The sequence below is a fragment of the Devosia sp. Root105 genome (assembly GCF_001424865.1).
Classification (GTDB): Bacteria; Pseudomonadota; Alphaproteobacteria; order Rhizobiales; family Devosiaceae; genus Devosia_A.
Genome location: NZ_LMCR01000003.1, coordinates 1 through 57,671 on the forward strand (window position 1 = coordinate 1; position 57,671 = coordinate 57,671).

Consider the following 57,671-nt stretch of genomic DNA (forward strand, 5'->3'; position numbering starts at 1 on the left):
AAGCTCGTCGTGCTCGCAAACACCCTGCTCACGCAGAACCGCCTCTGGGCTCCAAACCAACCCTAAAACCGCTTGACCGCAAACACAGATGCTCTCCCGCTTGCGGGGGAGGGGGGACCGCGCGAAAGCGTGGTGGGAAGGGGGTGCCCCACGCACGAATGGTAGGCGGACTGGGCAGAGGCCAGTGTTTGCGGCACCCCCCTCCCACCAGCCTTTCGGCTGGTCCCCCCTCCCCCGTAAACGGGAGAGGGTGCGCCGACTGCAGGCCTCAGTGGCCCGAAATCTCCGCCAAGATCCCCTTGGTCAAACTCCCGGTCGCTGGGTACAGCGGGATCAGACACGCCTGCAGCGCGTGGTAGATGTCGCCCTTGCCGCCGAACAGCGTGTAGCTCGGCTGCAGGTCCTCGGTCAGCTGCTCGTGCCAGCCGCCGTTCTGCTCGTCGATGAACGAACTCGCGATCACGTCCCAGATGTGGCGGTACCACTCCTCGTGGAAGGCGCTCGGCCGGTGCTCGCAGAGGAACGCCGCGGCGCCGATGCCTTCGGAGGCCGGCCACCACAGCTTGTCGCGCATGTCCGGCTTGTCGTTCCAGTCGAGGTTGTAGAAGAACCCGCCTTTGTCCTTGTCCCAGCCGAGTGCGATCGACTGGGCAAACAGAGCTTCGGCCGCATCGGGCATCCAGGCGTGCTCTTTGCCGCCCAGCGCCCAGAGCTGCAGCACCAGGCGCGACCATTCCAGCCAGTGGCCGGGCGTGGTGCCAGGCGGCCGGAACATCTGGTCGCCGAGATAGCCCTTGTCGACCTGCCAGTTGCCATCGAAGTGCTCGGCCACGCGAAAACCGTTCTCGCCGGCCTTGCGCCGGATGATCAGGTCGGCGATGCGCTCGGCCTTGTCGAGATAGCGGCGCTCGCCGGTGGCCTCGAACGCTGCCATCAACGCCTCGGTCAGGTGCATGTTGGAGTTCTGCCCATGATAGGGCGCGATCACCGACCAGTCGGCGTTGAACTCTTCGGCAATGGCGCCGTGCTGCTCTTCCCAGAATTTGGTCTCGAGGATCTCGGTCACATCGGCCAGCATCTTGTCGGCCAAGGGGTGCCCGACCAGCTTGGCGCTCGACGAGGCCAGCAGCACGAAGGCATGGCCGTAGCCTTGCTTCCGCCCGTCGCGCGGCCCGTTATCGTCCACCGTCCAGAAATAGCCGCCGGCCTTGGTATCGCGATGCCGCTCCCACAGGAACTGCATGCCGTGGTCGACGATCAGGTCCGAGCCCGGCCGGCCGAGCAGGCTGCCGATGGCGAAGCAGTGCACCATGCGCGCCGTCGAGTGGATGCCGCGCACCGGATTGGCGGCGTTCAGCGGCTTGCCGGTCGGATCGAGGTCGAAGAACCCGCCCTTCGGGTTGAAGGCCCGATTCTGGAAGAACCCGAACAGCGCGTCGGCCTGCTCCAAGAGCCAGCGCCGATGATAGCTACGGTTGCGCCAGGGTTGGGTGGTCGTCGCCGGCATGTTCAGCTCCCTTTTTGCTGCGCCAGTTCTACCCAGCGGGCAGCGCAGCGTCGAGGGCTACCATACGAGTATCGGGCCTAGAGCCGCGCCCGGATCGCCGCCTTGGTCGCGTCGTCGGCGAAGGCTCGCCCGATCGCCGCGAGGTTGGCTGCCCGGAACCGTGCCGCGTCCCAGCCGAACACCTGCTGCAGCCGTCCATATTCCTCGGTCAGCGTCAGATCGGTCGGCCCGCGCGCGTCGGTATTGACCCCCACCGACACGCCGCGCCGCACCAGCTTGTCGACCGGGTGATCTTCATAGCGGTCGAACACATCGATCTGGATGTTGCACGACGGGCAGACCTCGAGATGCACGTCGCGCTCCAGCAGCAGCGCGATCACCGCGTCATCCTCGATCGAGCGCACCCCATGCCCGACACGCCGCACGCCCAGCTGCTCCACCACTTCGCGCACCTTCTCGGCGCCGCCCGCCTCGCCGGCATGCGCCGTGACGTTAAGCCCGCGCTCGGCGGCCTTGCGAAACACCGGGATGTGCTCGCCGAGCCCATAGCCGGTCTCGTCACCGGCGAGGTCGACACCGCCGACCCCCTGGTCCCGACAGGTCTCGGCGATGCGCACCAGGTCGAGGCCTTGCGCCGTATCGTCGGGCCTGAGGGTGCAGAGGATCAGTCGCGCTTCGACCGGATAGGTCTTTCGCCCCTCGACCAGCGCTGCCAGCACCGTCTCGACCACGTCGTCGGTGGTGAGCCCGGTCTGTCGGTGCAGCTGCGGCGCGAAGCGGATCTCGGCATAGACCACGCCGTCTTCGGCCAGCTGCCGAAGCAGATCGATGGTCGACACCGTCAGCGCCCGACGGCTTTGCAGCAGCGCCAGCGGCGGCGCCAGGTAGCGGAAATAGTCGACGAGGTTCACGCACTTCTGCGGCGCGAGGAACTCGGCACGATAGCGCTCCGGCGTCACGCTGGGGTCGAGTGCGTTCACCGAGTCAAAGCTCATCGAGCAATCGAGGTGGAGGTGCAGCTCGACCTTGGGAATCGCCCTGAGTTCGTCGCGAGTCATCATCAACCCTTGATACCAGCGCTCGCCAGGCCCTGCACGTAGTAGCGCTGTAGCGGCAACAACAGGGCGATCGGGATCAGCGCGGTGATCACCGATACTGCAAAAAGCTGGTTCCAGATCGTCTGGTACTGCTGCTGGAACGCCGCCATGCCGACCTGGATCACCTTGAACTGCTGGGAGGGCATGGCGAGCAGCGGCCACAGGAACGCCTCCCACTGGAACACGAAGAGGAGCAGCCCGGCGCTGATGCAGGTGGGGATCGAGAGTGGCACATAGATGCGAACGAGGACATCGAACCAGTTGGCGCCATCGAGCTTGGCCGCCTCGAGGTAGTCCTTCGGGACTTCCTTGAAGAACTGGTAGAACAGGAACACCGCCAGCCCGTTGGCAACACTGGGAACGATCAACGCTGCCACGTTGTCGAGCCAGCCCAACTGCAGCGTGACGGTGTAGAGCGGCAGCGCGATCGCTTCGAAGGGCAGCATGAAGCTGATGATGATCAGCGTCAGAATGGCGTTCTTGCCCTTGAAGTCGAACACCGCGAAAGCAAAGCCGGCCATGCCGTTGACGATCAGTCCGCCAATCATCGTGACGATCGCGACGAACATCGTGTTGGCGATGATGATGCCAAAGCCGCGGTCGAACACGCCCTGGTAGGCCTCGAGCGAGAATGGCGAGGGGATCAGCGCCTTGGCGGTGAACGGGAAGATATCGGCAAAGACTTCGGTGTTGGGGCGGAGCGACGAGACGATCGCCCACCACAGCGGCAAGACGAAGATGAACGCAATGGCGATGTAGGCGACGTGCTTCAAACCGAAGCCGATGCCCTTGCGGAGCGCGCGCGGGGTGCTTTGCATCACTTCTTCTCCGGCTTGCCGTTGAGCAGCCGGAACTGCAACCCGACGATGACGAGGAGGATCGCGACCACCACGACGATGATCGCCATCGCCCGGCCCATGTCGCCGAAGATGAAGCCCGACTTGAAGGCCTCGTACATCAGCACATTCGTGCTGTCGGCCGGCCCGCCCTGGGTGATCATGAAGATGGGCGCGAACAGCAGGAAATTGATTGAGACGTCGGCCACCAGCACGAAGAGCAGCGTCGGCCGCAGCAGCGGGATGGTAATGAAGACCAGGCGCTGCCAGGCTCGCGCGCCGTCGATCCTGGCCGCGTCATAGATCTCGGGCGAAATGTTCTGCAGCCCGCCGATGATGAAGATCATCCAGTACGAGATGCCCTTCCAGGTGGCGATGGCGATGATCGAATAGAGCGCCAGGCTCTCCGAGGTCAGCCATGGCTGGCCGGGAATGCCGGCAATGTTGAGCACGCCGTTGGCGAGCCCATCCGGGCTCAGCATGATGCGCCAGATGATCACCGCGGTGGGCAGCGACACCCCGATGGGGATGAGGAACAGCACCCGGTAGAACGCCACGCCCTTGAACTTCTGCACGTAGAGCAGGGCCAGGCCCAGCGCGAGCGCGATCTGGATCGGGTTGATCAACAGGTTAAACCACAGCGTCACCTGCAGCGATTTCCAGAAGGCGGAATCGGTGAACAGCGCGACGTAGTTGTCGAGCCCGACAAACACCTGGTTGCTGCGCAGCATGTTGAAGAAGCTGTCGCTGACCGCCAAGGCGATCGGATAGAGGCGGAACACCACGAGGCCGACCAGCGCCGGCGCCAGCAGCACCGCGAGCAGGAAGAGGGGAGTCTTGCTTCTGACCATCTAGAGCGGTTCACCTAGTGGAGAGTCACGGGCACGATTGCTTCGGTGATCGCCTTCTCCCCTTGTGGGAGAAGGTGGCCGAAGGCCGGATGAGGGGGCCGCGCAACGAAGTGTAGCGCGATCCGAGCGTAAGCGAGGAGCGACCGAGTACGCGGAGAGATACCCCTCATCCGCCCTTCGGGCACCTTCTCCCACAAGGGGAGAAGGCGCTCCGTCGATTGGCCGGCGACTGGGTCGCCGAAGACAGACTACTGCGCGACGCGCGCTGCCGCGGATTCGAACTTCTGCACGGCGCTCGCCAGTGCATCCTTCACCGCCACGCCATTCGCCATGTCGATGAAGGCAGTGCGGAACGCGTCCTGCAGCTGGCCATAGGCCGCGGTGACCGGACGGGCCTTGGCGGTGTTGAGCGAGTCGTAGACGCCCAGCCGGAACACGTTATTGGGGAAGGCATCGAAATCGGCTGCGGTGCTGATTTCGTCGAGCAAAGGCTTGCTCACCGGCAGCTGGTTCAGCGCCTTGAACCAGACGCGTGTGCCTTCGTCCGAGGTGGTCAGGAACTTGGCGAAATCGAACGCTTCGGCCTGGTTGGTCGAGGCGGCGCTGACGCCGACATACCAGCTCCCGGTCGGGGTCAGCACCTTGCCGCCCTCGAAATACGGGAACGGCGCCACGCCGAAATCGACGCCGGTCTGCGCGAGGATCGGCAGGTTCCAGGTGCCGCCAGCAAACATCGCCAGCTGGCCATTGCCGAACAGCGAGGCCGCTTCGCCATAGCCGAGGCTCTTCGGGCTCACTGCCCATTCATTGTAGAGGTTGGCCCAGTAGGTGCCGGCTTTGGTCCAGGCCTCGCTGTCGAGGTAGCCCTTGGCGGTCACCCCATCGGGCGCGATCACGTCGGTGCCCAGCGATTCCCCCAGCGGCTGCAACTGGTAGAGCTCGCCGAACTGCTCGACCGTAAAGCCGTACTGCGTGGTACGGCCGCCATCTTTGACCGTCAGCTTCTGCGCCGCGTCCGCCACCTGTTCCCAGGTCCAGCGCTTGGTCGAGCCGAGCGCATCGACTTCCGCCTGCGTGGCGTTCTGCCCGGCGGTCAGCCCTTCCGGCGCGGTGATGCCGGCATCGGCGAACAGCTTCTTGTTGTAGAACAGCACCTGCGCCGAATTGTTGATCGGCAGCGCGAACTGCGTCGCATCATACTTGCCGGCATCGATCGCCGCTGGCACCAGGCTCGACGTATCGATGCTGGCGTCAACAGGCGCGAGGAAGCCGCGCGACGCATAGCTCGCGACCAGCGGCGCATCGACATAGACGAGGTCGATGCCGGCGTCCTTTGAACGCAGCCGCAGCTCCGCCACCTGGAAGAACTGCGCGAACGGATAGGGCTGCAGGTTAATCTTGGTGCCCGGATGCGCCGCCGTATAGGCATCGACGACGGCCTGCATGGCCGTGGTGTCGCCGCCTTCGATGACGATCATGTTGAGCGTCTTGTCCTGCGCCAGCGCCGGTGCCGCGGTCATCGCCGCCACCACGCTGATCGCCAGAGCCGTGTTCCACATCTTCATATTACGCACCCTTCTCTTGTAGCTGAAGAAATCAGGACTTTGCCGCAAACCGCCTGGCGCCCCAGACGAGGCCAGGGGTCACCAGTTCCGTGAACCGCCTCGCATCGACCGTCATCGCGACGCCGACATTCTTGCTGCGCGTGTCATGCTTTGGGTCCTGCGGACGGAAATCGATCAGCGTCTGCCCGTAACCCGGGCCATCGCCGATGATCACCTCGCCCGGCAACTGCGCGACGCCGAAGATTGTCGGGTCGATCAGGTAGGCCACCGCGCAGGGGTCGTGCAGCGGTGCGCCCGGCTTGTCCTCGCCGGCAAAGGCGTAATAGGTGCCGCAATAGAACGTCATGATGTCGGCCACCGGATTGTCGCCGGCCACCGCGGCGCGCACTTCGGCGATGTCGGCGCGGCTCAAGAGCGTCTGGTGCGTCAGGTTCAGCCCGAACATCACGAGCTTGGCGCCCGACTTGAAGACGATCCGCGCCGCTTCCGCATCGGCCCAGGTGTTGAACTCGGCCGCCGGGGTCACGTTGCCTTCGGTGGCCGAGCCGCCCATGAAGACGATCTGCTTGAGCTTCTGCGCCAGGTCGGGCCGCAAGGCCAGCGCCAGCGCAACATTGGTCATCGGCCCGATCACCACCAGGGTGATCTCGCCCGGGTTGGCGTCGGCCTTGGCGATGATCGCCTCGACGGCGCCGACCGCATCGGCCTTGCGCTCGGTCTGCGGCAGCTCGACGCCGGCGCTGTCCATGCCCGACGGGCCATGGAACGCCGCGGGGAACTCGTAGCGGTGCAGCAGCGGCAGCACGGCGCCGGCATGCACCGGCACGTCGAGCCCGAACGCGTCGACGATCCGCAGCGCATTGCGCGTGGTGTTCTCGAGCGACGCGTTGCCGCACACCGTGGTGATCGCCTCGATCCGGATCGCCGGATGCGACGCGGCGAGCAGGATCGCCGCCATGTCGTCATGGCCGGGGTCGCAATCGATGATGATGCGGTGGGGAGTCGAAACGGACATAAGAAATCTTGCTCTAGGGAGTGAAAGAGGACGTCGCCGTGCGTGGATCCGGACACGAGGGCGCCAGGCTTCGAAACCTGGAGAGGGAGGAACCCGGTTCCGGCGGCCTGGCGCCTCGCATCCGAGCCAAAACACTAGGCTGGACGGGCCTCGGCCAACAATTTACAAATCGGCCGTTCGATTGAGTTTTCGTCAATGGTTGAGACTGGCCACCTGCTGAATGCCCTGCGCGCCTTCGAGGCGGCGGCCCGGCTCGGCAGCGTCAAGAAGGCGGCGCAGGACCTGAGCGTCACCGATGGCGCCGTCAGCCGGCAGATCAAGCATCTCGAGGACGCGCTGGGGGTCGAACTGTTCGAGCGTGGCAACCGCTCGATCCGCCTCACCCCGGCCGCCGCGGAGTATGCCGCGACCATCTCCGAGGCCTTCGCTTCGATTGCGCGCGGCACCGAGCAATTGCGCCACGCTCACAACCGCCAGACCATCATGCTGACGGCGCCCGATGCGTTCCTGCTCCGCTGGCTGGTGCCGCGGCTGCAGAGCCTCGAGGCGCTGCTCGATGGCACCTCGGTGCGCCTCACCACCTGGAGCCGCGAGATCAATCCGGCCGATCGCTCCATCGATATCTATATCGGCGTCGGCCCGGTGCCGGAGATTCCGGGAATGACCGTTGCCACCGTGGCGCCCGAAACCTTCGGCCCGGTGGTCAGCCCGATGCTGATGAAGGGCCGCGAGGACGACCTCGAGCATCTGTGGAGCCTGCCGCGCCTCGATACCGTCTGGCCGCCCGACATGTGGTCCAACTGGGCCCGCGAAGCCGGCGTGACGCTCGAGCCGCGCGAGTTCATCTCCTACGACCTGTTGTTCTACACCTTGCAGGCTGCGGAGGCCGGGCTCGGCGTCACCATCGGGCCCGGTCCCGCCGTATCCGACGCCATCAAGCAGGGCCGCATGCTGGCGCCGCTCGGCCTCGTCACACGCCCCGGCTCCTGGTACCTCGCCTGGCGCAATGATCGCTCGATCCGCGTCATGAACCTGGTGAAGCGCTGGTTCGAACGCGAGTTCGCCGAGTAGTCGTGGCGCATCAGCCGACCGGCTCACCTTGCCCGAAGCGGATGCGATAGTCGCTGGGGCCGATGCCGAACTGCCGCTGGACCACCCGGCGCAGGTTCTGTTCGGTCGCGAGCCCGGCCTGTTCGGCAATCACCTTGAGCGGCAATCCGGTGGTTTCGAGCGCCCGGCAGGCGGCGGCGAGCCGCAGTGCTTCTACCGCTCGCGCCGGGGTGGCGCCGGTCTCCTCGACATAAACCCGGGCGAAGTTGCGGGCGCTCATCCCGACCCGCTCCGCCAGCCGCTCGACCCGGAGGTCGGCGCAGAGGTTCTCCTCCATCCACTCGTGCAGCCCGTCGAACGTGCCGCCGCGTGGTTGTGCCGGTGGGCTGAACTGGCTCTGCCCGCCCGGGCGGCGCCGGAACACCACCATCTGGCGTGCCGTCGCCAGCGCCACGGCCGGCCCGACATCGGCCTCGATCAGCGCCAGCGCCAGGTCGATCCCGGCGCTGACCCCGCCCGAGGTCCAGACCCGTCCATCATTGACGTAAATGCAGTCCGGCTCGACCGACAGGCCAGGGAACCGTGCCCCGAGCTCCTGGCTTCCCGACCAATGCGTGGTGACCCGCCGGCCCTCGAGCAACCCGGCCTCGGCGAGAAAGAACGCCCCGGTGCAGACCGAACAGAGCCGCGGCACCGAGCCTCCATGCGCCCCCAGCCAGTCCAGCAATCCATCAAGGCTTGGCCCGAACTCCCGCACCCCGCCCGGCACGATCAGCGTGTCGATCTCCCGCGGATCGATCTCGGCCAGTGCGCGCGTGAGAATAGCGAACCCGGGCGCCGTCTCGATCGGCCCGCCCTCAGCGGAAGCGGTCACCAGCCGGTAATGCGGCGCTGCCGGCAACCGCTGCCGGTCCGCCGTGGCGAAAGCCTGCAGCGGTCCGCACACATCGATGGCATTCACGCCGGCATAGGCCAGCATCACGATCAGGCGCTCAGGCAAGTTCGGCCCTCTTTTGCTGGGTCCGCACCGTCAGCCACCAGACCACGACCAGTACGGCGATGGCCAGCAGCGGCGCGACGCCGATATTGATGATCTCCCAGCCGAAGCCGGTCAGCACTGCGCCGGCCGAGAGGGTAGAGCAGGTCGCGGCGAGGTTGCCCATGAGGCCGGTTAGCGCCTGCGTCTTAGCCCGCTCGTTCGGCCGGTAGGACTGCGAGAGCAGCGTGGTGCCGGCAACGATCATGAAGTTCCAGCCGATGCCGATGGCGAACAGCGCCACGTAAAAGGCCAGCAGTGCAGTGGAAGCGAGGGCGGTCGCAGCGCCCGCCGCCGTCAGCGCCAGCCCGGCGAACAGCACTGTCGGTACGCCAAAGCGCGCGGCCAGCCGCCCGGTGACGAACGAGGGGGCGAACATGCCGATCAGGTGCCACTGGATGATGCCGGCGCCGTCGTCGATGGTGAAGCCGCAGGCCAGCGCTGCCAGCGGCGCCGCCGTCATCACCAGCAGCATCGACGCCGAGGCAGCCATGGTTGTGGCGACACCGGCGAGCAGCATCGGCTGCCGGACGATCTCGGCCAGCGGCCGCGCCGGGCCCAAGTCGCTCGTCGCCGTGGCGTCCACCGGTTCGGTGTCGCGATAAACCGCGAGGAAGATCAGCGTCGAGGCGAAGGCCAGTGCCGCCACCATGGCATAGGCCCCGGCGAACGGCGCCGTCGGCATCAGGTCTCGCGTCCAGTTGGCCAGCACCGGCCCGGCAATCGCGGCGATCACCCCGCCGGCCAGCACCGTCGAAATCACCCGGCTCTTGCGTGCGGCCTCGACCCCATCCGCCGCGGCAATCGAATAGAACTGCGAGAAGCCCTGGAATGCACCCACCCCGGCGGTGCCGAGGCAGAACAGCCAGAAGTCGCCGAGCACGATCGCCCACACCGACACCACTCCGCCCAAGGCTCCACACGCTGCGCCGAGCGCGAAGCCGAGCCGGCGGCCGAACCGCGCCATGATGAACGCCGCCAGCACCGTCACCACGGCCGCGCCGACCGTGATCAGCGCGAAGGGCAGCGTTGCCAGCGCCTTGTCCGGCGCCAACTGGTACCCGGCTATGCCGGTCAACGTCAGGTCGACCGAGATGGCACACACATAGAGTCCCTGGCACAGCGCCAGGACGCGGGCATTTCGGATGCCGATCGAGTTCTGCGGGGCGGCGGACATGGCATTCTCTGGTTGTTGCCGGCGCAGCATTGCGGCAACTCCCCGTGGCGGCAATGACAACAAACTATCAAATTCTGCCAGATGCCAGTTCGCGGAGCGATCACACCGCGGCGTAGTGGCCGGGGCTGATTTCCGTCAGGTGGCCGATCGTGTCCCGCGCCATGCCGCGCACCCGGGCGACTTCCACGGCGAACGCTGCGGCCGCGGCGCTGTCGCCATCCAGTCGCTCCGACGCATTGGGCACCGCCGACAGCAGCACCCTGGTGTAGGGGTGAACCGGCCGGGCGATCACCTCGCGCGATGGCCCCCATTCGACGATCCGCCCGCCGAACATCACCGCCGTCTCTTCGGCGATATAATGCGCCGTGGCGATGTCGTGGGTGATGTAGAGGAGGCTGAGGCCGCGCTGCGCCTTCAGCCGCGCGATCAGCTCGAGCATCGAGCGGCGGATCGAGACATCGAGCATCGAGGTCGGCTCGTCCGCCACCACCAGTTCTGCCCCCACTGCCAGCACCCGCGCCAGGTTTACCCGCTGCCGCTGCCCGCCGGACAGCTCGTGCGGGTATTTGTCGAGCGTGTGGTCCGGGTCGAGCTCGGCCTCGGCGACGATCCCGGCCACCCGTTCGCCGAGCGCCACCCCGCTCAGCCCATGGTGCAGCCGCAAGGGCCGCTCCAGGTGATGGCGCACCGTATGCGCCGGGTTCAGCGCCGAGAACGGATCCTGGAAGATCATCTGCACGGCGCGCCGATGCGTCAGCCGGGCCTTGCGTCCACGGATCGTCGCGATGTCGCGCCCGCGGAACAGCACCTGGCCCGAACTCAGCGGAAACAGGCCCGTGGCAGCCCGCCCGAGCGTCGATTTGCCTGAGCCGCTCTCCCCCACGATGGCCAGGGCCCGCCCTTCGTCGAGCTTCAGCGACACCTGCTGCAATGCCGCCACCGACTTCTCGCCGCCGAAGATGTTGCGGATGCGGAAGGTCTTGCTGGCGGCGACCAGTTCGAGGATGGGCGGGGTCATGACAGGGTCTCCAGCCTCGGCATGGCGTCCCACAGCGCCCGCGTATAGGCCTGCTCCGGCGCCTCGACGATCTGCCGGGTCGCGCCGACCTCGATGATCCGGCCCTTGAGCATGATGGCGATGCGGTCCGCCAGTTGCGCCATCAGCGCCAGGTCATGGGTGATGAACAGCAGCGAAAAGCCGAGCCGCGCCTTCAGCGCCATGATCTCGGTGAGGATCTCGCGCTGCACCACCACGTCGAGCGCCGTGGTCGGCTCGTCCATGATGATCAGCTCCGGTTCGAGCGCCAGCGCCATGGCCAGCACCACGCGCTGCCGCATGCCGCCCGACAGCTGGTGCGGGTAATCGTCGAGCCGCGCCGCGGCGATGCCCACCAGCTTCATCAGTTCTTCGGCCCGCGCCCGCGCCGCCTCGCGGCGCATCCCGGTATGGCCGACCAGCACGTCGCGGAACTGCTCGAAAATCGTCAGCACCGGGTTCAGCGAGTTCATGGCGCTCTGGAACACCATCGATACCTTGCGCCAGCGCCACCGCCTCAGCGCTTGCGGCGTCAGCGCCAGCACGTCCTCGCCGTCGACCCGGATGCTGCCGCCCGAGATGATCGCCGGCGGCCGGTGCAGCCGCATCAGCGCAAAGGCGATAGTGGATTTGCCGCAGCCGCTTTCCCCGGCCAGCCCCATCACCTCGCCGCGCCGGATGTCGAGATCGACAGCGTTGACCGCCGTGAATAGCCCCGTCGTGGTCATGAAGTCGACTTTGAGGCCCCGCACTTCGACGAGGTTCGATTGCTGATCCATCGTCATGCCTCCGGCGCCGTCGCATCGACCCGCGCCCGGTCGATGGCGCGCTGCGCCTTCGCCGCCTTGGCGACGGTGCCGAGCGTCCTCAGCCGTGGGTTGGAGATCTCGTCGATGGCGAAGTTGATCAGCGACAGGCCGATGCCGATCACCGCGATGAAGCTCGCCGGCGCCGCCACTTCCCACCACGCCCCGATCATGATCGCTGACGAGGTCTGCGCATTGTAGAGCATGGTGCCCCAGCTCACCGCGTTCGGATCGCCCAGCCCGAGGAACTCCAGCGTCGCCTCGGTGATGATGGTGTAGATGACGCTGCCGATGAAGTTGAAGCCGATGATCGATAACAGGTTCGGCAGCAGCTCCACCGCGATCATCCGCCAGGTCGGCTCGCCCGCCAGCTCCGAGGCCTCGATGAACTCGCGGCGTCTGAGGCTCATGGTCTGGGCCCGCGTCACCCGTGCGCCCCAGGCCCAGGAGGTGAGCCCGATGATCAGCGCGATCACCATCGGGCTCGCCTGCCCGACGAAGGCTGCGATGACCAGCAGCAGCGGCAGTTGCGGGATCACCAGCGCGATGTTGGTGAGGAAGTTGATCACCTCGTCGACCCAGCCGCCGAGATAGCCGGCGGTAATGCCGAGCGCCACACCGATCACCGTGACGATCAGCCCGGCGAGAAAGCCGACGAACAGCGAGGTGCGGGTGCCCCAGATCAGCTGGGTGAACACGTCGCGCCCCATCCGGGTGGTGCCGAGCAGCTGGTCCATCGAGGGCGGCTCATGTGGCCGCCCCACCCGCTGCATCGGCGCATGCTCGGTGATCCAGGGGGCGGCGATGGCGATCGCCACATAGGCGAGGACGATGGCGAGGCCGACCACCGCCTTCTTGTTGCGGAAGATGACTTCGAGAGAACCGCTCATCTCAGGCCCTCCTCAGCCGCGGGTCGAGGAACACATAGGCGAGGTCGACGGCGAGATTGGCGGTCAGCATGGCCAGCGTCATGACCAGCAACTGCCCCTGGATCAGCGGGTAATCGCGGGCGACGATCGCGACATAGAGGGTGCGGCCGAGGCCGGGATAGTTGAACACCACCTCGGTCACCAGCGAGCCGCCCATCACCGAGCCGATGGTCAGCGCAAAGGCGGTGACGCTGGGCAGGAGCGCGTTGCGCGCCGCATAATTGTAGCGTACCCGCCGGTCGCTCAGCCCCTTGGCCAGCCCCATCACCACATGATCTTCGCCGAGCTGGCCGATCATGTTGTTGCGCATGGTGACGAGGTAGCCGCCGATATGGACGAAGGCCAGCGACACCACCGGCATGATGGCGCTGTGCGCCACGCTGCCGATGAATTGCGGGCTCCAGCCGGGGTCGAGCTTGGGATCGAACGCATAGCCGGTGGGCAACCATTTGAGCGCCACGCCGAAGACGAACAGCGCCGCCAGCGCCACCACCACCGCCGGGATCGCCTGCACCGCCAGCGCCAAAGGCGATGCTACCGAGTCGAAGGCGCTACCGCGCCGCCAGGCGGCGAGGATGCCGGTGATCGAGCCGACCGAGAAGGCGAGGATCGCCGAAGTGCCGGCGAGGAACACCGTCCAGGGCAGGGCATAGCCCAGCACCTGGGAGACGGTGAGCGGATAGAATTTCACCGAGTAGCCGAGGTCCCAGGTGAAGACGCTCCTGAGATAGGCGAGGAACTGCTCGTGCAGCGGCCCGACGGCAAAGCCGAAGGTCTTGAGCAGCGCGGCGCTCGCTTCCGGCGGCAGCGTGTTCTCGGCCTTGGCGAACATGAAGTCGATCGGATCGCCGGGCATCAGCCGCGGGATCAGGAAGTTGATCACCGCGGCAGCGCAGAATGCCACGATGTAAAAGCCGATGCGGCGCAGCACGAACGGCATGCGAACCCTCCCCCGTCGGTTACGAGATCCAGGCGGCGCCGCGTGGGGAGCGTGCCGCCTGGATCAGGCTCTGGTCGTCTCGAGGCCTAAGGTGTCACTGGCCTGAGGGCCAACAGGTGCAGCACGCGCTCCGGCACGCCGCCATAGACCACCGGCCGCGCCACCGGATTGTCGGCGTTGAACCAGCCGGTGAAGCGCTTGGTCGAGTACTCGTACCAGAGCGGGTTGTTGAACACCGCGACATAGGGCAGGTCACGGCCGACGATCTCCTGGATCTGGTCCATGAGCTTGCGCTGCTCGGCCTCGTCGCTGGTCTGGTAGAAACCATCCAGCAGCTTATCGAGTTCGGGGTTCGAGTAGTGCGAGGCGGCCTGCCGGGTCTTGCCGACATTGGCTGAATAGAGCGCCAGGTCGAACATGAAGTGCGGGGTGACGCCGCCGCGGATCGAGTTGATGCCCACATCAAAGTCGCCGGACTTCAGCATGTTGTCCCACGGCCCTTCCTCGGGGGTCGACAGGCGGGCTTCGATGCCGACCTGAGTCAGCCCCTCGACGGCGAGCTGCACGCTGTTGACCCAGTCGGTCCAGCCGTTCGGCACGATGATGTCGAAGCTGATCTTCGAGCCGTCAGGATTCTCGACGAAGCCGTCGCCGGTCACGTCCTTGTAGCCGCTGTCGGCCAGCAATTGCTTCGCCGCATCGAGGTTGTATTTCGAGAACTGGCCATACTCGGTGTCGACCTTGGGGTTGTTCCATGAATGGAAGGCCGCCCCGAGCCCCGACGGATATTCGTTGAGCGTCGGATAGCCATAGCCGGCGATATCCACCATCGCCTGCCGGTCCATCGCCATCGAGAAGGCGCGGCGGAAGTTGATGTCGTTGAAGGCCGCCTTGTTGCCGGCGTTCTTGGTCTGCTGGTTGAGGTTGAACACCACCATCGAACCGCCGGGGAACCAGTAGGCGTTGTGGTCGGGGTCGAGCCCCACATAGGTCTTCTCGATATCGGGCAGGAAGGCCCCGAACCAGTCGAGCTCGCCCTTGGTGACCTCGGTCAGCGTCTGGTCGTTGCCGGCGATCTGCGGGAAGCGCAGGCAATCGACGAAGAGGTTCGCGGCATCCCAGTAGTTCGGGTTGCGGCACTGCATGTATTCCTGCGGGGTGAAGCGCTCGATCTCGGTCATCGGCCCCGAGCCCACCGGCTTCTCGTTGGTGAAGGTCGCGGGGTCGGCAACGTCCTTCCAGGTGTGCTCGGGCACCACATAGACCTGCACCAGCTTGTAGATCAGGCCCGAATTGGCGGCATTGTAGGCGATGGTGACGTTGTTGCCGTCGACCTCGACGCTCTTGATCTGCGTCCAGATCGCATTGAGGTCGAGCTCCGGATGCGCCTTCAACAGGTTGAAGGTGAACAGCACGTCGTTGGCGGTGAACGGCTGGCCGTCCGACCACTTCACCCCGTCGCGGATCTTGAAGGTTACCGCCGTCAGGTCGTCATTGTAGGTGAAGCTCTCGGCCAACCGGTACTCGGGCTTGCCGCCCTGCAGCACGTTGAAGATCACCAGCGGCTCGTACATGAAGTCCTCGACCGTCGACAGCCGCGTCGAGGTGTTGAACGGATTGAAGTTGGCGACGAACGCCGTGGTTTCGGTCGGAAACGCCGTCAGGATGGCCTTGGCCTCGACCGTGGCGGGCGCTCCCAGCGCCGCTGCCACGAGGACGAGGCTGAACGTCGTCGATCTCATCATGTCCACTCCCTGTTTCGCCCGGGCCATCGCCGGCCGGGACCCCCTCGAGACATGCGTGCCGCTTGCCGCAGCCACCCCACGTCCCTTGCGGCAACCACATCAGCCTTGCCACCCACCTCCCGTCACCCGGGCAAAAGCGTGCAATTCGTCACGCAAGATCGTCAAAATCGGCAAAATCCCGGGTTAGACGAAAGTGGTATTCTTGCGTCCCGGCGGAAAATTATCCGACAATAGGCTGCGCATTGCAGAGGGCTGGGGATGGGACGTCTGCGACTCGTGCCTAATGGCTTTCGCGGCCGGCTGCTGCTGATCTTCCTGTTGATCAGCACGTTGCCGCTGGTGGCGACCGGCTTTGCCTTTTTTGCCATCCTCAGCGCCAATGTCGAAGCCCAGACCTTCGGCAAGCTCGGCTTCGTGCGTGACGCCAAAAAGAGCGAGATCGAGCAATATCTGGGCTTTGCCGAGCGCCAGGCAGCGAGCCTCGCCCGCTCCAACGCCGTGCGCTACGCCATCGGCGATTTCTACGGCTTCAGCTACGCCTTCCGGCAGATCGACGGCTCACCCGAGCGCGCCACGGCGCTGCTGCAGCAGATCTTCGCCGTCAGCGACCAGGCGGCCGATCACCAGCAGCCGGTGGATGACGATCAATTGCTCAGCCAGGCGCTCGAATATGCCAACGCCCATGTGCAGTTCCACGAGGATTTCGCCAGCTTCGTTCGCACCTCCGAGTTCGACAATGTCTACCTCGTCACCCCGGAGGGCCGCGTCGTCTACTCGATGCTGAAGGACCGCTATCTCGGCCGCGACCTGAGTCTCGGCTTCAGCGGCACGCCACTCTCCGAACTCATCGAGCGCTCCCGGCTCGCGGTGCCGGGCGCACCTCCGCTGGTCAGCGATTTCGACCGCGATCCGATCACCGGGGTGTTCGGCGCCTATGTCGCGGTGCCAGTCGAATTCTACCATAAGTTCCGCGGGACCGTGGTGCTGCGACTGCCGACTGCCGGGCTCGACCGCCTGACCCAGGCGCAGAACAGCGAGACGGCGCAGCTCTATTTGCTGAGCGCCCATCACGCCCTGGTCTCGGCGCCGACCGGCGCCAGCGCAGTGATCGGTATCCCGACCCAGGCGGCAGCGGCCGCCGGCGCACCGCGGGCCGCCATCGTCGCGGCGGGGCTTGGCGGCGCGCCGGCCCTGTCGGCCTCCGTCCCGGTGCAGTTCGGCGACCTCGCCTGGACCCTCGTTGCCGAAGTGCCGACGGCGCTGGCCTTCGCCAATGCCGACGAGCTGAAGCGCGTGCTGATCATCGTCGCCGGCATCTCGCTGCCGCTGCTGGTGTTGATCGTCGTGCTGCTGTCGCGCACCATGACCGCGCCGATCGTGCGGCTCACTGGCGTCGCTGAGGCCATCGCCCGCGGCGATCTCGATCGCGACATGCCGGCCATCGCCTCACCCCGCGAGCTCAGCCGGCTGGCCACGAGCTTCCGGCGGATGCGCGATGCGTTGCGCAGCCAGCTATCGCTGGTCGGCCAGAAGAATGCCGAGCTCGAGCAGCAGGTGCGGGTCATCGCCGAAAAGAACAGCGCGCTGGAGCTGGCCGACCGCCACAAGGATACCTTCCTCGCCAACACCTCGCACGAGCTGCGCACCCCGCTGAACGGCATTATCGGCATCGCCGAAACCCTCGCCGGCGGCGTCGTCGGCAAGCTCAGCGGCCCGCAGCGCAGCCAGCTCGACCTCATCACCTTCAGCGCCCGGCGGCTGTCGCGCATCGTCGACGACCTGCTCGATCTCTACCGCATCCGCCAGGGCCGCATGCGGCTCGATATCCATCCGGTGCATGTGGCGACCAGCGTGCGCAACGTGCTGCAGCTGTGCGAACCGATGCTGCGCGGCGAGCCGGTGATCCTCACCGTCGACATCCCCGACGATCTCGGCTTCGTCCTCGCCGATCCGGTGCGGCTCGAGCAGATCCTCTACAACCTGATCGGCAACGCCATCAAATACACCGACCAGGGCGCCATCGCGATCAGCGCCGAGGCGACGCCCGAGGGCACGGTGCTGATGCATGTCGCCGACAGCGGTCGCGGCATCTCGGCCGGCAGCCTCGAGCGGATCTTCCAGCCGCTCGAACAGGTGGATGGCTTCGATACCGCCCGCCAGTCCGGCGGCACCGGCCTCGGCCTCACCATCGCCCGCCAGCTGGCGCACCTGCTCGATGGCGAAATCCTGGCGCAGTCGGCCGAGGGGCAGGGCTCGCGCTTCACCCTCAGGCTGCCGCGCGCCACCCCCGCTGCGGCCACTGACTTGTTGGCCGATGCGGACCTCACCGGCCTTCACTCGGCGGTCGATCACGCCCTCGACGCCCCGATGTTCCTCGCCCAGGACGGTGACGATGCCGCCCCGCAGATCCTCGTCGTCGACGACGAGCCGATCAATATCCAGGTGCTGCGCAATGTGCTGCAGCCGCAGGGTTACGTCGTCCGCACCGCCGATAGCGGTCGCGCCGCGCTCGAGGCGGTGGAGCGGCACGCCCCCGACCTCGTCATCCTCGATGTGATGATGCCCGACATCGGCGGGCTCGATGTGGCGCGGCAGCTGCGCCGCAGCCACAGCCTGCTCGACTTGCCGATCATCATGATCACCGCGCGCAGCCGCACCCGCGATACCCTCGCCGGCTTCGAAAACGGCGCTAACGACTATGTGATAAAACCCTTCGTCAAGGAGGAGCTGCTGGCCCGCATCGCGACCCTGCTGGAGGCCCGCCGAGCCCGCGGCACGGCGCGCGAAAACCTCGACCTGCGCCAGGAGATCGACCGCCGCGTGCTGGTCGAGGACGCGCTGCGGCTGTCGCAGCAGCGGCTGGCGCGCCTGCTCGACGCGCTCAACGCCGGCCTCGTCTGCGTCGCCGAGAATGGCGCCATCACCTATGCCAACCATGCGGCCTCAACCCTCACGGCGCGGCGGATCGAGCCCGGCGTCACCGCCTTCGCCGATGTCATTCCGGCGGCGACGGCTGCCACGGTGATCGGGCTGGTGCGCGCCGATGGCAAGGCAATGCTCGAGGCGGTGCCGCTCGATCCCGGGCGCCCGCCGGTGCGGCTCAGCGCCTTCGAACTCGAGGCCGATGCCGGCGGCGGTATCGCCTGCGTGCTGACGCTCGATACCGGCGAGAGCTTCGCCCAGACCGAGGGCCTGGTGCGCGGCCTCCGCGCCGCCATCGACACGGTCGGCCCGGCCCTCACCAGCCCGCCGCCGCTACCGGCCACCGCGTCTCCGCTCGATGACGGCGACGACTATCGCCGCATCCTCGTCGAGGTGACCAGCGCCAGCCTCAGCCTGTGGCGCCGGGTCACCGGCCGCTCCAAGATCGATTTCGCCGAAGCCAGCGGCATCTGGCGCGCCAGCTTCGACCGCTCGTCGCTGCAGGTGCGCACCCTCGACAAGTACCTGCTGATCGAAACCCTGCCGGCCAACCCGCGCTGGCGCGACGTGGTGCAGACTGCCGAGTTCGTGCTCGGCGACACCGAGGCAGCGGCCGCCGATCCGGCCATCGCGGCCCTTCGCGCCGAGCTGTCCGAGCGGCTGACGGTGCTGCGCACCCACCTCAAGCTCCACCTCCGCCGCGTCCCCCAGGGCGAACCCGCCGGCCTCGCCTGACACCTCAGCCAAGAAGAAGCACATGACCGATCTGCCCAGCTACGACCTCACCGGCAAGACCGCGCTCGTCACCGGCGCCGCCCGCGGCCTTGGCCGCGCCATTGCGCTGGCCCTCGCCAATGCCGGCGCCGACATCGCGCTCGGTCTTCGCGACAAAGCCTCCGGCGCCGAGGTCATCGCCGAGATCGAGGCGCTCGGCCGCCGCGCCGTGCCGTTGCAGATGGACGTGATGGATCTGCCCCAGGCCTATAGCGCGGTCGATGCCGCCATCGCCGCGCTCGGCCACCTCGATATCCTCGTCAACAATGTTGGCGGCGGCACCGAGGGGCCGATCGAGGATTTCACCGAGGACGAGTTCGATTTGACCATCAACCTCAACGTCAAGGCGAGCTTCTTCATCGCCCAGCGCGTTGCCCGCCACATGATTGCCCGCGGCCAGGGCGGCGCCATCGTCAACATGAGCTCGCAGGCCGGCTTCATCGCGCTGCCCGGCGAAGCCATTTACTGCCTCTCCAAGGCCGCCGTCGCCCACATGACCAAGTGCATGTCGGTCGAGTGGGGCAAGTATGGCATCACCGTCAACGCCGTCGCCCCCACCTTCATCGAGACCGACGGCACCGCCGAGGCGCTCGGCCGCCCCGGCTTCCGCGACGACGTGGTGGAGCGCATCGCCGCGCTGCATCGCGTCGGCCAGCCCCGGGAAGTCTCCGGCGCCGTCGCTTTCCTCGCTTCGCCGGCCGCCTCTCTGATCACCGGCCAGACCCTCATCATCGATGGCGGCTGGACCTCGCGCTAAGCTTTGACCAGCCGGTCAACTTCTCGCGCCCGCCACCTAAGCTTTGCCGAGCAAATACAAATCAGTAACCACGCGTAACATCGCCAGCGGGCCGCTACGCAGTTTTTGATATTGTTAACTCGGGCCCGCTTAGGTGCTGTGGTCCAACCGCCGCTTTGGGGCTCAGCCGGTGCGTGTGCTTATCGTCGATGACTCGCGTTCGAGCCTGGCCTTCATCAGCCATGTGATCGGCGCCCTCGAAGATGTCGAGATCGCCGCCTCGCTGCTGCCGAGCAAGGCATTGGCGCTCGCCGCCACCACGCAGTTCGATCTCGTCCTCGTCGATCACGTGATGCCCGAGATGGATGGCGTCGAGCTGACCCGGCGCCTGCGCGCCGAGGAGGCCTACCGCCTGGTGCCGATCGTCATGGTCACCTCCGACAACGCTCCGGCTTTGCGGGTCCGCGCCATCGCCGCCGGCGCCACCGATTTCGTCAATAAGCCGTTCGATTCCACCGAGCTGCAGGCCCGTGTCCGCAACCTCCTCGCCCTGCGCCGGTCGCAGAGCGAACTCGCCGACCGCGCCGCCTGGCTCGCCCGCGAGGTCGAAAGCGCCACCCGTCATTTGGTCGAGCGCGAGGAAGAGATCATCTGGCGCCTCGCCCGCGCCATCGAGTATCGCGACGGCGATACCGGCGAGCATGTCTCGCGCGTCGCCCAGGTCTCCTCGATGATCGCCGCCGCCATCGGCTTGAGCCCCGAGCGCTGCCGCATGATCTACCTGGCAGCGCCGTTGCACGATATCGGCAAGATCGGCATCGCCGACGCCATCCTCAGTAAGCCCGGCAAGCTGACGCCGGACGAGTTGCGCGTCATGCGCACCCACGTTTCGATCGGCGCCCGCATTCTCGAACACGGCTCGTCCGAGGTCATCCGCACTGCCGAGCTGATCGCCCAGAGCCATCACGAGCGTTGGGACGGCACCGGCTATCCCGATCGTCTCTCCGGCACCGATATTCCAATCGAAGCGCGCGTCGTCGCCATCGCCGATGTGTTCGATGCCCTCTGTTCCGAGCGTCCTTACAAGCGCGCCTGGCCGATCGAAGAGGCCTATCGCGAGATCCTGTCGCTCGCCGGCACGCATTTCGACCCTGCCTGCGTGGCCGCTTTCGAGGCCCGCTGGGCGGAAATCCTCGCCCTGATGCTGGCCGTCCCCGAGGACACCCGCCTCGCCGGCTGAACCGGGCTCCTGCCGCGCAAGTCATCGTAATCCGGCGACGGCTGGGCTCGCCCGACGAGATCAGGCACTTCGCCGTGCGCACATCTGTCGCACGCCTCCAACTCCTGAGTATCGGCAGTATTGGCTATCAGGCGCAGGTCGCCGATGACTCCCGGCAAGCATCCGGCGACTCGATCAGAGTCGCGCGACGATTCTTGTGAGTCATGACGGCGGGTTCGGCTGACTCAATACGCCGCACGCAATACTTGCGATTACTTAATCGCCATAATTCTACCAAATACTGCTTAGCGGTAATTGAGACTTAACAAATAGCGCTGATCATCGTGGTCATCAGGGGCAAACAGCAATTCCGTGGACGCGGGGACTGTTTTCGGGCTGGGGCGACAGAACCGTCGTTCCCGCCGAGGTTGCGGTTTTGCCGCTGAAAACAAGACGTTACGTATCGCAGAAGCATACTTGTCCGGGGCCAGAACGAAGCCATGTCGCGACCATCAGCGCACCCGCTCCATTTGAGCGGCGACCTTTCCCTACGCAATATTTCCGAACTCCATACTCGCCTCAAGCAAGCTTTGGCCGAGCATCGGGCTATCGACCTCGACACCGCCGCCGTTGAGAGCGTCGATGTCGGCACGCTGCAGCTGCTGGTTTCGGCCACCAAGAGCGCTGTCGCCGACGATCGCACCCTCAGCCTTGCTGCCGATGCTGCGACGCCGATGGGCCGCGCTCTGGTGCGCGCCGGCTTCTTCACCGCGGCCGGCCGGCCACTGGTGACAACCCTTTCCTCCTGGACCCTGACGCGCGAGGCGGCATGAGCAAGACCATCCTCACCATCGATGATTCCGCCTCCATCCGGCAGATGGTCGCCATGACGCTGAAGAGCGCCGGTCTCACCGTGCTCGAGGCCGGCAACGGGCTCGAGGGCTACAACAAGGCCACCACCGAGACGGTGCACGCGGTGGTCACTGATCTCAATATGCCGGTCATGAACGGCCTGGAATTCCTGAAGAAGTTCCGTCAGCACCCCGCCGGTAAAGGCATCCCGGTGATCCTGTTGACCACCGAGTCCGACGAGGAGCTGAAGCGCCAGGCCCGCGAGGCCGGCGCCACCGGCTGGATCGTCAAGCCGTTCAAGCAGGACCAGCTCTTGGCCGTGATCAGGAAGGTGACTGGCGCATGAGCTCCGACCCCACCGACACTTTCCGGCAGGAAGCCCGCGAACTGCTCGAGCAGCTCGAGCAGGGCCTGCTCGATCTCGAGCAGAACCCTGGCGATGCCGACCTGGTCAATTCAGTGTTCCGGGCGCTGCACACCATCAAGGGTTCCGGCGCCATGTTTGGCTTCACCGATGTGGCGGCGTTCGTGCATGAGTTCGAGACCGCCTTCGACAAGGTGCGCAAGGGCCTGTCGCCGATCACTCCCGAGCTGGTCGCCGTGGCGCTCGACGCCAAGGACCACGTGCATCACCTGATCGAAACGCCCGACGCCGCGACCGATGCCGGCGACGCCATCCTTGCTGCCCTCCGCGGCATCGTCGAACCCGACCGCTTCCCGGCCGCGCCGATGGCGCAGAGCGCCACTGTTGCTGCCAATGTCGCGCCTCAGGTAACCGGCCGCTGGCGCATCCGCTTCAAGCTGCCCGAGGATGCGCTGGTGCACGGCACCAACCCGCTGCTGCTGCTCGGCGAAATCGCCGACCTCGGTTCCTGCGAGGTCACGGCGCTTATCGACAGCGTCCCCACCCTTGATGTGCTCGATCCCGAAGCGTGCCACCTCGGCTGGCAGGTCGACCTCGCCCATCCCGACCCCACCGCTGCACTCGACGATGTCTTCCTGTTCCTGAAGGATGGGATGGAGCTATCGATCGAACCGCTCGCGGCTGTCGTCGCGCCCGAGCCGATATCTTCGCCGGTGCTCGACATCCTCGCTGAGGATGTACCGGTGCTTGAGGCCGACGAACCCATCGCTGACGCCGCCCCGGTCCGCACCCAACGCGAGCCGAGAGAACCGAAGACCGAAACCGCCGAGCGCGCCTCGACGTCCTTGCGCGTGCCGGCCGAGCGGCTCGATGAACTGATGGATCGGGTCGGCGAGCTGGTCATCGCTCAGGCGCGCCTGTCGCAGATGGCGGCCCAGAGCTCCGACGGCAATCTGAAAACCATCGCCGAGGAGCTGGAGCGCCTGAGCTCAGGCCTGCGCGACACCACCATGGGCATCCGCATGGTGCCGATCGGCTCGCTGTTCTCGCGCTTCCGCCGGCTCGTGCACGACCTGAGCCGCGATCTCGACAAGGAAATCGAGTTCATCACCACGGGTGAGGACACCGAGCTCGACAAGACCATGATCGAGCGGCTCGCCGACCCGCTGGTCCACCTGATCCGCAACTCGGTCGATCACGGCCTCGAAACAGCCGAGCAGCGCATCAGGGCGGGCAAGCCGGTGAAAGGCACCGTGCGCCTCTCCGCCGTCTATGCCGGCGCCGAGGTGGCGATCTCGGTCACCGATGATGGCGCTGGGCTGAACGCCGCCCGTATCCGGGCCAAGGCGGAAGAGCAGGGGCTGCTGACGCCGGAGTCGCGCATTGCCGACCACGATCTGTTCCAGCTGATCTTCGCGCCCGGCTTCTCGACGGCGAAGGAGGTGACCTCGCTCAGCGGCCGCGGTGTCGGTATGGATGTGGTCAAGCGCACTATCGATGGCCTCCGCGGTAAGATCGAGCTCTCCACCAGGCCTGGCGAAGGCACCACGGCGACACTCCGCCTGCCGCTCACCCTGGCCATTATCGAGGGCATGCTGGTCCGCGTCGGCAATGGCCGCTACTCGATCCCGCTCTCGGCGGTCGAGGAGTGCGTCGAGCTGCCGGCCGAGGTCGCGACCCATTCGCGCGGGCGCAACTTCCTCGATATCCGCGGCAGCCTGGTGCCATTCCTGCGGCTGCGCGACCTGTTCAACACCCCGGGTGAGGCCGATACCCACCAGAAGGTGGTGATCATCTCGTCAGGCGAGGGCCGGGCCGGCCTGGTGGTCGACCAGATCATCGGCAACAATCAGACCGTCATCAAGCAGCTCAGTAAGCTCCACACCGACCTCGAGACCTTCTCGGGCGCCACCATCCTTGGCGACGGCACCGTGGCGCTGATCCTCGATACCTCGCGGCTGGTCTCCTACGGCCAGGCGCATGAGGAGAAATATCGCAATACCGAGGGGAGGGCCGCGGCATGACCGCCTTCACCGAACCGATGCGCGCCCTGACCCTCAGGCTCGACGACGAACTGTTCGCCATCGAGGCGCGGAGCGTCCGCGAGATCCTCGATCTGGTGCCGGTCACCGAGGTGCCCAACGCCTCGCCTTTCGCCGCCGGCCTGATCAACGTGCGCGGTCGCGTCGTGCCGCTCACCGATCTGAAGGTGGCCTTCGGCATGAAGAGCGCCGAACCCGACCAGGACACCCGCATCGTCGTCATCGAAACCGAGATCGAAGGCGAGCCGAGCGTTGTCGGCATTCTTGCCGACAAGGTCTACGACGTCACCGATATCGAGCCTGCCGCCATCGAGGAGGCGCCGCGCGTCGGCATGCGCTGGCGGCCCGACTACGTGCGCGGCATCGGCAAGCGCCGGGGCGAGTTCATCATCATCCCCGACATCCACCGCATCTTTGAACTAGAGGGCCGCAGAAGCGGCTCGCCTAACGCATCAGAAGAAAGGGCCGCATCGTGAGGCTAACTATCAAGGCAAAGCTGGCGGCCGTGTTCGGTGCCGTCATCGTCATGTCGGGCGTCAGCATGCTGATCGCGCTGCAGAACCTCGACAGGCTGAACCAGTCGCTCGACACCATCGTCAACGTCCGTGCCGCCAACACCATGGCGATGATGGAGGTGCAGACCCACCTCGAGTCGATCGGCTCGCGCCTGCGCGCCATGATCATCAGCGACGATGCCGCCGAGATCGCCGACTATGTTGAGAAGATCGGTGAGGATGGCGCCGAGATCGAGAAGTACTCGGCCTTCCTCAACGACAACGTCAAGGATGCCCAGGTCCGCGAGAGCCTCGATGAGTTCGCCGCGCAGACTGCGGCCTACAAGGTCGGCGCGCAGAAGGTGATGGATCTCGCCTCGCTCAACACCGATACAGAGGCGCTCGAGATCACCACCACCGATGGCAGCAGCGCGCTCGGCACGCTCGAGGAGGCGATGACGGCTCTCGTCACCGGCCTCTCCAACCGCGTCAGCGCTGGCGACCTCTCGGCCTTTCCCGCCTTCAAGGCGGCGTCCGAGGCCTTCATGACCATCACCGATGCTTTCCGCCAGCAGCGCAACGTGCTGCTCGCCTCCTCGCTCCCGGCCAAGCAGGACGAGTGGTATGCCGACTACAAGGCCGGCATCGAAGGCCTGGCCCAGCTGTTCCCCACCCTCGAGCGCACCGTTCCCGCGACGGAAGCCGGCCTGCTGAAAACCGCTCACGAGGCTTATGACGGCCTGGTCGTAGCCATGGACAAGGCGGTCGAGGTCTCGATCCAGCGCGGCGATTTCAACGCCCTGTTGGCTGCCAATGAAGCGGCTGAACTGCGCCGTGTCGCCAATGCGACGATCGACACGATGATCGTGCGCAACAAGGAGCTGCTCAACGCCGCCGACGATGAGGCCCGCCAGCTCTATGAGGGCGCAATGACCCTGCTGATCGGCCTGCTCATCGGCTCGGCCGTCATCGCCATCCTCGCTGCCCTGTGGATCGTCTTCTCGATCTCGAAGTCGCTCGGCGCCGCGCTTGGTCTCGCCAATGCGGTCGCCGGCGGCGATCTAAGCGCCGAAGCCAAGGTCAAGTCGAACGACGAGATCAAGGATGTGATCGACGCGCTCAACCTGATGACGCAGAAGCTGCGCGAAGTGGTGAGCGAGGTCACTGCTGCGGCCCGCAACGTCGCTTCCGGCAGCCAGGAGCTGTCGGCTACCGCCGAGCAACTGAGCCAGGGCGCCACCGAGCAGGCCTCCTCGACCGAAGAGGCGTCCGCCTCTATGGAAGAGATGGCCTCGACCATCAAGCAGTCGGCCGACAACGCCAGCCAGACCGAGAAGATCGCCCGCCAGTCGGCCGCCGATGCCAATGCCTCCGGCGAAGCCGTCGGCAATGCCGTCACCGCCATGCAGACCATCGCTGAAAAGATCATGGTGGTGCAGGAGATCGCCCGCCAGACCGACCTGCTCGCGCTCAACGCCGCGGTGGAAGCCGCCCGGGCCGGCGAACATGGCCGGGGCTTCGCGGTGGTAGCCTCCGAGGTGCGGAAACTCGCCGAGCGCAGCCAGGCTGCCGCCGCCGAGATTTCGACCCTCTCGGTCGACACGGTGAAGGCGGCGCGCTCGGCCGGCGACATGCTGAGTAAGCTCGTGCCCGATATCCGCCGCACGGCCGAACTGGTGGAAGAGATTTCCGCCGGCTCGCGTGAGCAGAATGCCGGCGCGGCACAGATCAACACCGCCATCCAGCAGCTCGACAAGGTCACCCAGCAGAACACCTCGGCGGCCGAGGAAATGTCGGCCACCTCCGAGGAGCTGGCCAGCCAGGCCGAGCAGTTGCAGAGCGCCATCAGCTACTTCCGCATCGACCAGGGCCAGCTGGCCCGCGTCGATGCCGCCAACGACCGCGCCCCGCAGCGCGCCCGTCGCACCGCCCAGTTGCAGGAAGAGATCCTCAGCAAGGCGCCGCACCTGACGCGCAAGAAAACTCCGGCCCGCGCCACCGGCGGCGGCTTCGACCTCGAGCTCGATGACATGGGCGACGATCTCGACAGCGAATTCACCCGCCGCGGCACTGCCTGATCCGACACCGACTGAGTCCGGCCGGGGTGTTCGCTCGCCCCGGCCAATCGCAGAACGCCGATCTTACTGACTGCAGATTTTGGGCAGAGGACCGCAGAAGCGGTCCGTGGGCTAGGGGGCCACGCCAAATGAGATTGACCATCAAGACCAAGCTGATCGCGGCCTTCACCACGGTCATCGTGCTCAGCGCCATCAGCATGGCCATTGCGCTGCTGAACCTCGGGGCGCTCAACAGCTCGTTCAACGCCGCCATGGAAGGCAACGTCAAGCGCATCCAGCTCGCTGCCGAGCTGGAGACCTCGACCCTCAAAGTGGCGCGCGACGAAAAGAACCTGATCCTCACCCAGGACCCCGGCGCCATCACGGCGCTGGTCACCCAGATGGACGGCGAGATCGACGCCGTCCACGCCGATACCGCGACACTGCGCGAACTCTCCAGCGAGGTCGGCAAGCCACTGGTCGACAAATTCGGCGCCGATTATGACGCCTACCTGGTCCAGCACGCCGAAGTGCGCCGCCTCTCGACCCTCAACCTCGATGCCGAAGCCTTCGCGCTCGCCGCCGGCAAGGCCGCCGAAGTCCGTGCGGCTTCGGTGGCCCGGCTCGATGAGATCGTCGCGCTCAACAACACCCAGCTCGACGAAGCCATCGCCAATGCCGAAGCCCTCTACGGCTCGTCTTCGCTGCTGCTGACCGCGCTGCTGGTTGGCTCGACCATCATCGCCATCAGCGCTGCCGCCATGATCATCATCGGCATCAGCCGCGGCCTCGGCAAGATCAGCCAGGTGGTCAGCGCCGTCGCTCTTGGTGATCTCGACCAGAACATCGAGATCAAATCCAATGACGAAATCAAGGATCTCGTTGCGACCGTCAACGTGATGACCGCCAACCTCCGCGCCACCGCCGCCATCGCCGACCGCATCGCCGATGGCGACTTGACTGTCGAGCCCAAGCCGCTTTCCGACCGCGACACGCTCGGCCTCGCGCTGCAGCGCATGGTCGAAAAGCTGCGCGATGTCATCGCCGAAGCCATCACCTCGGCCAACAACGTCTCCGCCGGTTCGCAGGAGCTCTCCGCCACCGCCGAGCAGCTGAGCCAGGGCGCCACCGAACAGGCCTCATCCACCGAAGAGGCGTCCGCCTCGATGGAAGAGATGGCCGCCACCATCAAGCAGTCCGCCGACAACGCGCTGCAGACCGAAAAGATTGCCCGGCAGTCCGCTGCCGACGCCATCGCTTCGGGCAGCGCGGTCAACGACGCCGTCGCCGCCATGCAGACCATCGCGCAGAAGATCATGGTGGTGCAGGAAATTGCCCGGCAGACCGACCTGTTGGCGCTCAATGCAGCGGTGGAAGCTGCGCGCGCCGGCGAGCATGGCCGCGGCTTCGCCGTCGTTGCCTCCGAGGTACGCAAACTCGCCGAGCGCAGCCAGGCTGCCGCCGCCGAGATTTCGACCCTCTCCGACACCACGGTGAAAACCGCGCAGTCGGCCGGCGAGATGCTGACCCGCCTGGTCCCCGACATCCAGCGCACGGCCGAGCTGGTCGAGGAGATCACCGCCGGAGCGCGCGAGCAGAATGCCGGCGCCAGCCAGATCAACACCGCCATCCAGCAACTCGACAAGGTCACCCAGCAGAACACCTCGGCGGCCGAGGAAATGTCGGCCACCTCCGAGGAGCTGGCGAGCCAGGCCGAGCAGTTGCAGAACGCCATCAGCTACTTCCGCATCGAGGCGAGCCGCGAGGTTGCTGCCGAAGCCGCCAAGAAGCCGGCGGCAAAGCGCAGCAACGCCATCCGCAGCGAGATCATGGCCAAGGCCCCGCACCTGAAGCCGCGGCCCCGTTCGGCCGGCAAGCCGAGCAGCAATGGCGGCTTCGATCTCGATATCGACGATGCCGGCGACGAGCTCGACAGCGAGTTCACCCGCCGCGGCGCAGCCTGAGGAGAGCCGCGATGGCCGAGAGAGCCCAGTACGTAACGCTCGGGGTCAATGGCGAGTTGTTCGCCGCCCCGGTGGACAAGGTCCAGGAGATCCTCGAGATGCGTCCGGTGGCGCGCCTGCCGCAGGCCCCCGCCAACCTGCTCGGGATGACCGATGTGCGTGGGCAGGGCATCCCGGTGCTCGACCTGCGCCTGACCCTCGGGCTGCCCGAGGCGGAGGACACCGAGAACACCCGTATCGTGGTGCTCAATGTCAGCGGCGGCGCCGGCCCGATGACCGTCGGGCTGCGCACCGACCGGGTCTTCGAAGTCACCGTGCTCGACGCCGCAGGGCTCGAACCGCCCCCGGCCATCTCGGGTAACTGGCGCGGCCACGCCGTCGCCGGCATCGGCCGCCGCAACGGCAGCTTCGTCACCGTGCTGGATCTCGACCGGTTATTGGGCAGCGTGGCTGAGGCGGCGTGATGTTGGGATTGACTGCCACCCCCCTCCCAACCTCCCCCACAAGGGGGGAGGTGCCCGCCAGTGCGCTGGGCACGACCGAGCCACACGCTCAACTCTTCACCTCCCCCTTGATGGGGGAGGCCGGGAGGGGGTGGGGCAGCGCGCGCCAGAACTCTCCGAGGGCGTCCAATGCCTAGCCTCGCCCAAAAACCCCAGCCCGACGACGCCGACGATCACCTCAGCGCGCTCGATTTCGGCCGCATTGCCAAGCTCATCGAAGGCGAGGCCGGTATCAAGCTGCCGCCGGGCAAGCGCCTGATGGTCGAGGGCCGGCTGCGCAAGCGCATGCGGGCGCTCGGCCAGCCCGATTTCGCCAGCTATTGCAGCTTCCTGTTCAAACAAGGCGGGCTCGAGCGCGAACTCACCCATCTGATCAACGCCGTCACCACCAACAAGACCGACTTCTTCCGCGAGGCCGAGCACTTCGATTTCCTGGTCGAGCACATGGTGCCCGCCCTGCTCAAGACCCGCGAGCGCAACCCGCTGCTGAAGGTCTGGAGCGCCGCCAGCTCCACCGGCGCCGAGGCCTATACCCTCGCCATGGTGCTCGATGACTTGGTGGCCCAGCGCAACGACTTCCGCTTCGCCATCCTCGGCACCGACATCTCCACCACCGTGCTGGCGCAGGGGCGTCGTGCCGTCTACCCGGCCGAAATGCTCGCGCCGGTGCCGCCCGAGATGCAGGCGCGCTACCTCATGCATGCGCGCCGCCCCGGCGCCCGTCGCGAGGTGCGCATGGTGCCCGAGCTCCGCCGTCAGGTGCGCTTCACCCATCTCAACCTGATGGACCAGACCTACCCGTTCGATCGCGATGTCGACGTGATCTTCCTGCGCAACGTGCTGATCTATTTCGAGAAGGCGGACCAGGACGCCGTCGTCGCCCGCCTCGTCGATCACCTCCGCCCCGGTGGCTACATCGTGCTGGGGCATTCGGAGTCGATGATTGGCACCTCGCTCGCCGTGCGGCAGGTCGCCCCCGCCGTGTTCCAGAAGCTCTGAGATCCCCTCGATGTCCGCCTCCGCCGAAACCGACCGCAAGATCCGTGTGCTGATCGTCGACGACTCCGCCGCCGTGCGCACCACGCTCTCGGACATCATCTCGTCCGACCCCGAGCTCGAAGTGATGGCGACGGCGGCTGACCCCTATATCGCGGTCGAGCGGATCCGCGCCGAAGTGCCCGATGTCATCATCCTCGATATCGAGCTGCCGCGCATGGATGGCATCACCTTTCTCAGGAAGCTGATGTCGCAGCGTCCCATCCCGGTGGTGATCTGCTCGTCGCATGCCGGCGAGGGCAGCGACACGCTGATCGAGGCGCTGGAAGCGGGCGCCGTCGATGTGGTGCAGAAGCCGCGCGTCGATACCGCCCAGTTCCTGCACGATTCCCGCGTCCGCATCTGCGAAGCGGCCCGCTCCGCTGCCCATGCAAGGCTCAAAGGGCGCGTCCGTCCCCCGGCGCCGAAACTCGCAGTCGAAAAGAAACTCACCGCCGACGCAGTGATCCCGCAGCGCTCCGCTGCCCGCGCCGCCTCGGCTGCCGCCTCGATGCCCACCACGGCGCCGGTGATCTGCATCGGCGCCTCCACCGGCGGCACCGAGGCGCTGCGCGATGTGCTCGAGGCGCTGCCCGCCACCACACCCGGCATCGTCATCGTCCAGCACATGCCTGAGCGCTTCACCGCCGCCTTCGCCCGCCGCCTCAATGGCCTCTGCCAGATGGAGGTGAAGGAAGCCGAGGATGGCGATGTGGTCGAACCCGGCCGCGTGCTGATCGCCCCGGGCAACCACCATATGTCGCTGCAGCGCTCGGGGTCGCGCTACACCGTCAGCATCGTCGACGGGCCGCACGTGTCGCGCCATCGCCCTTCGGTCGACGTGCTGTTCCGCTCCGCCGCCTATGCCGCCGGCAAAAACGCGCTCGGCATCATTCTGACTGGCATGGGCGACGACGGTGCCCGCGGCCTGCTCGAAATGAAACAGGCCGGCGCCGCCACGCTCGCCCAGGACGAAGAGAGCTCGATCGTCTTCGGCATGCCCAAGGAAGCCATTGCGCTCGGCGCCGCCGACAAGGTGGTCTCGCTCCGCCGCGTCGCCACCGAAATCACCACCTACGCCGCCCGTGCCCCGCAAAAGGACACCGCATGACCTCGTCCCCTGCCACTGAGCTCTCCGTTATCCTCTCGCGCGTGGCGGGGGAGGGGGCCCATGCAGAGCATGGGGGAGGGGGCGGACAGACTCTCAGGAGTGCTGACGCAGATCTCCTCTCGCCCCGCATTCTCACCCTCGCCGCCGACCTCGCGGCCCCCCGCGACGCCATCGATGGCGCCTTCGTCGCCGTTGGCGCCCGGCTTGCCGAGTGCGCCGAGATCCTGTCGCGCCTCACCGACACCTTCGAAACCCTGCCGGTCGATCTCGAAGGTCCGGACCTCGCCGAGGCCACCGATCGCCTCGCCGTGGTCGGCCGCCGTGCCGGCGAGATTTCCGTCACGCTCGGCGCCGAGCAGGCCGATCTCAACCGCCTCGTCGACGCGCTGCGCGGCGCTTCGCACCCGATCTCGGAGCTGCGCCGTACCGTCAAAATGATGGGCATCGTCGCCATCAATGCCCGCGTCGTCGCCGCCAGCGTCGTCACCGACACCGAGGATTTCGGCGTTTTCACCACCGACATCGCGCAGCTGTCGGACTCTGCCACGACCACCATCCAGCGCTTCTCGCGCACCTATGAAGCGCTCAGCATCGTCGTCGGCGAAGCCGCCACCGCCCGCGCCAGCTTCGAGCAGGCGCACCGCGATACGCTCTCGACTCTCGCCACTGAGCTCGAGCGCGACCTCGCCGAAGTCACCGAGCAGCGCCTCACCTCGGTCCGCTCCAGCGCCGTCACCGGCCAGATGTCCCGCGCCATCGCCGACAAGGTCGCCACCACCGTCATGGCCCTGCAGGTCGGTGATGCCACCCGCCAGCGCGTCGAACACGTCGAAGCCGCCCTCCGCGATCTCTCCACCCTTACCCTCCCCCGCGGGGCGGGGGAGGGGGCCCACGCTGAGCATGGGGGAGGGGGGAGCTCGACACTGAGTGACCCCATCACCGAACTGCAGCGCCAGCAGCTCGCCGGCGCGCGCGAAACCCTCGTCTTCGAAATGGCCTCTGGCGCCGAGGCGCTCACTCAGCTCGCCGACGACGTCGAAGCGGTGCTCGAGCATGCGCGCCAGGTCTACGGTTCGGCCGAGAACCGCTCGGCCCTTTCCGAACTGCACAGCGCCGTGCGCCGCGCCGTTGCCGTGCTGCGCGATTGCGAAAGCGAGCGCGAAAAACTCGATCGCGTCGCGGTCGCCGTCTCGGAGACAGTCGGCGTCCTGCTCAACCACGTCGAGGCGGTGCAGGAGATCGAGTACAAGATGCGCCTCGTCTCGCTCAATGCCGCGGTCAAATGCGCCCAGCTCGGCCCGCGCGGCCGTGCTCTCGACGTCATCGCCCAGCAACTCAGGACCCTCACCGGCGAGACCGTGGTTTCGGCGCATGAGGCGGTCGAACGGCTGAACGAAGCTGCCCGCTTCTCCGCCGCCTTCACCAACGCCACCGGCGCCGGTGCCGGCCGCGTTGGCGATCTGGAGCGCGAGGCTGCGGCCTCGCTCACCCAGCTCGAAACCGTCGGCATGCGGATGAAGAAGGCGCTGGTCGAACTCTACGACGACGGCCCCAAGGTCGCCGACCGCCTGCACCAGGCCGTCGACAGCCTCGCCAACCACGGCGCCATCTCGGAAGCCCTGAGCGATATCGAACTGGGGATTGCCGCTCTTATCCTCCCTCGTGGGGTGGGGGAGGGCGACCAAGCGCAGCTTGGTGGAGGCGAGCCCCCCTCTATCGAACTGACCGAGTTCCTCGCCACCCTGCGCAAGCGCTACACCATGGACGCCGAGCGCCGTGTCCACGACGCCTTCACCGGCATCGAAATCGCCCCCGAACCCGCCGCCGACACCGACGCCGCCCTGGACGACCTGTTCTTCTGAACGATTGCGTCCAGGTCAGGACGCTCGGCCCCCACACCCCCCGGCTGTCATCCCAGCGAAAGCTGGGACCCATCTCACGGCTCGCGCCAGCCGATAGTTGGGTCCCAGCTTTCGCTGGGATGACACCGCGCGTGGGGTGAAGCTGCGGATCGGCTCGACCACCGGCAGTCCCCAGCCTCCCTCGCCATACGGGAGAGGATCATGGCCCAACATGTGATTTGACGTAGCGGGAACTGGTCCGACATATATGCGTTTACACGTATACAGGGGCGGCGGGCCTCTCGTTACGTGAGTCTGTCGGGGGCCAATCCGATGAATGACTTGGATAACCATGAGCTCGTCGAGCTCATGTCGATGTTGCGCCGCAGCGACGAGAACGTCGATACGCAGCGCCTTACCAACTTCTCAGATGCGACGCTGCTCGCGGTCATCAACCCGTTGGGCGACGACCGGCTGGTGACCAACGTGCCGAGCTTCGTCGCAGTCCGTGCGGAACTGCGTCGTCGCGGCCTCTTACCGCGCGACCACTGACGAAAACTCATGGCCGGTCAGCAGGCTGGCGCCGGCGATGAGCACTAAAATCCACGCATCCTGGGCCATCTAGACTCTGGCGTTAACTTCCGGTAACGTTCCCAATAGATGCCGGGAACGGCACGGGAGGGTTGCATGGGCAGACGGCCCACCATCATTGATGTGGCAAGGCTTGCCGGCGTGTCGAAGAGCACTGCCGCACGCGCCCTCTCCGATTCCCCTGATGTCAACGACGCCACCCGGGAAAAGGTGCGCAAGGCCGCCATCGCCAGCGGCTACGAGCGCAACCACCTTGCGGTCGGCATGCGGTCTGGCCGCTCGGGCCTGTTCGGCCTCGTCATCCCCGATATCACCAACCCGTTCTGGGCCGAGGTCGCCCGCGGCGCCCAGGATATCGTCGGCGAGAACGGCGCTTCGCTGCTGGTCTTCTCATCGGACTGGGACCACGATCGCGAGGCCAGCCACCTGCGCGCCTTGCGCCAGGCCCGGGTCGAGGGCGCCATCGTCAACCCGGTCTCCGACAATGCCGAAGATTTCGGCCGCTTCGGGGTGCCCTTCTCGCTGATCGGCTCCAGCGCCGAGCGCTTCCCCGATACCCCAAGCATCGGCTCGGACATCCGGCAGGCCGTGCGGCTCGGGCTCGATCATCTGGTCGCCCGCGGCCACGCAGCGCCCGCCCTGATCCTTGGTCCGAAATCCCGCCTGGCTCGGGCCCGCTTCCTGCGTTCGGTGCATGAGCACTGCCTCGAGCGTGATATCGACCCGGCCGTGCTGCTGGTCGAAGATGGCGACTATACCTTCGAGGGTGGCCATGCCGCCATGCAGCGGCTGATGGCGCGCCAGCGCAGCGGCCATCTCACCGTGTTCTGCGCCAACGACCTGATGGCGCTCGGCGCCATGCTGGCAGTGCGCGAGGCCGGCCGCGAATGCCCGCGCGATGTCTCCATTCTCGGCTTTGACGGGGTGCCTGCTGGCGCCTTCTCCTGGCCCGGTCTCACCACCATCGAGAAGCCGGCGCGCGAGCTTGGCCGCCGCGCCGCCCAAGCGCTGTTCGATGAGATCGCCGGTCGTCCGCAGGATGGCCGCACCTATTTGCCGTGCCGCCTGATAGAGCGAGGCTCACTCGCCGATCTGACGGTACAAACGCCCCTGCGCGTCGCAGGAGCGGGGAGGAGCTAGAAGCATGTCGAGCGTCGAGCAAAACGCGACGGTCATTGCACGCGTCGCCGGGAACGTTCCCAGGTCGCAGCGCTTCGCCAATAGCGTTCGTCGCTGGTGGCCCTACTACGTCATGCTAGCCCCCGGCCTGCTGTTCTTCCTCGTCTGGCACTATTTCCCGATCTGGGAAGCCAAGATGGCATTCGAGCAGGTGCGGATCATCCCGCCCAATCTCTGGGTCGGGCTGAAGCACTTCCAGACGCTGTTCGCTTCGCCGGTGTTCTACCAGGTGCTGGCCAACACGCTGATCATCTCGACGCTGAAGATCCTCTTCGTCTTCCCGGTGCCGATCATCGTCGCGCTGCTCCTGAACGAGGTGCGGAGCGGGCGGCTCAGAAAATTCGTGCAGTCGGCGATCTACTTGCCGCACTTTCTGAGCTGGGTGGTGATCGCCGGCGTGTTCATCGCCATCCTGTCGCCGTCGGATGGCGCGGTGAACCAGATCACCGGCTTCTTTGGCGCCAAGCCAGTGGCCTTCATGACCGATGGCAACTCCAGCCGCTGGGTGCTGGTGTTCTCCGAGATCTGGCGTTCTGCCGGCTGGGACAGCCTGCTCTATCTCGCCGCCATCATCGGCATCGATCAGTCGCTCTACGAGGCCGCCGAGCTCGATGGCGCCAACCGCTGGCAGAAGGTCTGGCACGTCACCATCCCCGGGATCGTCCCCACCATCGCGACGCTGTTCATTCTCAACATGGGCATGTTCCTGTCGGCCGACCTCAACCAGGTCATCAACTTCCTCAACGACGTGAACCGCGGCCAGATCGATATCCTCGATACCTATGTCTACCGCATCGGTTTGCACACCGGCGAATACTCGCTCGCCACGGCCGCCGGCCTGTTCAAGGCGGTGTTCGGCATGATCCTCATCCTCTCTGCGCATTTCGTTTCGAAGCGCCTCACCGGCAAGGGAGTCTGGTGATGGCCGCGCCCCGTGGCACCGCGATCCGTCGCACCCCGCTCGAGCGCATCGAGTACGCCATCATCGTCACGACCCTGCTGGCGATGGTGGTGGTGATGCTGCAGCCGATCCTCAACTTGCTCGCCGTGTCATTCTCCGATCCGAGCCGGGTCGCCGGCAAGAGCGGCCTCGACATATGGCCGTCGGGCTTCTCGCTCGATGTCTGGATGCTGCTGCTGCAGCACCCCAACGTGCAGCGCGGTATCCTCAACTCGATCTTCATCACCGCCACCGCGACCTTTATCGGCGTCGTCGGCACGGCGCTGATGGCCTGGGGCCTGAGCCGGCCGAACCTGCCCGGCCGGCGGGTCATCTTTCTGCTGGTCCTCGTCACCATCGTGTTCGAGCCAGGCATCATTCCCGACTACTTCCTGATGAAGCGGATGGGCCTGCTCGACAGCTACTGGAGCGTCATCCTCTACAAGGCGGTGAACGCCTGGTACCTGATCATCCTGGTGCGCTTTTTCGAGGAGATCCCCGAGGAGCTGCTCGAGGCCGCCGAACTCGACGGCGCCAATGCCTTTCAGATCTTCTTCCAGGTGGTGCTGCCGCTGGCCAAGCCCGCTCTGGCGACCATCGCCCTGTTCTACCTGGTCTTCCACTGGAACGAGTTCTTCCGGGCGATGATCTACCTCAACGACCAGACCAAGTACCCGCTGCAGGTGGTGCTCAGGCAGTTCGTGGTCGAAGGCGACAAGCTCGCTATCGTCGGCGCCGACAACGCCGCCAACAATATCGGCGTGGCGCAGATCAACCTGAAGGCGCTGAAGGCCGGGATGATCATCATCACCATCCTGCCGATCCTCGCCATCTACCCGCTGATCCTGAAATTCTTCACCAAGGGCACCATGTCGGGAGCGCTGAAGGGATGATGGATTGCGCTGTCATTGTCGGCCGAAATCGGGTCATCCTGCCGCTCGAGGGCAAGGGAGAGCCGCATGACCGATACCGCGGTACGCCCGAAGACGCCCTGGCTGCGCAATACGATCTTCGTCCTCACCGGGCTGCAGATCGCCCTGTTCATCATCATCGAGGCCGACTTCCTGTTGCGCGCCCCGCAGATGGAACTGATCACCCGTTCGATGAGCCAGGGTTTCTCCCTCATGCTCATCGTGCCCTTCGTGATGATGACCATCCCGGCGCTGGTGCTCGCCATCCTGCGTCGCTGGCTGGTGCTGGCGCTGATCCTCGCGGTGCTGCCGATCCTCGCGGTATCGGGACTGCTCGCCCTCATCCACTTCCGCTAGCCGCGAGCGCCATCTCGTCAAACCCACCGGCCCCCACCTCCCCCTTGCTGGGGGAGGCAAGCGAAGCTTGTCGCGTCAGCGACTTAGCGAAGCTCGGAGGGGGTGGGGCCGACGCACTGGCCCAACCGCCATCCCATGAACAACAACAAGCATAACGGAGGAGAATCCATGCTTAAGACCCTGCTTCTGACCACCACGGCGCTGGCGCTCAGCCTGTCGCTGGCCATGCCGGCCAGCGCCCAGACGGTGATCCGCCTGGTATCCAAGGACCTGCTCTCGACCAACCCGCCCGACGTCGCCCATATCGAGCGCATCGAAGCGGCGCTGAAGGCCCAGGGCACCGATCTCGACATCCAGATCGTCGACCTGCCGTCTTCGGGCTACGCCGACGCACTCGGCGTCATGCTGCTTTCGGGCGATATCCCCGACCTGATCTACTTCCAGGGCGGCGATGCCAAGATGGCCGACCAGGGCATCCTCGAAGACTTGAACCCCTGGATCGAGAAGTCGCCCAACCTCAAGGCGGCGCTCTGGCCGCACAATGTCGAGCGCCTGAAGAACTACCCCTATCTGCTCTATGTCTATCCGCCGCGCGCCCCGCAGCCGGTGATCCGCAAGGATTGGCTGGAAAAGCTTGGCATCCCGGCCCCGACCACCGTCGATGAGTACGAGGCCTTCTTCAAGGCCATCCACGATGCCGATCTCGATGGCGACGGCACCCCGGGCAACACTTTTGGTGTCACCACCGCCGACAACACCAATGAGCTCGACTCGATCTTCAACCAGGCCTTCGGCATCACCGGCACCTGGATGAAAGACGCGGCTGGCGAGTGGGTGAGCTCGCGCATCACCGATGCCGAAAAGGCCAAGCTCACCTGGTACGCCAAGCTCGGCGCCGAGGGTCTCTACGACAAGGAATATGTCACCTCGAAGTTCGACGTGAAGGAAGACAAGTTCTACACCGGCAAGGCCGGCGTGATCTTCGGCTCCTCGGCAGAAGTCATCGACATCTATGGCGGCAAGATGCGCCAGGCACATCCGGAAACCCCGATCGAGCTGGCGCTGCTGCCGATCCCGTCGGGTCCGGGCGGCCAGGGGCTCTCGGCCACTGATGTCTCGAAGGAAAGCCGCGGCTTCGCCATCTCGACCACCTCTGAGCACAAGGAAGAAGTCGCAAAACTCCTCGACTTCATGGCGTCGACCGAAGGCCAGATGATGGACCGGATGGGCTTCGAGGGCGAGGAATACACCAAGTCCGGCGACACCTACACCATCACCGACAAGATGAGCACCTGGTACGCCCGCTTCTTCGCTGCCGCCAACTTCGTGCCGCCGGTGGAGTGGAAGTCGACCGCCGCCCAGGAGTCGCTGAAGAACATCACCACCTGGTTCAAGCCGGACAACGCCTTCGTCTGGCCGTCCGACTACGCTGCTGACCTCGACGCGACCGAGAACGTCTACCGCGCCTGGGTCTACAAGTTCATCTCCGGCGAAGCCTCGATGGACCAGTGGGATGCCTTCGTCGCCGAATGGAAGGCCGCCGGTGGCGACCGCCTCAACGAGTACGCCCGGACCAAGCTGAACGGCTAAGCCCGGACCACCGCATCCCGCCCGTGGCGTCCTCCCACGACCACGGGCGGGTGCGGTGACAGATTTAGACAAGCGGAAGTAGACCATCATGCCCACCTCACTTCGCGGCCGCGTCCGCGCCATGCTGCACGGCATCGCCCTGGGCGACGCGCTCGGCGCCCCGGTCGAAAAGCTCTCGGCTGCCGATATCCGGGCCCGCTATGGCCGGGTCACCTCGCTCGAGGCGCGCTGGCACAAGATGGATCTGCCGCCCGAGCAGCGAAATCACCGCATCCGCGGCAACGGCATCGTCACCGACGATACGCTGATGACCCTGGCGCTGATGGATATCTACGCCGAAACTAACCATCACCTCGACGCCTGGGACATGGCCGACGGCATGGTGCGCCAGATCGCCTGGACCCCCCGCTGGATTCCGGAGATGCAGCGCGAGGCCAACCTGATCGACCGCCTGTTCTACCCCGAAAAGTGGATCTTCCAGCGTCACCAGCTGGCCAATTGCGACCCCCGCCAGGGCGGCATCGGCAACATGGTCAACTGCGGCGCCGCCATGTACATCGCCCCGGTCGGCGTGGTGAATGCCTGTGATCCCAAGGCCGCCTATGACGAGGCCATCGCCTTCGCCCAGGGCCACCAGGAGAGTTTCGGGCTCGAAGCCGCCGGCGCCTTCGCCGCTGCCGTCGCCGCCGCCTTCACCCCAGGTATCGGCATTGAAGAGATCGTCGAGCGGGTCATTGCCCTCAGCAAGGACGGCACGCGCGAGGCGATCCGCGCCATCGCCGAAGTCGCTTCGCGGCTCAAGGGTGCCGAGCACGCCGAGGTGGTCGCCGCCTTTCACGCCGCCATCGCCCCGTTCTCGCCGATGGGCGACGACGTGAACCACACCAAGGCCCGCGCCGGCCGGCTCTCAATGGCTTACCAGCCGTCGCGGCTGGGCTCGATCGAGGAATTGCCGCTGGCGCTCGGCTTCGCCCTGGTCAATGGCGGCGACTTCCGCACTGCCATCGAGGACGGCATCAATTCCGGCCGCGACACCGACTCGATCGGCGTCATGGCCGGCGCCATCCTGGGCGCGCTGCACGGCGAGAGCGTCATCCGCGATGCTGACCGCCAGACCCTCGACAGCGCCAACCGCCTCGATCTCACCGCCGCTGCCGATCGCTTCACTGCGACCGTCACCGATATCCTTCTCGCCGACCGGCGGGCCCGCGAAGCTGCCGAACGCAGCCGCGACAGCCTCCTCGCCGATCTCCCGACCGCCAGCGTCGTCAATCTCTGACCACCGGACCGTTCATGCCCCTGACCACTACCGAAATCTTCGATCGCATCTATGCCGGCTTCATCGGCAAGGCCATCGGCGTCCGCCTGGGCGCGCCGGTCGAGCCGACCATCTGGAGCTATGACCGCATCCGCAACACCTATGGCGAGGTCACCCAGTACCTGCGTGACTTCAAGAATTTTGCTGCCGACGACGATACCAATGGCCCGGTCTATTTCATCCGCGCGCTGCGCGATTACGGCTTGAAGGCCACCGCTGCCGATGTCGGCCGCACCTGGCTGAACTATGCCGCCGAGGAACACGGCATGTACTGGTGGGGCGGCTTCGGCAATTCCACCGAGCACACCGCCTACAAGAACCTCAAATCCGGCATGGAGGCGCCGGAGTCCGGCTCCATCGCCACCAACGGCACCACTGTCGCCGAGCAGATCGGCGGCCAGATCTTCATCGACAGCTGGGGCTGGGTGAACCCGGGCAATCCGACGCGTGCCGCCAAGATGTCGGCCATGGCGGCTTCCGTCGCCCATGACGGCGACGGCCTCAACGGCGCCCGCTTCTGCGCCGCCGCCATCGCCCAGGCCTTCGTCGCCAAATCCATCGACGAGATCGTCGAAACCGGCCTCTCGACCATCGATGCCAGTTCGACCTACGCCCGCGTCGCCCGCGCCGTCATCGACTTCCACAAGGCCAACCCGACCGACTGGCGCCTTTGCCGCGACATGCTGACCGCCGATTGGGGCTATGACCGCTATCCCGGCGTCTGTCACATCATCCCCAATGCCGGCGTCACCGTGATGGCCATCCTCTACGGCGCGGGCGAACTGACCCGTACCGCCGAGATCGCCACGATGGCCGGTTGGGACACCGATTGTAACGCCGGCAATGCCTGCGCCATCGTCGGTACCTTCCAGGGCGTACAGCCGAGCTGGGACAAGTATCGCAAGCCCATCAACGACTTCGTCATCGCCTCCGGCGTCATCGGCACGCTCAACGTCGTCGATATCCCGAGCTTTGCCCGCGAGCTCACCGTCCTCGCCCTCCGCCTCGACGGCAAGGAGCCGCCGGCGCCGTGGGTCGAGGATTTCGAGCGTCGTGGCGTGCGCTTCGATTTCGACGCGCCGGGCGCCACGCATGCCTTCCGCACCGAGCCGTTCAACCAGATCGAGGTGAAGTCGGCGACCGGCAAGCAGGGCCCCAACTCGCGCGGCGCGCTCGAAGTGCTGCTCGATCGGCTCGAGCGCGGGCAGGGCGGTCGCATCTTCTGGAAGCCGTTCTACCGTCGTGCCGATTTCGACGACGAGCGCTACCGCCCGATGTTCACTCCGCTCGCCGATGCCGGCCAGACGGTGAAGTTCAAACTGCAGCTCGACCCCTGGAACGGTGACGGTAACCTTCGCGTCGCCCCCTATGTCCGCCGCGCCATTTCCGGCGAGATCGTCGAGACCGGCGCCTGGCACGTCCCGAGCTCCGCGGGCTGGCAGGACTACGAGTTCACGATCCCCGAGGGCGACGAGGCGATCGACGAGATCGGCGTCTTGGTCGAGTATTTTGGGCGCCTGAAGTTCCTCGGCCGGCTCTACCTCGCGGAGTTCTCGGTATCGGGGAAGGGCAGGCTCGCCATCGACCCCAGCACCGAAAAGCAGGAATGGGGCGGCATCACCCGCTTCACCTGGAACCGCGGCCACTGGTCGCTGCAGGACGGCGCCATCCACGCCCACACCGCCGAGGACGCCGACGCCTGGACCGGCAATGGCTATCTCCGCGACGTCACCGTCAGCGCCGACCTGACCCCGCTCGCCGGCAAATCCCACCTCGTCGCCGCCCGCGTCCAGGGCACGTCCCGCTTCTATGCGGCCGGCTTCGAGAATGGCGAAGCCGTAATCCTGAAGCAGGACCATGGCACCATGGTACTGGCCCGGACGCCGTTCGCAGTTAAGCCGGGCGAGGCGCACAAGCTGGCGTTGACTGTGGTCGGCGATAAGCTGACGCTCAGCGTCGACGGCAAGGAGCGGATCTCGGCGACCGACGGCCAGTTCCGCTACGGCCAGGCCGGCCTGCGCATGGCCTCGGCAGGGCGAATGACTGTGGCGCGGCTGGAAGTGGTCGAAGTCTGATGTTCGGGCGTGTGGCCACCCCCACCCTTGATCCCTCCCCACAAGGGGGAGGGAGACGCGCACCGCAGTTTCGGTTCTTGCTTGTCCCTCCCCTTGATGGGGAGGGTAGCGCAGCTTGGCCGCACCAGCGGCCTAGCGAAGCTGGGTGGGGTGGAGCAGCATGACCCAACCTATCCCCTTCAACCCCCTCGCCACCGGCCCGCTCGACGGCATCCGGGTCATCGATCTCAGCCGCCTCGTCGCCGGCAACATGCTGTCGCTGCAGCTCGCCGATTTCGGCGCCGACGTCATCAAGATCGAGCCGCCGCAGGGTGATCCGTTGCGCGAGTGGCGCGATGACGGGCACTCGCTCTACTGGAAGACCTACGGCCGCAACAAACGCTCGGTGCAGCTCAACCTGCGTGAGGCCCCGCACATGGCGGCGCTCAAGGCGCTGCTCGCGACCGCCGACGTCTTCATCGAGAATTTTCGTCCTGGCACGCTCGAGGAGATGGGCCTCGCGCCCGACGCGCTGCTCGCCGCCAACCCCAACCTCATCGTCGTCCGTATCTCCGGTTTCGGCCAGACCGGGCCTTACGCGCAGTTCCCCGGCTTCGGCACCATCGTCGAGGGGATGAGTGGCTTTGCCTACCGCACCGGCTTTCCGGATCGCGAACCGGTGCTGCCGCCGCTGGCGCTGGCCGATATGATCGCCGGGGTCTACGGCGCCAACGCCACCGTCACGGCGCTGTTCGCCCGCTTCCGTGGGCGTGCCAAGGGGCAGGTCATCGATCTCAGCCTGCTCGAACCGATGTACTCGGTGCTCGGTCCGGAAGCCGCGATCTTTCAGGTGACCGGCAAGGTCAAGGAGCGTTCCGGCTCCGCCTCCAACACCGCCTCGCCGCGCAACGTCTATCGCTGTTCCGACGGCAAGTATGTCGCGCTCTCGGGCTCCACCCCGCAGGTCGCCCGTCGCATCTTCGAGGTGATCGGCAAGCCGGAGATGAACAGCGATCCGCGCTTTGCCACCAACTCCGACCGGGTGAAGCATCGCGACCTCGTCGATGCCGCGGTCGGCGAATGGTTTCTGCATCACAGCCATGACGAGGCGCTCGCCATTATGCGCGAGGCCGGCGCCACCGTCGGCCCGATCTATTCGATCGCCGATATCGCCGCGGACCAGCATTTCATTGACCGTGGCATCATTGTCGATGTCGAAGACAAGGATTTCGGCGCCCTGCCGATGCACAACATCCTGCCGCGCCTCAGCGAAACCCCCGGCACCTTCCGCCGTCCGGCGCCCGACCTCGGCGAGCACACCGCCGAAGTGTTGCGCGAAGCCGGCGTCGATCCTGCTACGGTACTTGGATGAAGCTCCGCTCCCTCCTCTACGTTCCGGCCCATTCCGAACGCTTCGTCGCCAAGGCGCATGAGCGCGGCGCCGACGCCATCGTCCTCGACCTCGAGGATGCGGTGCCGGAGGCTGACAAGGATGCGGCGCGGGCCAGCCTCGCGGCCACGGTTCCTGCCGTCAGCCGCAACGGCGCCGCGGTTTTCGTCCGTATCAACTCCGGTGCTCGCCAGCGCGAGGATGCGCTCGCGGCCTGCCGTGCCGGCGCCACCGGCGTGATGGTGGCCAAAGCCAGTTCCTCCGCCGCGCTCGATGCTCTCGCCGGCGCATTGCGCGCCGAAGAGGCTAAGCTCGGCCGCCCCGCCATGAGCTTCCTGGCCCTGATCGAGGGCGCCGCCGCGCTGCTCGACGCTCGCGTCATTGCCGCCAATCACCGCGTCATCGGCCTGCTGCTCGGCAGCGAAGATCTCGCCACCGAGCTCGGCGCCACGCCGACGCCGGAGGTCCTGCGCCATCCCAAGCTGCTGCTGCATTACGCCGCCAAGGCGGAGCAGAAGCTCAGCTTTGGCCTCCTGCAATCGAGCGCCGACTACACCGATCTCGAAGCGCTGGCCGCTGCCGCCGCCGAGGCCAAGGCGCATGGCTTCGATGGCGCCACCTGTGTCCATCCTTCCGCCGTCGCGGTATTGAACGCTGGTTTCTCGCCGAGCGACGCCGAGCGCGACTGGGCCCAACGGGTCGTCGCCGCTGCAGCGGAGCATGCCGGCGCCTTCCAGCTCGATGGCCGGATGGTCGACGCCCCGATTGTTGCCCGGGCGCGGAAGATACTTGGGAGTTAGTGCGCCGTTGGGGGCACCACCTGCTCCACCCACTCGATGTCATCCCAGCGAAAGCTGGGACCCAACTCACCGCTGGCTCGGGCTGCGAAATGGGTCCCAGCTTTCGCTGGGGTGACATCCGGTGGAGGAGGCGAGAGCGTGGACCACCACACGTCGGCACACTGCGGTCGGTGGTCAACCGATCCCCGAAACCCTAAGCCGCGATCCCGGTGAACTCGAGGAACGCCTCGAGCGGCAGCGGTTTTGACAACAGGTACCCCTGCAGCTCGTGGCAGCCGCGCGCCATCAGGTAATCGCGCTGCTGCTCGGTGGCGACGCCCTCGGCGGTGACCTTCATGTTCAGCGATCGCGCCAGGTCGATAATGGTCCTGACGATCACCTCGGCATCGATAGATTGGCCGAGCTGGCCGACGAACGAGCGGTCGATCTTCAACTTGTCGACATTGTAGCGCCTGAGGTAGTTGAGCGACGAATAGCCGGTGCCGAAATCGTCGAGCGCCAGCCGGATACCTGCTGCCCGCAACCGGGTCAGCCCGCTCTCGGTGGCTTCCGACGTATCGAGCAGCACGCCCTCGGTAATCTCGAGCTGCAACCGCGCCGGACTGATGCCGAGCAGCCGCAGCTGCTCGATCACCCGATCGACAAAACGCCGGCTCTTCAGTTCCACCGGCGAGACGTTCACCGCCACCCAGGGGATTGTCGTCCGCGCCAGCATGCGGCAGGCTTCCTCGAGCACCCATTCGCCGAGTTTCTCGATCAGCCCGCGTTCTTCCGCCACGCCGATGAACACATCAGGCGCCAGCCGGCCGCGCTCCGGGTGCTCCCAGCGCACCAGCGCCTCGGCGCCCGCCACGGTGCGGCCGTCGGCAGCGAAGATCGGCTGGTATTCGAGGGTCAGCTCGCCGCCGGTGTCGAGGGCTCGGCGCAGATCCTGCTCGATGCGCCGCTTCTCCCCGACCGTCTCGGCCATCGGCGGCGTAAACACCTCCCAGCGCCCGCGGCCGCGCGCTTTGGCTTCGTAGAGCGCGATGTCGGCCTCGCGCAGCATGCTGAGCGCGTCCGATCCCGGCCGCCATGGGGCGATGCCGAAGCTGGCAGTGATGAACGCCGGATCGTCAAACAGCCGGAACGGCCGCCCGAACTGCAACTGGATCGCCCGGCACAGCGATTCCGCCGCGCCTGCCGCAGGCCCGGAGAGCAGGATTGCGAACTCGTCGCCACCCACCCGCGCCAGCGTCCCCGCCGGCCCCACCAGCTGGAACAGCCGGTTGGCCAGCTGGCGCAGCAGGTCGTCGCCCGCCACGTGCCCCAGCGTGTCGTTGATGTGCTTGAACCGGTCGAGGTCGATCAGCACCAGCGTCGCCGGCACGCCCTCCGCTGCCCGCCCGGCAAGGGCCGCGAGGTCGCGTTCGAACCGGGCCCGGTTGGGCAGCCCAGTCAGCGAGTCGTGGTAGGCGAGGAAATGGATATGCGCTTCGGTGCGCCGCCGCTCGGTGATGTCGCGGGCGCTGCACACCAGCCCGATGATCTGACCCTCGGGGTTGCGCAGCGGCAGCTTCGAGGTCGAGAGCCAGAGCTGCGTGCCGTCGGGGCGGACCACATATTCCTCGTGGTCGATCAGCGCCTTCTCGCCGCGGATGACGCTCATGTCATCTTCGTAGTAGCGCCGCGCCAGCTGCGGCGGATGCACGTCGAGATCGGATTTGCCGATCAGGGTATTGGGATCGCCATGCCCAAGGTCCGCCGCCACCGCGCGGTTGGCGATGACGAAGCGTGCGTCCTTATCCTTGATGTAGAGATAGTCGGGCACCTGGTCGATCATGGTGCGCAGCCAGCTGCGCTCCACCTGGGCCCGCTGCTGCTCCCCGGCCAGCTCCGCCGCGAAGCGCTGCAGCCGCTCGTTGGCGGCCACCAACGCGGCAAGCGATTCCGATGGCTCGGGGTGAGCGACGTGCTGGACGGGAGACCGCTTCACAACCATCGGGGCCTCGGAACCGGATAGTTCGGGCGACTATCATGCTAGGCAGCAATGGATAAGCAACTCCTAATCTACGCTAAGTACAAGGCCTGCCCTCAGCGCCCCGCCGCAGCAGCGGAGCGATAGTCGCTTGGCGAGATGCCGTTGAGCCGCCGGAACGCCTTGGCGAAATAGTTCCCATTGGCGAAGCCGGTTGCCGCGGCGATGGCGGCGACTGGCTGGTCGGTGGCGATCAGCAGCCGGGTTGCCCGTTCCATCCGTGCCGCGAAGACGAAATCCGAGGGGCTCTGCCCGGTCTCGCCGCCAAAACGCCTGACGAAATGCGCCCGGCTCAGCCCGGCCACGCGCGCCAGCCGGTCCACCCCCAGCGGCTCGCCCAGGTGCTCGGCGACAAAACTCTGCGCCCGGGCGATCGGCGGCGCCACATTGCTGGCGAGCGGCGTCGCGCCGAACAACCCGTCATGCAGCGCCATCATGGCGTCATACGCCGCGGCCGAGGCCTCGCCGCTGAGCAGTTCGGGCGATCGCATCAGCCGCACGCAGGCCTCCGCCATGCGGTCGACCGCACCTGCTCCCGGCGTCACCACCGGTCCCTTGAGATCGATGATCGCCCGCAGCAGCCGCAGCGCCTCGCGCCCATTGGCGCCGATCCAGAAATACTCCCAGGTCTGCCCCCGATCGAGCCAGTAGCGGTTGGCATGCGGAAAGCTCAGCACCATGGTCGAGCCAGGCAGCAGCACGTGCCGGGCCCCGGCATAGTCGAGCTCGCCCCGCCCGGCGATGGTGTGCTGGATGATGACGAACGGTACGTCGCCGCGCTTCAGGCCCTCCCAGTTATAGACCTCGTTGACGCGCTTCTCGAAGCCGGCGCCGGTGGCCATCACGTGAAAGCCCAGCGGCCCGCGCGGTGGCGCGATGGCCTGGATCTTGTGCCCATGGGCAATCAGGTCGGACAGCATGAAATTACCCGCGATCGCATGTCTTTCCTCTACACCCTCGACCCGCCTTGCCGCTAGATGGAGCCCAATTCAAAGGGGAGGAACGCCATGTCGTTCAAAGTCGCGATCATCGGCGCCGGTTCGGTCGGCTTCACCAAGACCCTGATCTCGGATCTGCTCAAGGTGCCGGAATTCGCCGATGTCGAGTTCGCGCTGACCGATATCAACGCCCACAACCTCGACATGATCCAGCAGATCATCTCGTCGATCGTGGCGGTCAACAATCTGCCGGCCAAGGTCACCGCCACCACCAACCGGCGCGAGGCTCTGTCAGGCGCGCGCTACATCATGAGCTGCGTCCGCGTCGGCGGGCTCGAGGCCTTCGCCACCGACGTCAACATCCCGCTGAAATACGGTGTCGACCAGTGTGTCGGCGACACTATCTGCGCCGGCGGCATCCTCTATGGCCAGCGCAACATCCCGGTCATTCTCGATTTCTGCAAGGATATCCGCGAGGTCGCCGAGCCGGGTGCGCTGTTCCTCAACTACGCCAACCCGATGGCGATGAACACCTGGGCCGCCGATCTCTATGGCGGCGTCGACGTGGTCGGGCTTTGCCATGGCGTGCAGCATGGCGCCCACCAGATCGCCCAGGTGCTCGGCGTCGATGACCGCGACCTCGACTATGTCTGCTCGGGCATCAACCACCAGACCTGGTACATCGACATCCGCGCCAAGGGCCGCAAGATCGAGGCGGACGAGGTGATCGCCGGCTTCGAAAAGCACCCGGTCTATGCAAAGCAGGAAAAGGTCCGCATCGACGTGCTGAAGCGCTTCGGCGTCTATTCGACCGAGTCGAACGGCCACCTCAGCGAATACCTGCCCTGGTACCGCAAGCGCCCCGAGGAAATCTTGCGCTGGATCGACATGAGCGACTGGATCCACGGCGAAACCGGCGGTTATCTCCGCCACTCGACTGAACGCCGGAACTGGTTCGAGACCGATTTCCCCAAGTTCAAGGCCGAAGCCACCAAGTCGCTGTCGGAGCATAAGCGTACCACCGAGCACGCCAGCTACATCATCGAGGCGCGCGAAACCGGCCGCACCTATCGCGGCCATTTCAACCGCCGCAACAACGGCATCATCAAGAACCTTCCGGCTGACGCCATCATCGAGAGCCCGGGCTTCGTCGACCGCTTCGGCATCAACATGGTCGAGGGCATCGAGTTGCCGATCGCCTGCGCCGCCACCTGCTCGGTGTCGATCAGCGTGCAGCGCATGAGCGTCGAGGCGGCGATGACCGGCAATATCGACATGCTGAAGCTCGCCGTGCTGCATGACCCGCTGGTCGGCGCCATCTGCACCCCCGACGAGGTCTGGCAGATGGTCGACGAAATGGTGGTCGCTCAGGCCCAGTGGTTGCCGCAATACGCCGACGCCGTCCCCGCCGCCAAGGCCCGGCTGGAAAAGGCCACGGTGAAGACCAGGGATTGGGCCGGCGCCGCCCGCAAGGTGGTCCGCTCGGTCGAGGAGCTGCGCGAGATGAAGGGGGCTCATCACTGACGCCGGAGCGTGGGGCCACCCCCACCCAGCTTCGCTACGGCTTCGCCTAGCTGCGCTACCCTCCCCACAAGGGGGAGGGAGAGCAAGAACCGAAAGTGCAGTAAGCGTCTCCCTCCCCCTTGTGGGGAGGGATCAAGGGTGGGGGAGCCCCACGCTCTGAACGCGAGAGCCTGAGAAGTTAACTCCCGTTAACCCGACTCCCTGCATGGTGGCGGCATGTCCGATGTCGCCACCGCGCTGCTGCAACTGATCGGCCGTGCCGAGCCCGCCGCCGACCCGGCGCTGGCGGCGGTAAAGCTGGCGCGTGCCAGCCTCGACGCGCTGATCCTCCGCCTCGGCCAGAGCATCGACGCCAAGGTCACCGCGCAACTCGCCGGCGGCCTGACCCAGCTCACTGCCGGCGGCGAGAGTTTCGTGCTGAAGCTCGAGACGCCGCTGCCGGTCAATACCGCGGTGACCCTGAAGATCACCCCGACGCCGACCGGTCAGCCTGCCGTCACTGTCACCGTGCAGCCGCAACCCGCAGTTGCCCAGCCGGCTCCGCCAGCGCCACAAGCGCTCCCGCCGCTGCCACCACCGCCTGCCGCCACAACGGCGCCGCCTCCACCCGTTCCGTCGGCTGCGCAACCCGCACCTCCCGCACCGCCACCGCCCGGCGCTTCGCCGGCTGCGGCAATGCCGGCGACCCCATCCGTTTCTCCGGCTGCCCCGGCGCTGCCAACCCCCACCCAGGCTCAGCCGCCGATCCCGGCCGCTCAAGCGCCGGCGACCCCGGCGCTACAAGCCGCGCCCGCGGCGCCCCCGCCGGTTCCCCACGCGCCGGTTCAGCAGGCGGCGGCTGCCATGGTGCCAGCTGTGGCGACGCCAACGCTGCCATCAGCTCCAGCCCCGGTAATGCAGGCGCCGCCAACCGCGCCCGCCCCAGCAGCGCCGGCTCAACCAGTTCCGACGGCAGTTCCGCCGCTCAACCAACCGACCACACCTGCCGCCGTCTCGACGCCGCCAGCGCCGGTTGCGGTTTCCACGCAGCCCGCGATCGCCCAGCTCTCTCCGTCCGCGCCGACCGTCCCGGCGAGCAACTCCCCCACGACGAGCAGTCCGACACCGCCGCCGGTCTCGCAACCCGCGGCCACCACATTGCCTACGCCAGTTGTCGCAAGCGGTCCGGCGCCGGTCAGTGCGCCGCAGCTTGTGTCTACCCCGGCAGCGCCGAGCCCCGCACTTCAGGGAGCGGCCCCAGCGACCTCGCTGGCACCGCCGACGGTCGTGCCGCCAATGGTCGCAGCACCGATATCGACCCCGCGGCCGGTACCGCAGCCCGTCTCGCCGCCGCTCGCCCAGATCCTCGCCGATCCTGTCCAGGCCGCGGCGCGCCAGGATAGCGTCCTGCCGCTGATCGCCCGGCTTGCGACACTCGCCGCGCCCACCGCTGCGGCGCTGCCGCGTCCCGCCCTCGAAGCCATCGCCATGCTGCTCGGCACCCGGCTTGACCTCAACCGCGCCCCGCCCGACGGCAAATCGCTTCGCGACGCCGTGCTGCGCACCGGCATCATCACCGAGCCCGGCACCCGCACCCCCACCGATGCCAAATCCGCCCTGCTGCAGCTGCGTTCGGCGCTGTCCGGTTTCCTCGGCGGCGAAGTCGAGGCGATCGCTCCGGTGACGCGCCGTCCGCCCCCGCCGCTGAAGGGCGAGCCTGTCCGTGCCCCTTCCACCCAGCCCGCACCGCCTTTGGCTGAAGAACCTGTCGAGACGGCCCGGCAGCTGCTCGGTCACGCCGATGCGGCGCTGTCGCGCACAAAGCTGCTGCAGCTGGCCTCGAACCCCGCCGACGCCGCTCGCCCCAATGCAGTAGCGCCCGCCGTCGAGTTCCGGGTGGAAGTGCCAATGCAGCTCGGCGCCGAAACCGGCATCCTGCAACTGCTGGTCGAGCGTGACGGCAAGCAGAAGCGCAGCCCGGCCGAGCGTGGCTGGCGCATGCGTTTCGCGCTCAACTTCGCCGCCACTGGCGAAGTCGGCGCCGAGGTGGCGTTGCTGGGCCGCAGCGCCAACGTCTCGCTGTGGGCCGCCGACCCGGCCACGGCCGAGGCGCTCGAGGCGATGCTGCCCGACCTCGCTCCGGCGCTGGCCCGCCACGGCCTCGATGTCGCTTCCGTGCGGGTCCGCCGCGGCGCGCCGCAACCCGCCGCCCGCGCCCCGGGACAATTGCTGGACAGCGCCCGATGACGGACACTCCAAAGCCCGTCAGCCTCGCCGTCGCGCTGGAGTATGAGCGCGGCACTCGAGATGCCCCCCGCATCATCGCCAAGGGTCGGGGCGAACTGGCTCGTCGTATCGTCGAGGTCGCCGGCGAAGCCGGCGTCGTCATCGAGGCCAACGGCCCGCTCGCCGAGGCGCTGGCGAGCGTCGAACTCGACGAGCAGATCCCGATCGAGCTCTACGAAGCGGTGGCCGAGATCATCGGTTTCGTCCTTAGGGCGAGTGCACAGCGCCATTGGACGCCTACGGCAGGCAGCTAGCGTCCCCACCTTGCATTCCCACCCGGCTCCGGGCGAAGTGACGCGCCATTCCCTGGAGCCCGCGTCATGCCGACCATTGCCGACCTCGATACTCCCGCCGTCCTCATCGATATCGATCGCGTCGAGGCCAATCTGCAGCGGGCCCAGGCGCATGCCACCGAGCACGGCTATGCCCTGCGCCCGCACATCAAGACCCACAAGCTGCCGCGCTTCGCCAAACGCCAGGTCGAACTCGGCGCCGTCGGCATCACGGTGCAGAAGCTGGGCGAGGCCGAGGTGATGGCCGATGCCGGCATCGCTGATATCTTCCTGCCCTACAATATCCTCGGCCCGAAAAAGCTGGCGCGGCTCAAGGCCCTGAACGAGCGCGTCACCCTCTCGGTCACCGCCGACAGCCCCGACACGCTGTTCGGCTATGCCGCGACCTTCACCTCCGGCAAACCATTGACCGTGCTGATCGAATGCGATTCCGGCGGCGGTAGATGCGGCGTGCAGACGCCGGCCCAGGCGCTGGCGCTGGCCCGTCAGATCGCGCCCGCCCCCGGTCTGCGTTTCGGTGGCCTGATGACCTATCCGCCGCTGCACGGGGTGGAGAAATCCAACGCCTGGCTCAGCGAGGCGGTGGCGCTGTTCGCTGAAGCTGGTATCGCCGTGTCGCGCGTCTCCTCCGGCAACAGCCCGGACATGTGGGCCCCCGCTGCTGCGCCCGTCACCGAGCGGCGCCCCGGCACTTACATCTACTACGATCGCTTCCAGGTGAAGGAGCGGGCGGCCGGCCTCGACGATTGCGCGCTCAGCGTTCTCGTCACCGTGGTCAGCCGGCCCACTGCCACCCGCGTGGTCATCGATGCCGGCTCCAAGTCGCTGACCTCCGATCTCCTCGGCATGGAGGGCTTCGGCCTCGTCATGGGCACTGATCTCACGGTGAAGGGGCTCTCCGAGGAGCACGGCGTCATCGAGCTGCCGGTCGCTTCGGATTGGCCGCGCATCGGCGGGCGGCTGCGCATCATCCCCAACCATGCCTGCGTCATCTCCAACCTCTTCGACAGCGTGACGCTGATCTCCGGCGACGAGGTTCGCGAAGTGGTTCCTGTTGCGGCCCGCGGTCGAGTCGACTGAGCGCTTTCCGGAAAAGTCGACAAAATCGAAAATCCGGAGCTTTCGGCGTTTCACTGCAACGGGGAAATGCTCTAGAACTCCTCACGCAAGGGAGTGGTATTCAAATGGTCGCTGATTGGTATGATGGTTTGACGCTGGCAACCGAGTGGCGTCCGGCCGCTGAAGGTGTGGCGGCGCGCTACCGGCTGATGCTCACCAACGATACGGGCGAGGCGCTGCGCGATTTCCGGCTCGGCATTTCCGGCCCGGCGCGGGTCAGCGACGATGCCGAGATCGTCGGCGCCAAGGTGGTGCACCAGCTTTCCAATTTCTGCGAGCTGGCGCCCGAGCGCGGCTTCGTTCTCGCTCCCGGCGCCAGCTGGACCATCGACGTGCTGAAGCTCGACTATCCGATCCGCCACTGGACCGATGGCGCCACCACCGGCTTCCTCGTTCTCGCCGACGGCACGACGCGCTCGCTGCGCACCGTGCCGACCCGGCGTGAGGGCAGCGACACCTTGCGGAAGAAAGGCACCGCCATCTTCGAGGTGCCCGAGCAACCGCCGGTGCCGGTGTCGATCGTCCCCTGGCCGCAGGATGTGGCGGTTTCCGGCCGCCGCACCGCGCCCGCTGGCCTCGCGCCGATCGCCTCGGCCATTGGCAAATCCGCTGCTGCCGCCTTCGGCAAGCTGACCGACAAGCTGTTCCCCGGCGAAGGGCTGGTCCGTCCCGCCCATGAAGGCGGCTTTCCGGTCGAGCTGGTCGCCGGCGCCGGCGGCAAGGAAGGCTATGCCATCGAGTTCTCCACCGACCGGGCTCGCATCGTCGGCGAAACCGAAACCGGCCTGCTCTATGGCCTGATCACACTGGGCCAGATCCTGCGTGGCGCCCGTATCCACCTGCGCCAGTTCAACTTCCCCACCAGCGGCCGCATCGAGGATGCGCCGGCCATGGTGTGGCGCGGCAGCCATCTCGATGTCGCCCGCCGCTACTACGCCAAGGACGAGGTCGAGCGCTTCATAGCCATCCTCGCCTGGAACAAGCTCAATGTGCTGCATTGGCACCTGAGTGACGACGAATCCTGGCGCGTCGAGATCGACGCCTATCCGCAGCTCACCGGCAAGGGCGCCTGGCGCGGTTACGGCATGCCGGTGCCGCCGCTGCTTGGCTCGGGCCCGGAGCGCACCGGCGGTTACTATTCCAAGGCCGATATCCGAGCCATTGTCGGCTTCGCCACCGAGCTCGGCGTCGACGTGGTGCCCGAGATCGATATGCCGGGCCATTGCTATGCCATGCTGCAGGCCATCCCGGCGCTGCGCGATCCGGGCGAGAATGCGCCGTATTATTCGATCCAGAGCTTCCCCAATAACTGCCTCAACCCGGCGGTCGAAGCCACCTATGGCGTGGTCGAGGCGATCCTTGACGAGATGGTCGAGCTCTTCCCCTCGCGCTACTTCCATGTCGGCGCCGACGAAGTGCCGGAGGATGCGTGGCACTCCTCGCCGGCCGCCAACAAGATGCGGCAGAAGCTCGGCGTCACCGGCGCCGCGCCGCTGCAGGCCCACTTCCTGCAGCGCCTGCAGGCCTACCTTACCTCGAAGGGCAAGCTGACCGGGGCCTGGGAAGAAGCCTCGCATGGCGGGGGCATCGACAAGGCCAATTGCTATCTGGTCGGCTGGCGCACCACCGAGGGCAGCCAGCAACTCGCTGCCGAGGGCTACGAGGTCGTCGTCGCCCCAGGCCAGGCCTACTATCTCGATATGGCCAATACCGAGGATTGGCACGAGTGTGGCGCTGCCTGGGCCGGCTGGTCGTCACCCGAAAAGGCCTACAGCTTCGAGCCGACTGCCGGCTGGAGCGACACCGAGCGGAAGAAACTGCTCGGCGTCCAGGCCTGCATCTGGTCCGAGCCGATGACCGATCGCGCCGTGTTCGACCGGCTGGTCTTCCCGCGCCTCTCGGCCATTGCCGAAACCGGCTGGAGTTCCAACCGCGATTTCAATCGCTTCAAGGCGCTGGTCGGCCTGATGCCGAACCTTTACGGTCGCTACGAAGGATTCTGAGTGAAGGACTGATAGGACAAATGGGCGATCTGCTGGTCCGGCTGTATGACCTGCCGGACATTGCCTCCGAAGCAAAGGTGCAGGCGGCCGGGATAACCGTCCGCCGCGCCCTGCCACCGGAACGTCACGTTGTCACCGCCTGGGTCGGCAAACACTTCAGCCCGTTCTGGGTATCCGAGGTCGAGGCGGCGATGAGCCGCCTGCCGGTCACCTGCTGGATCGCCCACAAGGATAACCAGCTGCTCGGCTTCGCCTGCCACGACGCCACAGCCAAGGGCTTTTTCGGCCCCACCGGGGTCGACGAGGCGGCGCGCGGGCAGGGGATCGGCGAGGCCCTGCTGATCGCCACCCTGCGCGGCATGCGCGAGGCGGGCTATGCCTATGCCGTCATTGGCGGTGCCGGCCCGGTCGAGTTCTATCAGAAGCGGCTCGATGCCATGGTGATCCCCAAATCCGAGCCCGGCGTTTACAATGGGATGCTGCGACCACCCAAGTCGGATTGAATGCAGCGTATCGACTAACCTTGCATTTACTCGCTACCGCTAGGCTATGAGCTTCGATCTCCTTGGGATTTCCGGGGCTCCAGCATTTTGCCAAAGACCGGAAAGACATCCACCGCCTCGCCGGACGCGGCCGCGCCACCTGAGGCCGATACCGCGGCGCTGCTGAAACTTACCCGCTCGCTGAGTTCGGCGCGCGGCAAGCTGCGCGCCCAGGAACTGCATCTGCGCGCCATTCTCGACAATCTCGCGCATGGCATTTCGCTCTACGATCGTCACGGTCGGCTGGTGCTGTGCAACCGCCAGTTCCTCGATATCTACCGGCTGCCGCCGGCGCTGGGTAAACGCGGCACCAGCTTCCGCCAGATCCTCGAGGCGCGCGTCGCCGGCAACACTCATGTCGGCGACGACATCGAGGGCTATGTCGCTGACCGGCTGAGCGCCGTACACGAGCAGCGTACTTTGGGCGGCATCCATCGGCTCAATTCCGGACAGGTCATTTCGATGACCCACCAGCCGATCGACGATGGCGGCTGGATCTCGACCCACAAGGACGTGACCGAGCTGCACAATATGCAGGCCGAGCTCACCCACCTCGCCTATCACGATGCGCTGACGGGCCTCCCCAATCGCACGCTGTTCTACCGACGGGTCGGCAACGCCTTCCATGACATCGGCAGGGCCAGCGGCTTTGCTGTGCTCTGCCTCGATCTCGATGGCTTCAAGGCCATCAACGACAGCCTCGGCCACGCGGCCGGCGATGCGCTGCTGAAGCAGTTCGCCGCCCGCCTCGGCGGCTGTCTCGGCCCTACGGACAGTGCCGCCCGCATGGGCGGCGACGAATTCGCCGTGCTGCATCGCGGTGGCGACGCCGAAAGCGCCCTCGACCTCGCGACCAGCATCTGCGCCGCCACCGTCGCGCCTTACGACCTCGACGGTCAGGTGCTGACGATCGCCGTCGGCATCGGCATCGCGGTGGGCGGCGCCGATGGGAATGAGCCCGACGAGCTGCTGCACAACGCCGACGTTGCGCTCTACGCCGCCAAACGCGACGGTCGCGGCGCCATCCGCAGCTTCGAACCCGAACTCAACCGCATCGGCGTCGATCGCCGCCGGCTCGAGGCCGACCTGCGCCGGGCCCTGGAGTTCGGCGAATTCGAGCTGCACTTCCAGCCCATCCTCAACCTCCGCACCCACGCCTTTTCCGGCTTCGAGGCGCTGCTGCGCTGGCAGCATCCGGAGCGCGGGCTGGTGCCACCCTGCGACTTCATCCCGGTCGCCGAGGAGACCGGCCTGATCGTTCCAATCGGCGATTGGGTGATCCGCGAGGCTTTGGCGGAAGCGGCCCGCTGGCCGGGCGAGCTGAAGATCGCCGTCAACGTGTCCTCGGTGCAGCTGGTGCGCGGCAGTCTCCTCACCACGCTGGTGCAGGCGCTCGCCGCCTCCGGCATTGCCCATGAGCGGGTCGAAATCGAGATCACCGAGTCGGTGTTCCTCGAAAACTCCGAGCAGAGCCTCGACACCCTGCGCCAGCTCCGCGCCCTCGGTGTCCGTATCGCGCTCGACGATTTCGGCACCGGCTTCTCGGCACTCGGCTACCTGCTGGCCTTCCCGTTCGACAAGATCAAGATCGACGGCACCTTCATCAGAGCGCTCGACAGCGCCGAAGGCGCCGAGACCATCGTCGCTGCGGTAGCCGATATCGGCGCCCGCCTGATGATGGCAACCACTGCCGAGGGCATCGAGACCGCCGAGCAACTGCGCGGCGTGCATGCTGCCGGCTACACCGAGGCGCAGGGCTACCTGATCTCCCGCCCGATGGCCCGTGACGCCGTCCGCCGCCTGGTCCTCGCCTCCGACGCCATGCCCGAGGCGCCGTTCGAAGAGCGGGAAGCGGGGTAGGTTCACGGCTGAGTTGGCTCGCAAAGTCCCCCCATTTGCCACCGCCATTGGTCTCGCGTCCCCTCTCCCCTCTGGGGAGAGGGTCAGGGTGAGGGGTAGCCAAGCACACTAAATGAGCGGCCGTTGCTGCGATGCGGGCCGCGCTTGATGCCGGCGTGCTTGGCGCCCCTCACCCCAGCCCTCTCCCCAGAGGGGCGAGGGGGCGCTTCGGCACGGGCGGTGCAAGGCATTGCCGATCAATGGTGAACCGCGCCCGTCACCCGACCGTCATCGAACCGTCACGGCAGCTTCGCCTGCCGCGTGCACGCATCCCGGCATATTTCCAGGGAGCGTCAGCATGACCGATCGTTTGAAAACCCGCGCGCGCCCGACGCGCCGGCAGTCCTTCACCACCAAATATTCCGACCTGATGGCCGAGGGCTACTCGCGCCGCACCGTGCTGAAGGGGCTGCTTGCCGGCACCGCGCTCGCCACCT

47 protein-coding genes (1 of these 47 running past the window's edge) are annotated in these 57,671 nt (G+C 66.4%); 32 read left to right on the forward strand and 15 right to left on the reverse strand.

Translation table 11 applies throughout. The annotated features are described in order from the left end of the window. Positions 1–268: 268 nt before the first annotated feature. From ASC68_RS06150 to ASC68_RS06175, 6 genes are all read right to left on the reverse strand, one after another. Positions 269–1,507 (reverse strand): AGE family epimerase/isomerase, encoded by a 1,239-nt coding sequence (locus ASC68_RS06150; RefSeq protein WP_055876461.1) that lies wholly within the window; start codon positions 1,505–1,507, stop codon positions 269–271. 77 nt (positions 1,508–1,584) lie between these two features. Further along, a complete protein-coding gene (add, locus tag ASC68_RS06155) occupies positions 1,585–2,565 on the reverse strand; it encodes an adenosine deaminase (protein ID WP_055876799.1) in 981 nt (326 codons plus the stop codon). 2 nt (positions 2,566–2,567) lie between these two features. Then, positions 2,568–3,422 (reverse strand): carbohydrate ABC transporter permease, encoded by an 855-nt coding sequence (locus tag ASC68_RS06160; protein ID WP_055876464.1) that lies wholly within the window; start codon positions 3,420–3,422, stop codon positions 2,568–2,570. Then, a complete protein-coding gene (locus ASC68_RS06165; protein WP_055876467.1) occupies positions 3,422–4,291 on the reverse strand; it encodes a sugar ABC transporter permease in 870 nt (289 codons plus the stop codon). Before ASC68_RS06165 ends, ASC68_RS06160 begins: the two co-directional genes overlap by 1 nt. 248 nt (positions 4,292–4,539) lie before the next feature. Next, positions 4,540–5,856 (reverse strand): sugar ABC transporter substrate-binding protein, encoded by a 1,317-nt coding sequence (locus ASC68_RS06170; protein WP_055876468.1) that lies wholly within the window; start codon positions 5,854–5,856, stop codon positions 4,540–4,542. Positions 5,857–5,887: 31 nt separating this feature from the next. Next, positions 5,888–6,871 carry a nucleoside hydrolase gene (locus ASC68_RS06175; RefSeq protein ID WP_055876471.1) on the reverse strand — a complete coding sequence of 328 codons (984 nt, stop codon included), beginning with the start codon at positions 6,869–6,871 and terminating at the stop codon, positions 5,888–5,890. A gap of 195 nt (positions 6,872–7,066) precedes the next feature. On the opposite strand from ASC68_RS06175, the gene ASC68_RS06180 reads away from it, so the two are divergent. Next, complete coding sequence (locus ASC68_RS06180; RefSeq protein WP_055876474.1) at positions 7,067–7,942, forward strand: LysR family transcriptional regulator; 876 nt, start codon at positions 7,067–7,069, stop codon at positions 7,940–7,942. A gap of 10 nt (positions 7,943–7,952) precedes the next feature. On the opposite strand, the gene ASC68_RS06185 is transcribed toward ASC68_RS06180, so the two are convergent. The 7 genes from ASC68_RS06185 to ASC68_RS06215 form a co-directional block, all read right to left on the reverse strand. Beyond that, positions 7,953–8,921, reverse strand: coding sequence for a DJ-1/PfpI family protein (locus tag ASC68_RS06185; protein WP_248310497.1), 969 nt, complete (start codon positions 8,919–8,921; stop codon positions 7,953–7,955). After that, positions 8,914–10,134, reverse strand: a complete 1,221-nt coding sequence (locus ASC68_RS06190; protein WP_156387268.1) for an MFS transporter — start codon at positions 10,132–10,134, stop codon at positions 8,914–8,916. Before ASC68_RS06190 ends, ASC68_RS06185 begins: the two co-directional genes overlap by 8 nt. Before the next feature lie 100 nt (positions 10,135–10,234). Next, positions 10,235–11,152 (reverse strand): ATP-binding cassette domain-containing protein, encoded by a 918-nt coding sequence (locus ASC68_RS06195; RefSeq protein WP_055876479.1) that lies wholly within the window; start codon positions 11,150–11,152, stop codon positions 10,235–10,237. Beyond that, entirely contained in the window at positions 11,149–11,955 is an 807-nt protein-coding gene (locus ASC68_RS06200) for an ABC transporter ATP-binding protein (RefSeq protein WP_082527956.1), read from the reverse strand. The genes ASC68_RS06195 and ASC68_RS06200 overlap by 4 nt, the downstream gene beginning before the upstream one ends. After that, positions 11,952–12,866: an ABC transporter permease gene (locus ASC68_RS06205; protein ID WP_055876486.1), complete on the reverse strand. Its 915-nt coding sequence runs from the start codon at positions 12,864–12,866 to the stop codon at positions 11,952–11,954. The genes ASC68_RS06200 and ASC68_RS06205 overlap by 4 nt, the downstream gene beginning before the upstream one ends. Before the next feature lies 1 nt (position 12,867). Continuing rightward, on the reverse strand, positions 12,868–13,845 hold the full coding sequence (locus ASC68_RS06210) for an ABC transporter permease (protein WP_055876489.1): 978 nt from the start codon (positions 13,843–13,845) through the stop codon (positions 12,868–12,870). A gap of 86 nt (positions 13,846–13,931) precedes the next feature. After that, on the reverse strand, positions 13,932–15,590 hold the full coding sequence (locus ASC68_RS06215; protein WP_248310498.1) for an ABC transporter substrate-binding protein: 1,659 nt from the start codon (positions 15,588–15,590) through the stop codon (positions 13,932–13,934). A 258-nt stretch (positions 15,591–15,848) separates the two neighbouring features. On the opposite strand from ASC68_RS06215, the gene ASC68_RS06220 reads away from it, so the two are divergent. The 23 genes from ASC68_RS06220 (at position 15,849) to ASC68_RS06330 (ending at position 44,634) form a co-directional block, all read left to right on the forward strand. Then, positions 15,849–19,247 (forward strand): hybrid sensor histidine kinase/response regulator, encoded by a 3,399-nt coding sequence (locus tag ASC68_RS06220; RefSeq protein ID WP_055876492.1) that lies wholly within the window; start codon positions 15,849–15,851, stop codon positions 19,245–19,247. A 22-nt stretch (positions 19,248–19,269) separates the two neighbouring features. Then, positions 19,270–20,043 carry a glucose 1-dehydrogenase gene (locus ASC68_RS06225; protein ID WP_055876495.1) on the forward strand — a complete coding sequence of 258 codons (774 nt, stop codon included), beginning with the start codon at positions 19,270–19,272 and terminating at the stop codon, positions 20,041–20,043. Positions 20,044–20,212: 169 nt separating this feature from the next. Then, complete coding sequence (locus ASC68_RS06230; protein WP_055876498.1) at positions 20,213–21,262, forward strand: HD domain-containing phosphohydrolase; 1,050 nt, start codon at positions 20,213–20,215, stop codon at positions 21,260–21,262. A gap of 479 nt (positions 21,263–21,741) precedes the next feature. After that, on the forward strand, positions 21,742–22,074 hold the full coding sequence (locus ASC68_RS06235; RefSeq protein WP_082527957.1) for an STAS domain-containing protein: 333 nt from the start codon (positions 21,742–21,744) through the stop codon (positions 22,072–22,074). After that, the gene (locus ASC68_RS06240) at positions 22,071–22,439 is read left to right on the forward strand and encodes a response regulator (protein WP_055876504.1); all 369 of its coding nucleotides are present in this window, start codon (positions 22,071–22,073) and stop codon (positions 22,437–22,439) included. The genes ASC68_RS06235 and ASC68_RS06240 overlap by 4 nt, the downstream gene beginning before the upstream one ends. Further along, on the forward strand, positions 22,436–24,481 hold the full coding sequence (locus tag ASC68_RS06245; protein WP_055876507.1) for a chemotaxis protein CheA: 2,046 nt from the start codon (positions 22,436–22,438) through the stop codon (positions 24,479–24,481). The genes ASC68_RS06240 and ASC68_RS06245 overlap by 4 nt, the downstream gene beginning before the upstream one ends. Further along, positions 24,478–24,975, forward strand: coding sequence for a chemotaxis protein CheW (locus tag ASC68_RS06250; RefSeq protein ID WP_055876510.1), 498 nt, complete (start codon positions 24,478–24,480; stop codon positions 24,973–24,975). Before ASC68_RS06245 ends, ASC68_RS06250 begins: the two co-directional genes overlap by 4 nt. Then, positions 24,972–27,071 (forward strand): methyl-accepting chemotaxis protein, encoded by a 2,100-nt coding sequence (locus tag ASC68_RS06255; RefSeq protein ID WP_055876513.1) that lies wholly within the window; start codon positions 24,972–24,974, stop codon positions 27,069–27,071. Before ASC68_RS06250 ends, ASC68_RS06255 begins: the two co-directional genes overlap by 4 nt. Positions 27,072–27,199: 128 nt before the next feature. Further along, positions 27,200–29,014 (forward strand): methyl-accepting chemotaxis protein, encoded by a 1,815-nt coding sequence (locus ASC68_RS06260; protein WP_055876515.1) that lies wholly within the window; start codon positions 27,200–27,202, stop codon positions 29,012–29,014. An 11-nt stretch (positions 29,015–29,025) separates the two neighbouring features. Then, positions 29,026–29,478, forward strand: a complete 453-nt coding sequence (locus ASC68_RS06265; protein WP_055876517.1) for a chemotaxis protein CheW — start codon at positions 29,026–29,028, stop codon at positions 29,476–29,478. Positions 29,479–29,646: 168 nt separating this feature from the next. Then, on the forward strand, positions 29,647–30,516 hold the full coding sequence (locus ASC68_RS06270; RefSeq protein ID WP_055876519.1) for a protein-glutamate O-methyltransferase: 870 nt from the start codon (positions 29,647–29,649) through the stop codon (positions 30,514–30,516). A gap of 10 nt (positions 30,517–30,526) precedes the next feature. Then, complete coding sequence (locus ASC68_RS06275) at positions 30,527–31,663, forward strand: chemotaxis response regulator protein-glutamate methylesterase (protein WP_055876522.1); 1,137 nt, start codon at positions 30,527–30,529, stop codon at positions 31,661–31,663. After that, positions 31,660–33,525, forward strand: coding sequence for a hypothetical protein (locus ASC68_RS06280; protein WP_055876525.1), 1,866 nt, complete (start codon positions 31,660–31,662; stop codon positions 33,523–33,525). Before ASC68_RS06275 ends, ASC68_RS06280 begins: the two co-directional genes overlap by 4 nt. Positions 33,526–33,837: 312 nt before the next feature. After that, positions 33,838–34,056, forward strand: coding sequence for a hypothetical protein (locus ASC68_RS06285; RefSeq protein WP_055876528.1), 219 nt, complete (start codon positions 33,838–33,840; stop codon positions 34,054–34,056). 135 nt (positions 34,057–34,191) lie between these two features. Next, positions 34,192–35,235 carry a LacI family DNA-binding transcriptional regulator gene (locus ASC68_RS06290; RefSeq protein WP_156384620.1) on the forward strand — a complete coding sequence of 348 codons (1,044 nt, stop codon included), beginning with the start codon at positions 34,192–34,194 and terminating at the stop codon, positions 35,233–35,235. Between the two features lie 4 nt (positions 35,236–35,239). Then, positions 35,240–36,196, forward strand: a complete 957-nt coding sequence (locus ASC68_RS06295) for an ABC transporter permease subunit (protein WP_082527958.1) — start codon at positions 35,240–35,242, stop codon at positions 36,194–36,196. Next, positions 36,196–37,107 (forward strand): carbohydrate ABC transporter permease, encoded by a 912-nt coding sequence (locus tag ASC68_RS06300; RefSeq protein ID WP_055876534.1) that lies wholly within the window; start codon positions 36,196–36,198, stop codon positions 37,105–37,107. The genes ASC68_RS06295 and ASC68_RS06300 overlap by 1 nt, the downstream gene beginning before the upstream one ends. A gap of 66 nt (positions 37,108–37,173) precedes the next feature. Further along, positions 37,174–37,482, forward strand: coding sequence for a hypothetical protein (locus tag ASC68_RS06305; protein WP_055876537.1), 309 nt, complete (start codon positions 37,174–37,176; stop codon positions 37,480–37,482). A gap of 168 nt (positions 37,483–37,650) precedes the next feature. Beyond that, on the forward strand, positions 37,651–39,072 hold the full coding sequence (locus ASC68_RS06310; protein ID WP_055876540.1) for an extracellular solute-binding protein: 1,422 nt from the start codon (positions 37,651–37,653) through the stop codon (positions 39,070–39,072). Between the two features lie 88 nt (positions 39,073–39,160). Further along, positions 39,161–40,351 carry an ADP-ribosylglycohydrolase family protein gene (locus tag ASC68_RS06315; protein WP_055876543.1) on the forward strand — a complete coding sequence of 397 codons (1,191 nt, stop codon included), beginning with the start codon at positions 39,161–39,163 and terminating at the stop codon, positions 40,349–40,351. A gap of 14 nt (positions 40,352–40,365) precedes the next feature. Continuing rightward, positions 40,366–42,465, forward strand: a complete 2,100-nt coding sequence (locus tag ASC68_RS06320; RefSeq protein WP_055876547.1) for an ADP-ribosylglycohydrolase family protein — start codon at positions 40,366–40,368, stop codon at positions 42,463–42,465. A gap of 160 nt (positions 42,466–42,625) precedes the next feature. Beyond that, positions 42,626–43,816 carry a CoA transferase gene (locus ASC68_RS06325; protein ID WP_055876550.1) on the forward strand — a complete coding sequence of 397 codons (1,191 nt, stop codon included), beginning with the start codon at positions 42,626–42,628 and terminating at the stop codon, positions 43,814–43,816. After that, positions 43,813–44,634, forward strand: coding sequence for an aldolase/citrate lyase family protein (locus ASC68_RS06330; protein ID WP_055876553.1), 822 nt, complete (start codon positions 43,813–43,815; stop codon positions 44,632–44,634). The genes ASC68_RS06325 and ASC68_RS06330 overlap by 4 nt, the downstream gene beginning before the upstream one ends. Positions 44,635–44,827: 193 nt before the next feature. Here ASC68_RS06330 and ASC68_RS06335 read toward each other — a convergent pair whose 3' ends face one another. Then, positions 44,828–46,615 carry an EAL domain-containing protein gene (locus ASC68_RS06335; RefSeq protein ID WP_082527959.1) on the reverse strand — a complete coding sequence of 596 codons (1,788 nt, stop codon included), beginning with the start codon at positions 46,613–46,615 and terminating at the stop codon, positions 44,828–44,830. Between the two features lie 92 nt (positions 46,616–46,707). Beyond that, on the reverse strand, positions 46,708–47,571 hold the full coding sequence (locus tag ASC68_RS06340) for an AraC family transcriptional regulator (RefSeq protein ID WP_055876559.1): 864 nt from the start codon (positions 47,569–47,571) through the stop codon (positions 46,708–46,710). 87 nt (positions 47,572–47,658) lie between these two features. On the opposite strand from ASC68_RS06340, the gene ASC68_RS06345 reads away from it, so the two are divergent. From ASC68_RS06345 to ASC68_RS06395, 8 genes are all read left to right on the forward strand, one after another. Further along, positions 47,659–49,113, forward strand: a complete 1,455-nt coding sequence (locus tag ASC68_RS06345) for an alpha-glucosidase/alpha-galactosidase (protein ID WP_055876562.1) — start codon at positions 47,659–47,661, stop codon at positions 49,111–49,113. Between the two features lie 216 nt (positions 49,114–49,329). Continuing rightward, complete coding sequence (locus ASC68_RS29310) at positions 49,330–51,339, forward strand: flagellar hook-length control protein FliK (RefSeq protein WP_082527960.1); 2,010 nt, start codon at positions 49,330–49,332, stop codon at positions 51,337–51,339. Continuing rightward, positions 51,336–51,632, forward strand: coding sequence for an EscU/YscU/HrcU family type III secretion system export apparatus switch protein (locus ASC68_RS06370; RefSeq protein WP_055876576.1), 297 nt, complete (start codon positions 51,336–51,338; stop codon positions 51,630–51,632). The genes ASC68_RS29310 and ASC68_RS06370 overlap by 4 nt, the downstream gene beginning before the upstream one ends. A gap of 66 nt (positions 51,633–51,698) precedes the next feature. After that, positions 51,699–52,751: a D-TA family PLP-dependent enzyme gene (locus ASC68_RS06375; protein WP_055876579.1), complete on the forward strand. Its 1,053-nt coding sequence runs from the start codon at positions 51,699–51,701 to the stop codon at positions 52,749–52,751. Positions 52,752–52,855: 104 nt separating this feature from the next. Beyond that, positions 52,856–54,793 (forward strand): beta-N-acetylhexosaminidase, encoded by a 1,938-nt coding sequence (locus ASC68_RS06380; RefSeq protein ID WP_055876584.1) that lies wholly within the window; start codon positions 52,856–52,858, stop codon positions 54,791–54,793. Positions 54,794–54,813: 20 nt separating this feature from the next. Then, positions 54,814–55,296 carry a GNAT family N-acetyltransferase gene (locus ASC68_RS06385; protein ID WP_055876588.1) on the forward strand — a complete coding sequence of 161 codons (483 nt, stop codon included), beginning with the start codon at positions 54,814–54,816 and terminating at the stop codon, positions 55,294–55,296. An 87-nt stretch (positions 55,297–55,383) separates the two neighbouring features. Next, a complete protein-coding gene (locus tag ASC68_RS06390; RefSeq protein ID WP_055876591.1) occupies positions 55,384–57,195 on the forward strand; it encodes an EAL domain-containing protein in 1,812 nt (603 codons plus the stop codon). A 337-nt stretch (positions 57,196–57,532) separates the two neighbouring features. Further along, positions 57,533–57,671, forward strand: the start of a protein-coding gene (locus ASC68_RS06395; RefSeq protein WP_055876593.1) for a PhoX family phosphatase. The gene runs 1,835 nt beyond the window's last position; the window shows 139 of its 1,974 coding nt (coding positions 1–139); it begins with the start codon at positions 57,533–57,535; the stop codon falls past the right edge of the window.

Excerpts from the sequence above, each read along its gene's own strand:
- ASC68_RS06150 (WP_055876461.1), bottom strand. The coding sequence starts at position 1,507 with ATGCCGGCGACGACCACCCAACCCTGGCGCAACCGTAGCTATCATCGG.
- add (WP_055876799.1), bottom strand. The coding sequence starts at position 2,565 with ATGACTCGCGACGAACTCAGGGCGATTCCCAAGGTCGAGCTGCACCTC.
- ASC68_RS06160 (WP_055876464.1), bottom strand. The coding sequence starts at position 3,422 with ATGCAAAGCACCCCGCGCGCGCTCCGCAAGGGCATCGGCTTCGGTTTG.
- ASC68_RS06165 (WP_055876467.1), bottom strand. The coding sequence starts at position 4,291 with ATGGTCAGAAGCAAGACTCCCCTCTTCCTGCTCGCGGTGCTGCTGGCG.
- ASC68_RS06170 (WP_055876468.1), bottom strand. The coding sequence starts at position 5,856 with ATGAAGATGTGGAACACGGCTCTGGCGATCAGCGTGGTGGCGGCGATG.
- ASC68_RS06175 (WP_055876471.1), bottom strand. The coding sequence starts at position 6,871 with ATGTCCGTTTCGACTCCCCACCGCATCATCATCGATTGCGACCCCGGC.
- ASC68_RS06180 (WP_055876474.1), top strand. The coding sequence starts at position 7,067 with ATGGTTGAGACTGGCCACCTGCTGAATGCCCTGCGCGCCTTCGAGGCG.
- ASC68_RS06190 (WP_156387268.1), bottom strand. The coding sequence starts at position 10,134 with ATGTCCGCCGCCCCGCAGAACTCGATCGGCATCCGAAATGCCCGCGTC.
- ASC68_RS06195 (WP_055876479.1), bottom strand. The coding sequence starts at position 11,152 with ATGACCCCGCCCATCCTCGAACTGGTCGCCGCCAGCAAGACCTTCCGC.
- ASC68_RS06200 (WP_082527956.1), bottom strand. The coding sequence starts at position 11,955 with ATGACGATGGATCAGCAATCGAACCTCGTCGAAGTGCGGGGCCTCAAA.
- ASC68_RS06205 (WP_055876486.1), bottom strand. The coding sequence starts at position 12,866 with ATGAGCGGTTCTCTCGAAGTCATCTTCCGCAACAAGAAGGCGGTGGTC.
- ASC68_RS06210 (WP_055876489.1), bottom strand. The coding sequence starts at position 13,845 with ATGCCGTTCGTGCTGCGCCGCATCGGCTTTTACATCGTGGCATTCTGC.
- ASC68_RS06215 (WP_248310498.1), bottom strand. The coding sequence starts at position 15,590 with ATGATGAGATCGACGACGTTCAGCCTCGTCCTCGTGGCAGCGGCGCTG.
- ASC68_RS06220 (WP_055876492.1), top strand. The coding sequence starts at position 15,849 with ATGGGACGTCTGCGACTCGTGCCTAATGGCTTTCGCGGCCGGCTGCTG.
- ASC68_RS06225 (WP_055876495.1), top strand. The coding sequence starts at position 19,270 with ATGACCGATCTGCCCAGCTACGACCTCACCGGCAAGACCGCGCTCGTC.
- ASC68_RS06235 (WP_082527957.1), top strand. The coding sequence starts at position 21,742 with ATGTCGCGACCATCAGCGCACCCGCTCCATTTGAGCGGCGACCTTTCC.
- ASC68_RS06240 (WP_055876504.1), top strand. The coding sequence starts at position 22,071 with ATGAGCAAGACCATCCTCACCATCGATGATTCCGCCTCCATCCGGCAG.
- ASC68_RS06245 (WP_055876507.1), top strand. The coding sequence starts at position 22,436 with ATGAGCTCCGACCCCACCGACACTTTCCGGCAGGAAGCCCGCGAACTG.
- ASC68_RS06250 (WP_055876510.1), top strand. The coding sequence starts at position 24,478 with ATGACCGCCTTCACCGAACCGATGCGCGCCCTGACCCTCAGGCTCGAC.
- ASC68_RS06260 (WP_055876515.1), top strand. The coding sequence starts at position 27,200 with ATGAGATTGACCATCAAGACCAAGCTGATCGCGGCCTTCACCACGGTC.
- ASC68_RS06265 (WP_055876517.1), top strand. The coding sequence starts at position 29,026 with ATGGCCGAGAGAGCCCAGTACGTAACGCTCGGGGTCAATGGCGAGTTG.
- ASC68_RS06270 (WP_055876519.1), top strand. The coding sequence starts at position 29,647 with ATGCCTAGCCTCGCCCAAAAACCCCAGCCCGACGACGCCGACGATCAC.
- ASC68_RS06275 (WP_055876522.1), top strand. The coding sequence starts at position 30,527 with ATGTCCGCCTCCGCCGAAACCGACCGCAAGATCCGTGTGCTGATCGTC.
- ASC68_RS06280 (WP_055876525.1), top strand. The coding sequence starts at position 31,660 with ATGACCTCGTCCCCTGCCACTGAGCTCTCCGTTATCCTCTCGCGCGTG.
- ASC68_RS06285 (WP_055876528.1), top strand. The coding sequence starts at position 33,838 with ATGAATGACTTGGATAACCATGAGCTCGTCGAGCTCATGTCGATGTTG.
- ASC68_RS06290 (WP_156384620.1), top strand. The coding sequence starts at position 34,192 with ATGGGCAGACGGCCCACCATCATTGATGTGGCAAGGCTTGCCGGCGTG.
- ASC68_RS06295 (WP_082527958.1), top strand. The coding sequence starts at position 35,240 with ATGTCGAGCGTCGAGCAAAACGCGACGGTCATTGCACGCGTCGCCGGG.
- ASC68_RS06300 (WP_055876534.1), top strand. The coding sequence starts at position 36,196 with ATGGCCGCGCCCCGTGGCACCGCGATCCGTCGCACCCCGCTCGAGCGC.
- ASC68_RS06305 (WP_055876537.1), top strand. The coding sequence starts at position 37,174 with ATGACCGATACCGCGGTACGCCCGAAGACGCCCTGGCTGCGCAATACG.
- ASC68_RS06310 (WP_055876540.1), top strand. The coding sequence starts at position 37,651 with ATGCTTAAGACCCTGCTTCTGACCACCACGGCGCTGGCGCTCAGCCTG.
- ASC68_RS06315 (WP_055876543.1), top strand. The coding sequence starts at position 39,161 with ATGCCCACCTCACTTCGCGGCCGCGTCCGCGCCATGCTGCACGGCATC.
- ASC68_RS06320 (WP_055876547.1), top strand. The coding sequence starts at position 40,366 with ATGCCCCTGACCACTACCGAAATCTTCGATCGCATCTATGCCGGCTTC.
- ASC68_RS06325 (WP_055876550.1), top strand. The coding sequence starts at position 42,626 with ATGACCCAACCTATCCCCTTCAACCCCCTCGCCACCGGCCCGCTCGAC.
- ASC68_RS06330 (WP_055876553.1), top strand. The coding sequence starts at position 43,813 with ATGAAGCTCCGCTCCCTCCTCTACGTTCCGGCCCATTCCGAACGCTTC.
- ASC68_RS06335 (WP_082527959.1), bottom strand. The coding sequence starts at position 46,615 with ATGGTTGTGAAGCGGTCTCCCGTCCAGCACGTCGCTCACCCCGAGCCA.
- ASC68_RS06340 (WP_055876559.1), bottom strand. The coding sequence starts at position 47,571 with ATGCTGTCCGACCTGATTGCCCATGGGCACAAGATCCAGGCCATCGCG.
- ASC68_RS06345 (WP_055876562.1), top strand. The coding sequence starts at position 47,659 with ATGTCGTTCAAAGTCGCGATCATCGGCGCCGGTTCGGTCGGCTTCACC.
- ASC68_RS29310 (WP_082527960.1), top strand. The coding sequence starts at position 49,330 with ATGTCCGATGTCGCCACCGCGCTGCTGCAACTGATCGGCCGTGCCGAG.
- ASC68_RS06370 (WP_055876576.1), top strand. The coding sequence starts at position 51,336 with ATGACGGACACTCCAAAGCCCGTCAGCCTCGCCGTCGCGCTGGAGTAT.
- ASC68_RS06375 (WP_055876579.1), top strand. The coding sequence starts at position 51,699 with ATGCCGACCATTGCCGACCTCGATACTCCCGCCGTCCTCATCGATATC.
- ASC68_RS06380 (WP_055876584.1), top strand. The coding sequence starts at position 52,856 with ATGGTCGCTGATTGGTATGATGGTTTGACGCTGGCAACCGAGTGGCGT.
- ASC68_RS06385 (WP_055876588.1), top strand. The coding sequence starts at position 54,814 with ATGGGCGATCTGCTGGTCCGGCTGTATGACCTGCCGGACATTGCCTCC.